Annotated in this window: 48 protein-coding genes and 1 tRNA gene (1 of these 49 only partly in view); 22 read left to right on the forward strand and 27 right to left on the reverse strand. The window is 32.6% G+C overall.

Annotated features, from left to right (window positions below):
• Window positions 1-278: 278 nt before the first annotated feature.
• Window positions 279-416, forward strand: a complete 138-nt coding sequence (locus ACXAG4_RS12895) for a hypothetical protein (RefSeq protein WP_475296497.1) — start codon at window positions 279-281, stop codon at window positions 414-416.
• A 92-nt stretch (window positions 417-508) separates the two neighbouring features.
• Here the strand turns inward: ACXAG4_RS12895 and ettA are convergent, their stop codons facing one another.
• The 5 genes from ettA to ACXAG4_RS12920 form a co-directional block, all read right to left on the reverse strand.
• Window positions 509-2,200, reverse strand: a complete 1,692-nt coding sequence (ettA, locus tag ACXAG4_RS12900) for an energy-dependent translational throttle protein EttA (protein ID WP_475296498.1) — start codon at window positions 2,198-2,200, stop codon at window positions 509-511.
• Window positions 2,201-2,241: 41 nt separating this feature from the next.
• On the reverse strand, window positions 2,242-2,418 hold the full coding sequence (locus tag ACXAG4_RS12905; protein ID WP_186826874.1) for a CAL67264 family membrane protein: 177 nt from the start codon (window positions 2,416-2,418) through the stop codon (window positions 2,242-2,244).
• A 107-nt stretch (window positions 2,419-2,525) separates the two neighbouring features.
• Entirely contained in the window at window positions 2,526-3,251 is a 726-nt protein-coding gene (locus ACXAG4_RS12910) for a pirin family protein (RefSeq protein WP_475296499.1), read from the reverse strand.
• A gap of 10 nt (window positions 3,252-3,261) precedes the next feature.
• Window positions 3,262-3,699, reverse strand: a complete 438-nt coding sequence (locus ACXAG4_RS12915) for a MarR family winged helix-turn-helix transcriptional regulator (protein WP_475296500.1) — start codon at window positions 3,697-3,699, stop codon at window positions 3,262-3,264.
• 15 nt (window positions 3,700-3,714) lie between these two features.
• Window positions 3,715-4,245 (reverse strand): NADPH-dependent FMN reductase, encoded by a 531-nt coding sequence (locus ACXAG4_RS12920; RefSeq protein WP_475296501.1) that lies wholly within the window; start codon window positions 4,243-4,245, stop codon window positions 3,715-3,717.
• A 144-nt stretch (window positions 4,246-4,389) separates the two neighbouring features.
• On the opposite strand from ACXAG4_RS12920, the gene ACXAG4_RS12925 reads away from it, so the two are divergent.
• Together ACXAG4_RS12925 and ACXAG4_RS12930 are read left to right on the forward strand one after the other, a co-directional pair.
• Window positions 4,390-6,033, forward strand: a complete 1,644-nt coding sequence (locus tag ACXAG4_RS12925; protein ID WP_475296859.1) for an acyl-CoA carboxylase subunit beta — start codon at window positions 4,390-4,392, stop codon at window positions 6,031-6,033.
• Window positions 6,034-6,036: 3 nt separating this feature from the next.
• Window positions 6,037-8,040, forward strand: coding sequence for a toxin-antitoxin system YwqK family antitoxin (locus ACXAG4_RS12930; RefSeq protein ID WP_475296502.1), 2,004 nt, complete (start codon window positions 6,037-6,039; stop codon window positions 8,038-8,040).
• Between the two features lie 84 nt (window positions 8,041-8,124).
• Here ACXAG4_RS12930 and dnaK read toward each other — a convergent pair whose 3' ends face one another.
• Entirely contained in the window at window positions 8,125-10,038 is a 1,914-nt protein-coding gene (gene dnaK / locus ACXAG4_RS12935) for a molecular chaperone DnaK (protein ID WP_475296503.1), read from the reverse strand.
• 260 nt (window positions 10,039-10,298) lie between these two features.
• On the opposite strand from dnaK, the gene ACXAG4_RS12940 reads away from it, so the two are divergent.
• The 5 genes from ACXAG4_RS12940 (at window position 10,299) to ACXAG4_RS12960 (ending at window position 15,480) form a co-directional block, all read left to right on the forward strand.
• Complete coding sequence (locus ACXAG4_RS12940) at window positions 10,299-10,913, forward strand: dual specificity protein phosphatase family protein (RefSeq protein ID WP_475296504.1); 615 nt, start codon at window positions 10,299-10,301, stop codon at window positions 10,911-10,913.
• Between the two features lie 83 nt (window positions 10,914-10,996).
• Window positions 10,997-12,418, forward strand: coding sequence for an L-serine ammonia-lyase (locus ACXAG4_RS12945; RefSeq protein ID WP_475296505.1), 1,422 nt, complete (start codon window positions 10,997-10,999; stop codon window positions 12,416-12,418).
• 82 nt (window positions 12,419-12,500) lie between these two features.
• Entirely contained in the window at window positions 12,501-13,319 is an 819-nt protein-coding gene (gene panB, locus ACXAG4_RS12950) for a 3-methyl-2-oxobutanoate hydroxymethyltransferase (RefSeq protein ID WP_475296506.1), read from the forward strand.
• 52 nt (window positions 13,320-13,371) lie between these two features.
• Window positions 13,372-14,073, forward strand: coding sequence for an RluA family pseudouridine synthase (locus ACXAG4_RS12955; RefSeq protein WP_475296507.1), 702 nt, complete (start codon window positions 13,372-13,374; stop codon window positions 14,071-14,073).
• Window positions 14,074-14,100: 27 nt separating this feature from the next.
• Complete coding sequence (locus tag ACXAG4_RS12960) at window positions 14,101-15,480, forward strand: aldehyde dehydrogenase (protein WP_475296508.1); 1,380 nt, start codon at window positions 14,101-14,103, stop codon at window positions 15,478-15,480.
• A gap of 39 nt (window positions 15,481-15,519) precedes the next feature.
• On the opposite strand, the gene ACXAG4_RS12965 is transcribed toward ACXAG4_RS12960, so the two are convergent.
• The 5 genes from ACXAG4_RS12965 to ACXAG4_RS12985 form a co-directional block, all read right to left on the reverse strand.
• Window positions 15,520-16,317, reverse strand: coding sequence for a sensor histidine kinase (locus ACXAG4_RS12965; protein ID WP_475296509.1), 798 nt, complete (start codon window positions 16,315-16,317; stop codon window positions 15,520-15,522).
• A gap of 41 nt (window positions 16,318-16,358) precedes the next feature.
• Window positions 16,359-17,090: a hypothetical protein gene (locus tag ACXAG4_RS12970; RefSeq protein WP_475296510.1), complete on the reverse strand. Its 732-nt coding sequence runs from the start codon at window positions 17,088-17,090 to the stop codon at window positions 16,359-16,361.
• A 61-nt stretch (window positions 17,091-17,151) separates the two neighbouring features.
• Complete coding sequence (locus ACXAG4_RS12975) at window positions 17,152-17,664, reverse strand: hypothetical protein (RefSeq protein ID WP_475296511.1); 513 nt, start codon at window positions 17,662-17,664, stop codon at window positions 17,152-17,154.
• An 89-nt stretch (window positions 17,665-17,753) separates the two neighbouring features.
• Window positions 17,754-18,380 (reverse strand): CPBP family intramembrane glutamic endopeptidase, encoded by a 627-nt coding sequence (locus ACXAG4_RS12980; protein ID WP_475296512.1) that lies wholly within the window; start codon window positions 18,378-18,380, stop codon window positions 17,754-17,756.
• Complete coding sequence (locus ACXAG4_RS12985) at window positions 18,370-18,840, reverse strand: Lrp/AsnC family transcriptional regulator (RefSeq protein WP_475296513.1); 471 nt, start codon at window positions 18,838-18,840, stop codon at window positions 18,370-18,372. Before ACXAG4_RS12985 ends, ACXAG4_RS12980 begins: the two co-directional genes overlap by 11 nt.
• Window positions 18,841-18,997: 157 nt before the next feature.
• On the opposite strand from ACXAG4_RS12985, the gene ACXAG4_RS12990 reads away from it, so the two are divergent.
• Entirely contained in the window at window positions 18,998-20,197 is a 1,200-nt protein-coding gene (locus ACXAG4_RS12990) for an aminotransferase class I/II-fold pyridoxal phosphate-dependent enzyme (protein ID WP_475296514.1), read from the forward strand.
• A gap of 292 nt (window positions 20,198-20,489) precedes the next feature.
• On the opposite strand, the gene ACXAG4_RS12995 is transcribed toward ACXAG4_RS12990, so the two are convergent.
• A complete protein-coding gene (locus ACXAG4_RS12995) occupies window positions 20,490-20,642 on the reverse strand; it encodes a hypothetical protein (protein WP_475296515.1) in 153 nt (50 codons plus the stop codon).
• Window positions 20,643-20,754: 112 nt separating this feature from the next.
• Here ACXAG4_RS12995 and nhaC point away from each other — a divergent pair, with 112 nt between their 5' ends.
• From nhaC to ACXAG4_RS13020, 5 genes are all read left to right on the forward strand, one after another.
• Window positions 20,755-22,248 (forward strand): Na+/H+ antiporter NhaC, encoded by a 1,494-nt coding sequence (gene nhaC, locus ACXAG4_RS13000; protein ID WP_475296516.1) that lies wholly within the window; start codon window positions 20,755-20,757, stop codon window positions 22,246-22,248.
• Between the two features lie 101 nt (window positions 22,249-22,349).
• The gene (locus tag ACXAG4_RS13005; protein WP_475296517.1) at window positions 22,350-23,219 is read left to right on the forward strand and encodes a cupin-like domain-containing protein; all 870 of its coding nucleotides are present in this window, start codon (window positions 22,350-22,352) and stop codon (window positions 23,217-23,219) included.
• A 160-nt stretch (window positions 23,220-23,379) separates the two neighbouring features.
• Window positions 23,380-24,018: a peroxiredoxin gene (locus ACXAG4_RS13010; RefSeq protein WP_475296518.1), complete on the forward strand. Its 639-nt coding sequence runs from the start codon at window positions 23,380-23,382 to the stop codon at window positions 24,016-24,018.
• 57 nt (window positions 24,019-24,075) lie between these two features.
• Window positions 24,076-24,384 carry a thioredoxin family protein gene (locus ACXAG4_RS13015; protein ID WP_475296519.1) on the forward strand — a complete coding sequence of 103 codons (309 nt, stop codon included), beginning with the start codon at window positions 24,076-24,078 and terminating at the stop codon, window positions 24,382-24,384.
• 66 nt (window positions 24,385-24,450) lie between these two features.
• Complete coding sequence (locus tag ACXAG4_RS13020) at window positions 24,451-24,708, forward strand: DUF6952 family protein (RefSeq protein WP_475296520.1); 258 nt, start codon at window positions 24,451-24,453, stop codon at window positions 24,706-24,708.
• Between the two features lie 445 nt (window positions 24,709-25,153).
• Here ACXAG4_RS13020 and katG read toward each other — a convergent pair whose 3' ends face one another.
• Together katG and ACXAG4_RS13030 are read right to left on the reverse strand one after the other, a co-directional pair.
• Entirely contained in the window at window positions 25,154-27,328 is a 2,175-nt protein-coding gene (katG, locus tag ACXAG4_RS13025; protein WP_475296521.1) for a catalase/peroxidase HPI, read from the reverse strand.
• A gap of 241 nt (window positions 27,329-27,569) precedes the next feature.
• Complete coding sequence (locus ACXAG4_RS13030) at window positions 27,570-28,115, reverse strand: fasciclin domain-containing protein (protein ID WP_475296860.1); 546 nt, start codon at window positions 28,113-28,115, stop codon at window positions 27,570-27,572.
• 177 nt (window positions 28,116-28,292) lie between these two features.
• Between ACXAG4_RS13030 and tpx the strand changes: the two genes are divergently transcribed.
• The 6 genes from tpx (at window position 28,293) to ribB (ending at window position 35,540) form a co-directional block, all read left to right on the forward strand.
• Entirely contained in the window at window positions 28,293-28,793 is a 501-nt protein-coding gene (gene tpx / locus ACXAG4_RS13035) for a thiol peroxidase (RefSeq protein ID WP_475296522.1), read from the forward strand.
• An 8-nt stretch (window positions 28,794-28,801) separates the two neighbouring features.
• On the forward strand, window positions 28,802-29,170 hold the full coding sequence (locus ACXAG4_RS13040) for a diacylglycerol kinase (RefSeq protein ID WP_475296523.1): 369 nt from the start codon (window positions 28,802-28,804) through the stop codon (window positions 29,168-29,170).
• Window positions 29,171-29,296: 126 nt separating this feature from the next.
• A complete protein-coding gene (locus ACXAG4_RS13045; protein ID WP_475296524.1) occupies window positions 29,297-31,696 on the forward strand; it encodes a DNA translocase FtsK in 2,400 nt (799 codons plus the stop codon).
• Window positions 31,697-31,733: 37 nt separating this feature from the next.
• Window positions 31,734-32,369, forward strand: coding sequence for an outer membrane lipoprotein periplasmic chaperone LolA1 (gene lolA1, locus ACXAG4_RS13050; RefSeq protein ID WP_475296861.1), 636 nt, complete (start codon window positions 31,734-31,736; stop codon window positions 32,367-32,369).
• Between the two features lie 8 nt (window positions 32,370-32,377).
• Entirely contained in the window at window positions 32,378-34,366 is a 1,989-nt protein-coding gene (locus tag ACXAG4_RS13055) for an LptF/LptG family permease (protein WP_475296525.1), read from the forward strand.
• Window positions 34,367-34,382: 16 nt separating this feature from the next.
• A complete protein-coding gene (gene ribB / locus ACXAG4_RS13060) occupies window positions 34,383-35,540 on the forward strand; it encodes a 3,4-dihydroxy-2-butanone-4-phosphate synthase (protein WP_475296526.1) in 1,158 nt (385 codons plus the stop codon).
• A gap of 50 nt (window positions 35,541-35,590) precedes the next feature.
• Here the strand turns inward: ribB and ACXAG4_RS13065 are convergent, their stop codons facing one another.
• Together ACXAG4_RS13065 and ACXAG4_RS13070 are read right to left on the reverse strand one after the other, a co-directional pair.
• Window positions 35,591-36,784 carry a DegT/DnrJ/EryC1/StrS family aminotransferase gene (locus ACXAG4_RS13065; RefSeq protein WP_475296527.1) on the reverse strand — a complete coding sequence of 398 codons (1,194 nt, stop codon included), beginning with the start codon at window positions 36,782-36,784 and terminating at the stop codon, window positions 35,591-35,593.
• 113 nt (window positions 36,785-36,897) lie between these two features.
• Window positions 36,898-37,527, reverse strand: a complete 630-nt coding sequence (locus ACXAG4_RS13070; RefSeq protein ID WP_475296528.1) for an NAD(P)H-dependent oxidoreductase — start codon at window positions 37,525-37,527, stop codon at window positions 36,898-36,900.
• A gap of 185 nt (window positions 37,528-37,712) precedes the next feature.
• On the opposite strand from ACXAG4_RS13070, the gene ACXAG4_RS13075 reads away from it, so the two are divergent.
• Window positions 37,713-37,797: transfer RNA gene (locus ACXAG4_RS13075), tRNA-Ser, on the forward strand.
• Window positions 37,798-37,920: 123 nt separating this feature from the next.
• Here the strand turns inward: ACXAG4_RS13075 and ACXAG4_RS13080 are convergent.
• Complete coding sequence (locus tag ACXAG4_RS13080; RefSeq protein ID WP_475296529.1) at window positions 37,921-39,477, reverse strand: sulfatase family protein; 1,557 nt, start codon at window positions 39,475-39,477, stop codon at window positions 37,921-37,923.
• A 391-nt stretch (window positions 39,478-39,868) separates the two neighbouring features.
• On the opposite strand from ACXAG4_RS13080, the gene ACXAG4_RS13085 reads away from it, so the two are divergent.
• Complete coding sequence (locus ACXAG4_RS13085) at window positions 39,869-42,586, forward strand: carboxypeptidase-like regulatory domain-containing protein (protein ID WP_475296530.1); 2,718 nt, start codon at window positions 39,869-39,871, stop codon at window positions 42,584-42,586.
• 92 nt (window positions 42,587-42,678) lie between these two features.
• On the opposite strand, the gene ACXAG4_RS13090 is transcribed toward ACXAG4_RS13085, so the two are convergent.
• From ACXAG4_RS13090 to ACXAG4_RS13135, 10 genes are all read right to left on the reverse strand, one after another.
• Window positions 42,679-44,307 (reverse strand): glycoside hydrolase family 43 protein, encoded by a 1,629-nt coding sequence (locus tag ACXAG4_RS13090; protein ID WP_475296531.1) that lies wholly within the window; start codon window positions 44,305-44,307, stop codon window positions 42,679-42,681.
• Between the two features lie 14 nt (window positions 44,308-44,321).
• Window positions 44,322-45,956 carry a glycoside hydrolase family 43 protein gene (locus tag ACXAG4_RS13095; RefSeq protein WP_475296532.1) on the reverse strand — a complete coding sequence of 545 codons (1,635 nt, stop codon included), beginning with the start codon at window positions 45,954-45,956 and terminating at the stop codon, window positions 44,322-44,324.
• Between the two features lie 6 nt (window positions 45,957-45,962).
• Entirely contained in the window at window positions 45,963-47,198 is a 1,236-nt protein-coding gene (locus ACXAG4_RS13100) for a glycoside hydrolase family 117 protein (RefSeq protein ID WP_475296533.1), read from the reverse strand.
• A 41-nt stretch (window positions 47,199-47,239) separates the two neighbouring features.
• Window positions 47,240-48,778, reverse strand: coding sequence for a sulfatase family protein (locus ACXAG4_RS13105; protein WP_475296862.1), 1,539 nt, complete (start codon window positions 48,776-48,778; stop codon window positions 47,240-47,242).
• Window positions 48,779-48,844: 66 nt separating this feature from the next.
• Window positions 48,845-49,966 (reverse strand): glycoside hydrolase family protein, encoded by a 1,122-nt coding sequence (locus ACXAG4_RS13110; protein ID WP_475296534.1) that lies wholly within the window; start codon window positions 49,964-49,966, stop codon window positions 48,845-48,847.
• A 71-nt stretch (window positions 49,967-50,037) separates the two neighbouring features.
• Entirely contained in the window at window positions 50,038-52,569 is a 2,532-nt protein-coding gene (locus ACXAG4_RS13115) for a glycoside hydrolase family 2 TIM barrel-domain containing protein (protein ID WP_475296535.1), read from the reverse strand.
• Window positions 52,570-52,573: 4 nt separating this feature from the next.
• Window positions 52,574-54,088: an alpha-L-fucosidase gene (locus ACXAG4_RS13120; protein WP_475296536.1), complete on the reverse strand. Its 1,515-nt coding sequence runs from the start codon at window positions 54,086-54,088 to the stop codon at window positions 52,574-52,576.
• Window positions 54,089-54,107: 19 nt separating this feature from the next.
• The gene (locus tag ACXAG4_RS13125; RefSeq protein ID WP_475296537.1) at window positions 54,108-55,622 is read right to left on the reverse strand and encodes an alpha-L-fucosidase; all 1,515 of its coding nucleotides are present in this window, start codon (window positions 55,620-55,622) and stop codon (window positions 54,108-54,110) included.
• A gap of 5 nt (window positions 55,623-55,627) precedes the next feature.
• Complete coding sequence (locus tag ACXAG4_RS13130) at window positions 55,628-57,484, reverse strand: arylsulfatase (protein WP_475296538.1); 1,857 nt, start codon at window positions 57,482-57,484, stop codon at window positions 55,628-55,630.
• A 76-nt stretch (window positions 57,485-57,560) separates the two neighbouring features.
• On the reverse strand, window positions 57,561-57,671 hold the end of the coding sequence (locus ACXAG4_RS13135) for a MaoC/PaaZ C-terminal domain-containing protein (RefSeq protein WP_475296539.1). Its footprint extends 393 nt past the window's final position; only the last 111 of its 504 coding nucleotides appear in the window; its start codon lies off the right edge, out of view — the gene reads right to left on this strand; it ends in the stop codon at window positions 57,561-57,563.

The raw sequence follows: 57,671 nt of genomic DNA on the forward strand, positions 1-57,671 counted from the left end.
AAGGTGTGAGATTTTTTTTGGTAAAATGTAAGCTTATACAGGTTAAATAAAGGGGTTTTATATTTATATAATAAATTATATTAACAACAAATTGTTTATATTCTTTTCATTATTAATAGGTTAGTTCTTGTTTTTATTACTATATTTGATTAGTTGAACCTATTTATACCCTAACAATGCTATTTATTAAAATCCCGTTCTATCTCTCCCTAACTAATTTATTAATTAGTCAAAGTGCTATTTTAACGGTTCTTATAATTGTTGTTGTTTTTTTTAGCGTGCTTCTTTTACTTGGTATTAGAAAATCGCATTTATTACAAAAAGAAAACGAACGCTTGGATAAGATAAGTGAAGAAATGGCCAAAAAAAGTGATAAACAGTATAATGATTTCACTGAAGGACACATGTACCAATAAGTACATAAATTAATACTTAATAGCAGTTAACCGTATAAAATAAAAAAAAGCGCACTTTTAAAGTGCGCTTTTTTATTGATAGAAACCAAAGTTTATCTAACAAGTTTTTTATACTTAATACGTTTTGGCATAATGTCTCCACCTAAACGTTTCTTTTTATTTTCTTCGTAATCTGAAAAACTACCTTCAAAGAAATACACTTGGCTATCACCTTCAAAAGCTAATATGTGTGTACAAATTCTATCTAGAAACCAGCGGTCGTGACTAATTACTACGGCACAACCTGCAAAGTTTTCTAAACCTTCTTCTAGGGCACGTAATGTATTCACATCTAAATCGTTTGTTGGCTCATCTAACAGTAATACGTTGCCTTCTTCTTTTAACGTCATAGCTAAATGCAAACGGTTACGCTCTCCACCTGAAAGCAGTTTAACCTTTTTGTTTTGCTCGCTTCCTGAGAAATTAAAACGACTTAAATAGGCTCTAGAATTAACTTGACGCCCGCCCATCATGACCAATTCTTGCTCATCACTAAAGTTTTGCCAAATGGTTTTTTCTGGGTCAATATTGGAGTGACTTTGGTCTACGTAGGCTATTTTGGCAGTTTCTCCAACTTCAAAAGCTCCTTTATCTGGTGTTTCTTCTCCCATAATCATTCTAAAAATGGTTGTTTTACCAGCACCATTGGGCCCAATAATACCAACTATTCCCGCTTGAGGTAGGTTAAAGTTTAAATCTTCGTATAACAATTTATCGCCATAGCCTTTACTTACACCTTTTGCTTCAATTACATTTGTGCCTAAACGCGGACCGTTTGGAATGTATATTTCAAGTTTTTCGTCAAGTTGTTTTTGGTCTTGACTCATTAATTTATCGTAGTTTTTTAAACGAGCCTTTTGTTTGGTTTGGCGTCCTTTTGCACCTTGCCTTACCCATTCTAGCTCACGTTCTAGTGTTTTTTGGCGTTTAGAAGCACTTTTGTTTTCTTGAGCTAATCGTTTAGATTTTTGATCTAACCACGAAGAATAATTTCCTTTCCAAGGTATACCTTCGCCTCTATCTAACTCTAAAATCCAACCTGCTATATTATCTAAAAAGTAACGGTCGTGAGTTACGGCAATAACGGTACCTTTATATTGTGCTAAATGATGCTCTAGCCAATGTACAGATTCTGCATCTAAATGGTTGGTAGGCTCATCTAAAAGTAACACATCGGGTTCTTGCAACAATAGCCTACACAAAGCAACTCTACGACGCTCACCACCAGAAAGCACACCAATTTTTTTATCGCCTTCGGGTGTTCTTAGGGCATCCATGGCTATTTCTAATTTAGTATCTAATTCCCACGCATTTGCAGCGTCAATTTGATCTTGAAGTTCTGCCTGACGGTTCATAAGCTTCTCCATTTTATCTGGGTTGCTATACACTTCTTCTAAACCAAATTGGTCGTTAATACCATTGTATTCATCAAGTATGGCTACAGTTTCTGCTGCACCTTCTTTTACAACCTCTAAAACAGTTTTACTTTCATCTAGCTGTGGTTCCTGTTCTAAATATCCAACAGAATAATCTTGAGAAAAAACCACATCACCTTGATAATTTTTATCTACACCTGCTATTATTTTTAATAAAGTAGATTTACCTGAACCATTTAAACCTAAAATACCAATTTTAGCACCGTAGAAAAAACTTAAATATATATTTTTAAGCACTGGTGTATTAGCACTTTGAAACGTTTTTGTAACACCAGACATTGAGAAGATTACTTTCTTATCGTCACTCATTTTTTTAATATTTATTAAGAAAAAATTTTAAGGTATTTGTATTATACCCTACCTTTTAATGCATTAAATACCCATGCAATTGCAAAAAAGCCAACACCAACAGCGGCAAAACCATAGCCTGCTACCTCTTGATATTTAAAAGCGCCTAATGCAATTAGTGCTAATCCTACAAAAATCATAATCCACGTTGCCCATGCTAACACGGTATTTTTATTCATTGCCATAATTTTTTAATCAAATTTAATTTAGAATAACAAATATCGGATTTTTAAACAAAAAAAGCATTCAAAATTTTGAATGCTTTATATATTAAATGGTTTTATTATTATAAAGAAATCATTGGCACTTCAATAAACAATACGTCAGATTCTTGTAATGTATTGATTGTGAATTCTTTTGTTTTTGATATACCAAACGCATCTCTACTGCTTAATGTGGTATTATTTAATACTAATTCACCCGAAATATTCATAACATAAACACCATGCGCATCACTTTTTAATTGATAAGTAAACGTAGTGTCTTTGTCTAGGTTTATACGTGACAATTTTGCATCTTGATGAATTTTTAAGCTTTCAGCATCATCATCATTAAACGATGTAACTAGTGTTTGAAGCTTGCCTTGTCTGTCTTCAGGATTAAACGTTTTTTGATTGTAACGCGGTGTAACTCCTTGCTTTTCTGGAATTATCCATATTTGGAATAAACTCAAATATTCGTTATTTGAACCATTAATTTCAGAATGTTGCACACCTGTACCGGCACTCATAACTTGCACTTCATTTGGTACAACAGGTATCCATTCATCTCCCATATTATCTCGATGTTTTAACACACCTTTTAACGGAATGGTAATAATCTCCATGTCGTTATGTGGGTGCGTACCAAAACCCATTTTTGGTGCAATAGCATCATCATTTAAAACACGTAAAGCGCCAAAATTAATACGCTCTGGGTTAAACCAACCGGCAAAACTGAATGAATGATTGGCTTGCAACCATCCATGATTTGCAAATCCTCTAGTATCTGCTTTGTGTAATATAGTTTTCATAGCTTATGTATTATCTAATTTTATCTAAAAGACTACTTAATTGGTTTGCTTCTTCTGTGGTTAAATTTTCTAATAAATCTTCTTTCAAATCTTTGTCTATAGCACTTAAAAGTTTCAAACCCTTGTTTGTAATAGTTATATGTACCACACGCCTATCATTAGGGCATGGTAACCTATCAATTAAATGTTTAGCATATAATTTATCCATTAAACGTGTAGCGTTGGGTGCACGTTCAATCATACGTTCTTTAATAGTTTGTACTTTAATAGGCTTTGCTGCGCCACGTAAAATTCTTAAAATATTAAATTGCTGTGGCGAAATACCAAAGGGTTTAAAAAACTCATTTTGTTTACTATTTATCCAATTAGCGGTATAAATAATGTTTATTAATGCCTTTACTTTGCTGCTCGTAAATTTAGAGTTGATATCTTTTGAAATATTTCCCATAATTGGCACTAATTTTTAAAGCGCGTTTTTTAAAGCAATAACTTGTGTTTTTAAATCATTATTTAAAGTTGAATTAGTTATTTGTCCGTTTGAAAAATTATCTCCAAATGAGGGTAAACTAAACTCAGCCACAATATTGCCACCCATAAACGGAAAACGCCCTTTTGCAACCTCTAAAACGGTGGCGCCACCTCTAGCTCCGGGTGATGTTGCCATTAAAAGCATGGGCTTATTGCCCCATAATTTTCCATCAATTCTAGACATCCAATCAAATAAATTTTTAAAAACCGTTGCATAGGCGCCATTGTGCTCTGCTAAAGACAACACAATGCCGTCGGCCGATTGAATTTCACCTAAAAATAGGTGTGCGTTTTTTGGTATGCCGTGTTCTAATTCAAAATCAATACCATATAACGGCAACTCATAATTGTTTAAATCTAAAACCTTTACTTCAGCATCATCAACTAAGTTTGCTGCATATTCTGCTAATTGTTTATTAATTGATGCTTTACTATTACTTCCTGCAAATGCTACTATTTTTTTCATATTGTATGCTTTTTGTTATGCAAATTTATATAATTTTAATTTATATTCCAAGGAATATATTTCCTTAGAATATATTTTGTGAATTTATTAACATTGTTTTACATAAACATCTTCTTTTGTACTTTAGCAGGAAACAAAATGACTATGGACATTAACTTCAACAAAAACGAAGATCATAATAAACTTTTAGTATCAGAATTAAGAAAAAAACTTACCAAGGTAAAACTTGGTGGTGGTAAAAACCGTATTGAGAAGCTTCACGCTAAAGGTAAAATGAGTGCTAGAGAACGTATTGAGTATTTATTAGATGACGATAGTAAAAGTATTGAAATTGCTGCTTTTGCTGGTGAAAATATGTATGCAGAACATGGTGGATGTCCGTCAGGTGGTGTAGTTGTTAAAATAGGCCACATTAAAGGTAAACAGTGTATTGTAGTAGCCAATGACGCCACGGTTAAAGCCGGTGCTTGGTTTCCTATTACAGGAAAAAAGAACTTACGCGCCCAAGAAATAGCTATTGAAAATAAATTACCTATTATTTATTTGGTAGATTCTGCCGGTGTGTATTTACCCATGCAAGACGAAATTTTTCCAGATAAAGAGCACTTTGGTCGTATTTTTAGAAACAACGCTATTATGAGTAGTATGGGCATTACACAAATTGCCGCAGTTATGGGTAGTTGTGTTGCTGGTGGTGCTTACTTACCCATTATGAGTGATGAAGCGCTAATTGTAGATAAAACAGGAAGTATTTTTTTGGCAGGAAGTTATTTGGTTAAAGCAGCTATTGGCGAAAGTATTGATAATGAAACTTTAGGCGGCGCTACAACACATTGCGAAATATCGGGTGTGACTGATTATAAAGCAAAAGATGATAAAGATGCTCTTGATAAAATTAAAAACATAGTTGATAAAATAGGTGATTTTGATAAAGCAGGTTTTAATAGAATTAAAGCTAGTAAACCCGTTGAAAAACAAGAAGATATTTATGGAATTTTACCCAAAAGTCGCGCCGATCAATATGATATGTATGAAATTATAAAACGTTTGGTTGATAATTCTGAATTTGAAGAATACAAAGCCGGTTACGGGCAAACCATAATTACTTGTTATGCACGTATTGATGGTTGGGCAGTTGGTATAATTGCAAACCAACGCCAAATAGTTAAAACCACAGGCGCTAAAACAAAACCTGCCGAAATGCAATTTGGTGGTGTAATTTATAATGATAGTGCAGATAAAGCAACCAGATTTATTGCCAATTGTAACCAAAAGAAAATTCCGTTGGTATTTTTACAAGATGTTACTGGTTTTATGGTTGGTAGTAAAAGCGAGCATAGTGGTATTATTAAAGATGGTGCTAAAATGGTAAATGCCGTTAGTAATTCGGTAGTACCAAAATTTACTGTAGTTATTGGTAATAGTTATGGCGCAGGCAATTATGCCATGTGTGGTAAAGCTTATGATCCGCGCTTAATTGTTGCATGGCCTAGTGCAGAATTAGCGGTTATGAGTGGTAATAGTGCTGCAAAAGTATTGCTTCAAATTGAAAAAGCATCTTTAGAAAAACAAGGCGAAACTTTTACCAAAGAAAAAGAAGAAACCCTATACAATAAAATAAAAGCCAGATACGATAACCAAGTATCACCATACTATGCTGCTGCTAGAATTTGGACGGACGCCATTATAGACCCCTTAGAAACTAGAAAGTGGATTAGTATGGGCATAGAAGCCGCTAACCACGCTCCTATAGAAAAACCATTTAATTTAGGCGTATTACAAGTGTAACCTATGAAAAAAAAGCCCCTACTTCTACTCTTATTAACCACCTTTTTAGGTTTTATAATTTATCAGGTTTATAATTTCTATTTGAACAATAATGATAATATTCAATCTATTTATTTAGTTCCTAAAGATGCCGTCTTTATTATAGAAACCCAAGAGCCTATTGATAATTGGGAAGCCATTACAAAAAGTGATACTTGGCAGCACCTTCAAAAAAACAATTATTTTAAAAATCTAACAGAGCACCTTAGTGCTGTTGATACTATTTTTAACAATCAGAAAGGATTGTTAGAACGCATTGGAAATAGAGAACTTCTAATTTCTGCTCATGTTTTTTCGCCTAAAAAATATGATTTCTTTTATGTGGTTGACTTGCAGAAACTTTCAAAACTTAATTTAATTAAGAATCACTTAAACACCTTTGTTAGTAGTAATTACAAAATAAACAAACGTAAATATCATAACCATGAAATAACTGAAATTTATGATATTACTGAAAGAGAAACACTATACATAAGTTTCATAAAAAACCAATTAATAGCTTCGTACACCCACATTTTAGTTGAAGCAAGTATTGACCAATACATGGAACCTGAAATTGGTAGAAATCTAGATTATATTGAAGTTAAAAAGGAAATCGGGTATAGTGATATGTTCCGTTTATATTTTCAGTATGAATATTTAGAAAACTATCTAAACGTCTTTTCTAACAAACCAAATGATATATTATCAACTCTTGGCACCAGTTTAAATTGGTCTGGTTTTCATTTTGATTTAGATGGTAATCGCATAACCGCAAACGGCGTAACTAACACCAATGAAAACGCAACTGCATATTTAAAAGCTCTACAAAACTCAGGCAAAGGCAAGCGAAGTATTCCTGAAATTGCACCCAATGAAACGGCATTTTATTTAAGTTTTTCCTTTGATAGTTTTACTAAATTTTATGAGAATTTTGAAACCATTTTAAAAGAAGATCCAGAACAATTTAAAAGTTATTTAGATGGCACCGAAAGAGTAGAAAACCTTCTAGATATAGATTTAAAAAAGGACTTTATGAGCTGGATTGATGATGAGATTGCATTGTTACAACTACCATCTTCGGTTTCCAATTCTAAAAAAAATATTGCATTAATTTTAAAAACCAATGATGTAGATGATGCCGAAGAGCGCCTAAACTTTGTTTTAAAACAAATTAAAAAGAAAAGCCCTATAAAATTTAAAGAAGTTAATTATAAAGGTTATGAAATTAACTTTATGTCCATAAAAGGGTTTTTCAAAATTTTACTAGGAAAACTGTTTAAAGATATTGAAAAGCCCTATTTCTCTATTATTGAAGATTATGTGGTATTTAGTAATGACCCCAATACCATAAAAACAATTATCGATAAATACGAAGCCGAAGAAACCTTAGAAAACTTTGAATCTTTTACTGACTTCAACTCTCAATTTGACAAAAGCTCAAGTATTTTCGCCTTTGTAAATACGCCCACACTCTATAATTCTATATACGATTTTGTAGACTATAAGAAAAAGCAAGATTTAAAAGCCAACAAAAATTATTTTATTTGTTTTCCACAGATAGGTTTTCAATTTAGTCCAGATGATGAGCTATTTGATAGTAAGCTAATCATTAATTATGAAGATCCTGAAGTGGTTAAAACTAAATACACTTTTAAAGAAGACGTTAATAAAGAAGACTCCAAACCTATAAAATCGCCAATAATTATAGATACACCAGATAAACCTACTGTAAATGAAGATACTATTTTCAATGTTCCAGAAATTTACCCAAGTGACTTAACTGCCAAGGAATATATAAAAACCTATAAAAATGGCAGCGTTAAAATAAGTGTACAACTAAAAGATGGTGTAAAGCACGGTAGGTATAAAGAATATCACGAAAACGGTGCTTTAAAGATTTCAGGTAAGTACAAAGACAATAAACAAAAAGGTACTTGGAGAGCTTATGATGAGGATGAAAACCTCATTTTTAAGAAGTCTTTTTAAACTTTTATGTTAAGCAAATAAAACAAAAAACGCAACTCATTAGAGTTGCGTTTTTTACTTATTTTATATTGAATTTTGTGAATTTTACTTCACTTCTTCAAAATCAACGTCTTCAACGTCACTTCCTTCATTAGCGTTTCCGCCTGCTGCACCAGCATCTGGTCCTGATTGAGCACCACCGGCTTGTTGTGCTTCAGCTTGTGCTTTATACATTTCTTCTGAAGCTACTTTCCATGCTTCATTCATTTTTTCTAAAGCAGGTTCAATTGTAGCAACATCTTTAGTTTCGTAAGCTTTTTTCAACTCTTCTAAAGCTGCTTGAATTGGTTGTTTTTTATCATCAGATAATTTATCACCAAATTCTTCTAATTGCTTTTCCGTTTGGAAAATCATAGAATCTGCTTCATTTAATTTTTTAGCAGATTCAGCTGCTTTTGCATCTGCTTCAGCATTTGCTTCAGCATCTGCTTTCATTTTTTGAATTTCTTCTTCAGTTAATCCAGAAGATGCTTCAATTCTAATATCCTGTTTTTTACCTGTTGCTTTATCTTCAGCAGATACTTTTATAATACCGTTGGCATCAATATCAAACGTTACTTCAATTTGAGGCGTTCCTCTTCTTGCTGGTGGAATACCATCTAAGTGAAAACGCCCAATGGTTTTGTTATCTGCGGCCATTGGTCTTTCACCTTGTAACACATGTATTTCAACAGATGGCTGATTATCAGCAGCTGTAGAGAATACTTGCGATTTTTTGGTAGGAATGGTTGTGTTTGCTTCAATTAATTTAGTAAATACGTTGCCCATAGTTTCAATACCTAAAGATAATGGTGTTACATCTAAAAGTAATACATCTTTAACATCACCTGTTAAAACACCACCTTGAATACCAGCACCTAAAGATACTACTTCATCTGGGTTTACACCTTTACTTGGCGCTTTACCAAAGAAATTTTCAACAGCTTTTTGTACTGCAGGAATACGTGTTGAACCACCTACTAAAATAATTTCATCAATATCACTTTTGCTTAAACCGGCTGCTTTTAATGCAGACTCACAAGGCTCTATTGTACGTTTTACTAAATCATCAATTAATTGCTCAAATTTGCTACGTGTTAATGTGCGTACTAAGTGTTTTGGCCCGCTTGCTGTAGCTGTAATGTATGGCAAATTAATTTCAGTTTGTTCAGAAGATGATAACTCTATCTTTGCTTTTTCAGCAGCTTCTTTTAAACGTTGAAGCGACATAGGATCTTGTCTTAAATCCATGTTTTCTTCAGCTTTAAATTCTTCAGCTAACCAGTTAATAATTTTATCATCAACATCATCACCACCTAAGTGTGTATCACCATCTGTTGATAATACTTCAAAAACGCCATCGCCTAATTCTAAGATAGATACGTCATGTGTACCACCACCAAAATCAAAAACCACTATTTTTTGGTCAGATCCTTTTTTATCTAAGCCATAAGCTAATGCTGCTGCAGTAGGCTCGTTTATAATACGTTCTACTTTTAATCCAGCAATCTCACCAGCTTCTTTAGTTGCCTGACGTTGACTGTCATTAAAATAAGCTGGCACAGTAATTACTGCTCTATTTACATCTGCACCTAAATAATCTTCGGCTGTTTTCTTCATTTTTTGAAGAATCATAGCACTTAATTCTTGTGGCGTATATAATCTGCCATCAATATCAACTCTAGGTGTGTCATTATCACCTTTTACTACTTTATAAGGTACGCGTTCTGCTTCGTTTTTAGACTCAGAATATTTATTACCCATAAAACGTTTAATAGAATAAACTGTTTTTGTAGGGTTTGTTACCGCTTGTCTTTTAGCAGGATCACCAACTTTAATCTCACCGCCTTCAACAAATGCAATTACAGATGGCGTAGTACGTTTCCCTTCTGCGTTTGGGATTACTACAGGATCATTTCCTTCCATTACTGAAACGCAAGAGTTGGTTGTTCCTAAATCTATTCCAATAATTTTACTCATAATATGTTATACTTTATTGTGTTGAATGTTCTTTTTAATGTTCGTTTTATTGTAGTCAATCTTTATGCCAACAAAAAAATACTGACACAGTGTCATAATTAACAAATTGTAAACTACACTTTAACTTAAGTTTATTGTAATGTTAATAAGCTAATTATTAATAACTTTAACTTATTATTAACTACTTCTATTTTAATGTTTGCTTAAAAAGAAGCTTTAATTAAACTTTTAAATTGCTACTTTTAAATAGTTGTTTTATCATGAAACCTAAATATGCCACTAATTTTTTTAGTAATTTAAATGTAGTTAAGTTTTACCTTAAGTATTTTAAGTATAATTTTAGAACCGTATCTAAAGGAAAAGTTTACAAAAGTGGTGTAATTAATCCCAATAAAATTGTAGATTTTTTAAACGAACACAATATTAAAAGCGTAGTAGATTTAAGGCTTCCGGGAACTACAGATCTAAAAAATAATCCTGAAATTACAACCGAAGTTAATGCCGAAAAAGCAGCCTTAGAAAAAACCGACACAATTACCTATTTTTATAATGGTACTGCACAAGTACCCAAAAAGAAACAAGTAAAATCGTTTTTAAATATAATGGATAACCCCAATAATTATCCGGTTTTAATACATTGTCACCATGGCGTAGGACGAGCTAAATTATTTTCGGCATTATATAGAATAGAATATGAAGGCTGGAGCAATGAAAAGGCCAGAAAAAAAACAAGATTGCTAACAAAATGGAGCTCTTTTGCCATAGGAAAAGCTAAAGGTGATTTTTTAAATAATTACACAAAACGTACTGACCAACAACCTGCTGTAATTAAATTAAAAGTTAAAAAGAAAAAACCATTTAGAGTGGCAACTTAACCCTACTAAAAGTCTTCAGTAATTATAACTAAATACATAAAAAAACAATTTATATTTGCCCAAACTATAACGTTTTCGTGAATATGGAATGTATCTCTGTTTTTGATATGTTAAAAATTGGCGTTGGCCCCTCAAGCTCACATACTTTAGGGCCTTGGCGTGCTGCCGAACGCTGGATAAATAAATTAAAAGATACCAATAAGTTTCATTTAGTTGAAAAAATTACGGTTAATTTATACGGCTCGCTATCTTTAACTGGAAAAGGGCATGCCACAGATTTTGCTGTTATGCTTGGACTTAGTGGCGAAAACCCTGAAACCATAAACACCACAAAAATTAAAACAATTATAAATGCTATTAATACAAACAAAACAATATTGTTTGCAGCTGAAAAACCAATAGCTTTTAACCCAGAAACCGATATTATTTTTAATAAAGAATTTCTGCCTTTTCATGCAAATGGCATGAGTTTTACAGCCCAAATTAATGGAAGAAAATTCACAAAAAAATACTACTCTATTGGTGGCGGTTTTGTAGTAAAAAAGAAACGAAAAAACGCCAAAAAGAATTTTGAAATAAAGTGTACATTCCCCTACCCAGTTGAAAAAGGTACTGAGCTGTTAGCGTTTTGCAAGGCATTAAATATGTCTGTTTCTCAAGTTGTTTTAGAAAACGAAAAATCAATTAGAACCGATACTGAAATTAACTACCAATTAAAACGTATTTGGAATGTTATGTTAGATAGCATGTATACCGGCTGCCACACCGAAGGCATATTACCTGGAGGTTTAAATGTAAAACGAAGAGCCTATGACATGCACTATAAACTAATTGGCAACAAACCATATACTAATGCTACGGAATGGATTTATAGCATTAGAGATACCGAGGTTAAATTCCGCCAGATAATAAAATGGGTAAGCTGTTTTGCCTTGGCTGTTAACGAAGTTAATGCCTCACTTGGGCGTGTAGTTACTGCTCCCACAAATGGTAGTGCTGGCGTTATTCCTGCAGTTTTGATGTACTATTTAGTTATTGAAAATCACGATGGAAATTTTGAAGACATTAAAAAATTTCTACTTGTTGCTGGCGAAATTGGCAGTATTTTTAAAAAAGGTGCTACTATTAGTGCCGCAATGGGTGGCTGTCAAGCAGAAATTGGTGTATCATCTGCCATGGCCGCAGGTGCGCTTTGCGAACTTTTAGGCGGTACACCAGAACAAGTTTTAATTGCTGCCGAAATTGCTATGGAACACCATTTAGGCTTAACCTGCGACCCTATTGGAGGCCTCGTACAAATACCTTGTATTGAACGCAATGCCATGGGTGCCATTAAAGCTATAAATGCGGCAGAATTAGCGCTTGACACCAACCCAGAAAATGCAAAAGTACCTTTAGATAAAGTGGTTTCTACCATGTGGGAAACTGCTAAAGATATGAATACCAAATACAAAGAAACCAGTGAAGGTGGTTTAGCTATAGGTGTACATTTAAGCGATTGCTAAACACCTAAACATATTATAATTTAAAGGCTTTACAGTTAAATTTATTACATTTACAACCAAATTAATTACTAAACTAAAACAAATGTCTACTGCAAAAAAAGAATATAAGCGCGTTACCGTAAAATCATTGGTTGATATGAAACGAACCAACGAAAAAATATCAATGCTAACAGCTTATGATTATACAATGGCAAAAATTGTTGATGGCGCAGGTGTAGATGTTATTTTAGTTGGTGATTCTGCTAGTAATGTTATGGCAGGCCATGAAACTACACTACCAATTACTTTAGACCAAATGATTTATCATGCATCATCAGTAATTAGAGCTATTGACAGAGCTTTAGTAGTAGTAGATCTACCATTTGGAAGTTACCAAAGTGACCCCAAAGAAGCCTTGCGTTCTGCCATTAGAATTATGAAAGAAAGTGGTGCGCATTCTGTAAAACTTGAAGGCGGTAAAGAAGTAAAAGAATCTATTAAACGTATTCTGCACGCTGGTATTCCTGTTATGGGCCATCTTGGTTTAACACCACAATCTATTTATAAATTTGGCACTTACACTGTTAGAGCCAAAGAAGAAGAAGAAGCAGAAAGACTTATTGAAGACGCCAAAATGCTTGAACGTATTGGCTGTTTTGCTATTGTTTTAGAAAAAATACCTGCTTCGCTTGCTAAAAAAGTAGCCGAAAGTGTAAGCATTCCCATTATTGGTATTGGTGCTGGACCACATGTTGATGGACAAGTACTTGTTTTACATGATATGCTTGGCATGACACACGAGTTTAATCCGCGTTTTTTACGCAGGTATTTAAACTTATATGAAGACATGACAAACGCTATGAAACAATATGTAGCCGATGTTAAAAGTGTTGATTTTCCTAACGAAGAGGAACAATACTAAAACTATTAATTGTTTGGTTCTTGTTTATAATTTGTAATAATATGTGTAATTAGTGTCTAATAAAGTTTTATCAAATAAAGGCAATCTTCAAATTATTTACGAAGACAACCACATTATTATTGTAAATAAACGTGCTGGTGATATTGTACAAGGTGATAAAACTGGCAATACACCTTTAAGTGATGTTGTTAAAAGCTATATTAAAGATAAATACAACAAACCTGGTAATGTATTTTTAGGCACTGTACATCGTTTAGATAGGCCAACTACTGGTATTGTAATTTTTGCTAAAACAAGTAAAGCTTTAACGCGGTTAAATAAACTTTTTATTTCAAAAGATATAGATAAAACGTATTGGGCTGTGGTTAATAATGAACCTTCAAAACCTAAAGGCACACTTATTAACTGGCTAAAAAAGAACCCAAAAAACAATAAATCTTACGCCCACAACAGTGAAATAAAAGATAGTAAAAAAGCCATTCTTCATTATAAATTATTAAAAAAACTAGATAATTATTGCTTACTTGAGGTTAATTTAGAAACAGGAAGGCATCATCAAATTAGATGTCAGCTTTCAAATATTGGCTGCATTATAAAAGGCGATTTAAAATACGGTGCACAACGCAGTAATAAAGATGCCAGCATACACCTACATGCCAAACAAATTCAGTTTGAACATCCTGTTTCAAAAGAAAATATAAAAGTAACAGCTCCTTTACCTAATGACGCTATTTGGGCTGCTTGTTCTAACTAATTTCTTATATTTAAAGAAAAAGTTTTAATGAACATTCCAGAAATAATCAGTGCGCAAAAAGCATTTTTTAAAACACAACAAACTAAAAATCTTGCTTATAGGCTACAATTATTAAAAGTTTTAAAAGCTGAAATAATTGCTAATGAGCAAAACATTTATACTGCACTGAATAAAGACTTTAAAAAACCAAAATTTGAAAGCTTTTTAAGTGAGTTTGGTTTGGTAATTTCGGCACTAAACCTAAGCATAAAAAACTTAAAAAAATGGGCTAAACCACAACGGGTTAAGGCTTCAATACTCATGTTTCCTTCAAAAGATTATATTTACAATGAACCTTACGGAACTGTACTTGTAATTGGCCCCTGGAACTACCCTTTTTTACTAGCCTTAGAGCCACTAATAATGGCCATTGCTGCTGGAAATACCGTTGTTTTAAAACCCAGTGAACTTACTGAAAACACTTCAAACTTAATTGAAAAAATTATAGCAAAAGTTTTTCCTGAAACTGTTGTTAAAACGGTACAAGGCGGCGTTGATACTTCTACTGAATTACTTGCCCAAAGATGGGATTATATTTTTTTTACCGGCAGCGTGCCTGTTGGCAAAATTGTAGCCAAAGCAGCGGCTAAACATTTAACGCCTGTTACTTTAGAATTAGGTGGCAAATCACCCTGTATTGTTGATGAGACCGTTAATTTAAAATTGGCTGCCAAACGCATTGTTTGGGGTAAATTTTTAAATGGTGGGCAAACATGTGTAGCTGCAGATTATGCCATTGTACATAAAACTATTAAAAATGATTTTGTAAAAGATTTAATAAACGAAATTAAAAATGCTTATGCCGAAAATGTAGAGTTTTCAGAAGATTTCCCAAGAATAATTAATGAAAAAAACACCAAACGGTTATCAAACATGCTTAATGGCGCAAACATAATTTATGGCGGAAATATTGCTATTAATAAATGCTATGTCTCCCCTACTTTAGTAGCTATTGATGATGTTAACTCACCTTTAATGAAAGACGAAATTTTTGGTCCAATACTTCCTATTTTAACTTATGAAACAGAAGCTGATATTGAAAACATTATTTGGCATTATGAAAAACCACTAGCCTTTTATATTTTTTCAAACAACAAAAAATTTGTAGAAAATAGTATTAAAAAGTTTGCTTTTGGTGGCGGTGTAGTTAACGATTTACTTATTCATTTAGCCAACCATAAATTACCCTTTGGCGGTGTTGGCCATAGTGGTATTGGTGCTTATCATGGCAAGTATGGTTTTGATACGTTTACACATAAAAAAGCTATTGTAAAACGTGGTAATTGGATAGATCCGCCTGTGCGATACGCACCATATACAACTAAAAAATTTAAGCTTTTAAAAACAATGTTTAAATGGTTTGGTTAATTTTTAAATGCTCATAAAATTTCAACCTTAAAAAAACTATTAAACAAAAGGATAATTTATGCTAAGCGTAACACCATTACCTACTGCAGATTGTAAGTTTAATTGAGCGTTTACTAATTTGGCTCTGCTTTGCATATTTAATAACCCAGCGCCTTTTTGTACTGTGCTTACATTAAAACCTATACCATCATCTTTTGCAGTAATAGCAAGGTTTTCATTGTTGTAGTTTAATGTAACACTAAGGTTTTGTGCTTCAGAATATTTTACTGAATTTGATAAGAATTCTTGAATTATTCTGAACAAAATAATTTCATGTTGCCTGTTTTCAAACGGCTTTATATCTCCTAAAACAACTAATTCTGCTTTAGAAAACTTCATTTTTTTTAAACGTTTTAATTCATTTTCAATAGATTTTTCAAAACCTATATTTAAAACAACTTCGTTATTTAATGTTCGTGATAATTGCCTTACCTCTTGCAAGCTTTGACTTAAGGCATCACTGGTGTCTTTAAATTTACTTTTTAAATCTTCGCTTGCTTGCATTTTTAAAATGCTTAATTGCATACTTGCAAATGATAGTAATTGCCCCACATTATCATGCAATTCCCATCCAATATTTTTAAGTGTTTGCTCTTGAGTTTCGGTTTGAGCTAAAGAAATTTCTTTTTCAAAGGCTTGCTCTTGAGCTATTTTTTCTAAAAGCAACTTGTTTTTACGTTTTAAAAACACCACAAAAAACACAATAACTAGAGCGGTTATAATTACCAAAACAGCTATCATATAAATTAATAAATACCGTTCTGAAGCTGTACTAGTTATTGGTTTTATTTGAAGCATAAAAAAAGATATGTTTTATTTTGAACGGTAAAAAGTAATAATTAAACTGGTTGCGTTTTATTTTCGGGTTTACAAAAAATTAAGGCAAAGGTGAAGGTTGAGTACATAAAGATGTTAGCAAATAAATAAATTAAATACCTTAATTTTCTATATTTTACATCGCTAAAAACATCTATTTCATACGTTGTATATATATCATAAAAAACTATGGGCGTGATAATTAGCCACCAAATAAAAATTGTAGCACTTATATAAAAATTCAAATCTTTATAAAAGTATAATATTTTATCGCTTAGTAAAATTTCTAAGAAATAAAATACTGAGCACATAAAAATAATTATGGCTCCTGAAACACTAATTATAGGAAAAAATTTATTGAAAAAATCTTGAAAATTACAGGCTATATACAATATTGAAAAACCTAAAAAAGTAATTGAAGCTATCTTTATTATTTTTTTAAATTTTCTATTACTTAAAACTTTATGGTAATAAAACCCAAAAAACAAAATGGCTCCTACACTCCAGTATGTGGTAGTCCACCAATAGTTTTTTTCAATAATTGTTCCTTTTAAAAAACTTAAAAACTTATTGCCTCTAATGTACCATGTATAACCTCCTAAAAAATCAAACAACACCACACAAACTAAAAAATAACTAAAAAATTTAGCCTCTGTAAATTTATATTTTTTTAAAAGCAATAAACTTACAGAAGCTGCTATTATTTCAACTGAATGGGTTAATAAAAGATAATTTTTTAAAAAAAAATCTTCCATTACAACGGTTTAGTTGAATAATTTGTGTTCTTCATTTATAAAAATGGTTTTAACAATAAAATCAAGGTAAACCATCAGTTCCTCCAGTACCTGCGTTTAATGGTGGCGCCGGTATTTTATTATCGTTTTGAATATTAAAATTTAATACACCTGCTTTAGAGGTGTTTTTAAAACCTGTAGGTACTATAAAAAGTGTGTTTCGGTTTTTCTTTTTAGATTTTGAGTTATTTCCATAATTACCCATAAATACGGTAATACCCGTCATTTTATATCCTAGTGAATCAGATTTGGCTTCAGCATAAGCTAAATATTCTTTTACAACATCTAAAGACCAACCAACATTAGTTGTTATTTTTCTAGGGCCTTCAACTTCTATAAAAGAATCAATTTCTGTTGGATTATTTTTTTGCCAATTTTTAAATAGCTTAATACCTTGAGCAAAGGTTATTGTATCTTTTGGAACTTTTTTACTTACATGCAAATTTTCCATGCTTTTTGAATGTCTTGGGCAAAAAAAGTACGTTAGCAAAGCACCTGTAACTAACCCCAAAAGAAGGACTTTAAAATTTTTCATAAATTACATTTGTTTAAGTTAATAGCGGAAATGCTAAAAGTACTAATTTTTTTAAATATTGAAATAATTAAAAATTTTAGAATAATTAATTACGTTGGAAAACCTAACATACTACCCATGCCAACTGTAAATAACCAACAACCATATAACGCATGCTCTATTGATACTAATAGTATTGAGTTTGTTTTTTTATAGGTGTATGCAAACAATAAACCGCCCAAAAAAGTTAAAATAAGCACCAATGTATTTTTAAAAAGTAAATGCGCTAAAGCAAAAACCAAGGCATTTAATAATAAAAATAATTGAGCATTTTTTACTAAACTTTTATAACGACTGAAAAAAAATGTACGATAAATTAACTCTTGCGGATAAACCGATAAAAATGTGTAAACAAACAAAATAAACACATATAATTGAGGTTTATTAAGTATTACGTAAAACAACGCATTCTTATTAGTAACCCATACAAATAAAGTAGTTACTGTTGCTATAATTAAAAACTTTGTAAGCGTTTGTTTACTAAAGCGTTTCCAATTTAAATTTTGTGCTATTTTAAATTTTAATCCTTCAATTTTTATTAACACAAAAATTACATAAGCAAAGCCTAAAACACCAATACTAAGTTTAATTATTGGCAAATAATTGCATGTAAAACTTACCGGTATTACTATAAAAATTATAAAAAACTCAATATACTTATAAATGCTACTCTTCATTTTCAAAATTAATAGCTGTGGTATGTTTTACTTCATTTATTACAAACATACTACGTGTACTACCAATATGCCTAATTGTAGTTAGTTTTTTTACCATAAATTCTCTAAAAGCGGCCATATCAGTTACTAAAACTTTAAGTAAATAATCATAATCGCCACTTAAATGGTAACACTCTAAAACTTCGTTTAGTTGGTTTACTTCTTTTTCAAAACTCACCACATACTCTTGTGTGTGTTGCACCAATTTTACGTGACAATACACACTAAAATTTTTAGCTACTTTTTCTTTATTTAGTATTGCTACGTAGCTTTTTATAAATCCGCTTCTTTCCAGCTTTTTAATACGCTCATAAACTGCTGTAACAGATAAATTCAGTTTGTTAGAAAGTTCTTTATTAGTTTGCTTACTATCGGTTTGTAAAAGCTCTAAAAGTTTTTTATCAATTGAATCAAACACCATGATTGAAAATTTTTCGGTTTAAAGTTACACTTCAATATTATAAAGAAAATTATTCGCAATAAATACAAATTATAAGATTTATTTTCATCTTGTAACATACACTATTGATAAAACAACTTAAAATTATGACTTTTACTAAAAATAAAACACATACAAAATGAGCTTTAAACCAGCAAATCAAATACAAGATTTACAATATTTTGGTGAGTTTGGAGGCGTTAATCCTTCAATTTCAGATTCATCAACCTATACGTTCCTTTCAGCAAAAACAATGTTTGATACTTTTGAAGGAAACGCAGACGGCTGCTACTTATATTCCAGACATTCATCACCTTCAAACTTATATTTAGGCGAAGCTTTAGCCGCTATGGAAGGTACTGAAACTGCCAATGTTGCAGCGTCTGGTATGGGTGCCATTACAGCAACACTATTACAGCTTTGCAACGCTGGAGACCATATAATTTCTAGTAGAACTATTTATGGTGGCACGTATGCGTTTCTTAAAAACTTCACCCCTAAATTTAATATTTCAACAAGTTTTGTTGATATAACAAAACCTGAAACGGTTGAAGCTGCTATAACTAAAAACACTAAAGTTATTTTTTGCGAATCGGTTAGTAACCCGCTTTTAGAAATTGCCAATTTAAAAGCTTTAGCCACCATTGCTAAAAAACATAGTATAAAACTGGTAGTAGACAATACTTTTTCTCCGCTATCAATTTCGCCAATAAAACTGGGCGCTGATGTAGTAATACATAGTTTAACAAAATTTATTAATGGTGCTAGTGATACCGTTGGTGGTGTAATTTGTGGCACTCAAGATTTTATTAATGACTTAAGAAACGTAAACAACGGTGCATCAATGCTATTGGGTAGCACTATGGATAGTTTAAGAGCCGCCTCTGTACTTAAAAACCTTAGAACTTTACACATTAGAATGCAACAACACAGTAAAAACGCCTTATTTTTAGCTGAAAAGTTTGAAGCAGATGGCCTTAAAACGGTGTATCCTGGTTTAAAATCACATCCATCACACAACTTATTTAAATCTCAAATGAACGAAGAATATGGTTTTGGTGGCATGTTAACTATTGATGTTGGCTCTTTAGAAAAAGCAAATGAGCTTATGGAGATGATGCAACAAAAAAACCTTGGCTATTTAGCTGTAAGTTTAGGTTTTTATAAAACGTTGTTTAGTGCTCCTGGAACTTCAACATCATCTGAAATACCTGAAAAAGAGCAAATTAAAATGGGCTTAACCGATGGTTTAATACGCTTTTCAATTGGTTTAGATGCAGATATTGATAGAACTTATAGTATGATGAAACATTGTATGGAATCTCTAAATGTTCTATAATAAACACTTTTTATAATTGGTTGAAGCTATAAGCTACAGCCAATTATTATTAGTATAATACAATGCTAATTAATTTTCATCATTTATATCGTCAGGTATGTTATAATTGCTTTTTTTTCTTTTCTGTATCAACATAAAAGTCTTATCAAAAGAAAATAATAAACATACCAATACTATTAATACCATGGTTAAAACAAAAAAAGTCATAATACCTGAGGGTTTAAGTTATACTTATTAGACACGTAAATATCTAAAAGTCACATACTTCATTAATAAAATGGTATATATAACTTTACCTAAATGGTGTTCTTTTTTTATGTTCTGGTATATAATCTGGAGAAATTTCAAAATCGTTATCATCTTCAATATGTGATGTATAACTATCAATGTAAAAGAAAAAGCCTAATAAAACTAAGGCAGTAATTGAAATTATTAAAAGAACCATTTTTGAGAGTATTTGAGAGTTTTCTTTTAAAAGAAATTAAATTAGCAATTATACTTCAAAAGCAACAATTAAAAAGAAATTGTTACTTTCACGCTAAATATAGAAATTATTTATGGAAAGTCAAAACATTAAACCAAGAGAACCACAAGATGAAAACATTATAACTAACAAACAATTAAGCATATGGGAAGCTTTAATTCCTGTTTTTGCTTTGGTTATTATGCTGTTTTTCAATGTTTTTTTTGTTTATGGTGATAATGCTTTAAGTGGTAGTAACCAATTTATTTTACTATTAGGGGCTGCAGTAGCAGCTATAGTTGGCTTTTTTAATAAGGTTTCATACCAACAAATGCTTGATGAAATTGCCGAAAATTTGAAATCTACATCGGGTGCTATATTAATACTTTTAATGGTTGGTTCTTTAGCCGGCACATGGCTTATTAGTGGTATTATTCCTTCTATGATTTATTATGGCTTACAAATATTAAATCCAACAATATTTTTGGCTGCTTGTGTGGTTATTTGTGCCATTATATCCGTAGCAACAGGTAGTAGCTGGACAACATCGGCCACAGTTGGTATTGCTTTAATTGGTATTGGTGAAACATTAGGCATTTCTTTGGGCATGACCGCTGGTGCTGTGCTTTCTGGTGCTTATTTTGGTGATAAAATGTCGCCATTAAGTGATACTACAAACTTAGCACCTGCTATGGCTGGAGGCGAATTATTTTCTCATATAAAATACATGGCCTTAACTACTATACCAACCATTGTTATAACCCTAGTAATATTTATTATTATTGGGTTAAGTATTGATACTACTGGCACACCTGACATTTCAGATAAATTAATAGCCATTGATAATGCTTTTAATATTTCGCCTTGGTTATTTATTGTGCCTGTTATTGTAATTGGAATGATTATAAAAAAAACACCACCCCTGGTAGCGCTTTTGGTAGGAACACTTTTGGGTGGTATTACTGCTATTATTGCTCAACCAAACATTGTTATGGCAGTTGCACAAGCTGATAGTTTAACCTTTACATCGGCTTATAAAGGTGTAATGAACGCCATTACTGTTGATGCGGCTGTTGAAACTTCAAGTGCTGAATTGAATGATTTATTTTCATCTGGAGGCATGAACGGTATGCTTGGTACCATTTGGTTAATTATTTGTGCCATGGTTTTTGGTGGTGTTATGGATGCTATTGGTGCTTTATCTAGAATAAGCGAAGCGTTATTAAGTTTTGCTTCATCTGTTTTTGGGTTATTTGCTAGCACCGTGGCTAGTTGTTTAGCTTTAAATTTCACAGCTTCCGATCAATATTTAGCATTAGTAGTACCGGGTAAAATGTTTAAAAAAGCATATGAAGATAAAGGTTTAGCTCCAGAAAATTTAAGTAGAACATTAGAAGATTCAGGCACAGTTACATCGGTACTAATTCCTTGGAATACATGTGGTGCTTATCATTCGGGTGTTTTAGGTGTACCGGTAGTAGATTATGTGTTTTTTGCTATTTTTAATTGGTTAAGCCCGTTTATGACTTTACTTTTTGCGGCCTTCAGAATTAAAATAAAACAACTCACTTCAAAAGAAAACATGTAATTAATCTTATTATCTTAACCGATAATTTTGTTGTACATCTTTTTTATTTCATTTAAAATTTTAACTGAACAATATTTGTTATCAATGCTATTAACAAATTTATGGATGCTTATAAGATTAATAAAATAGAACGATGCTCTGGTATATCAGAGAAAGAGTTCTACAACAAATTTGTAAAAAAATCAATTCCTGTTGTTATATGTGATAAAGCCAAATGGGTTTTTTCAGAAAAATGTACACCTGAATACTTTAAAAAAAACTATAATCATGTTACAAAAGTTGTAAACGGTACCAAACATTCTTTATCAGAAATAATTGAACTTTGTCAAAATTCAACACCAACAAATAAAGCTCCTTATCCAAATATTTATGATATACCAAAGCATTTTCCTGAATATCTTGATTTAATTCCAAAAATTCTCTACGGAAAATCTAATCGTATATTCAGTAAACTACTGCCAAATATTATAGCTAGTAGAAATAATCAAATTGAATTTTTCTTTGGCGGATATGGCTGCTCATTTCCTTATTTACATATTGATTATAATTGGGTTCATACACAACTTACCCAAGTTATAGGAGAAAAAGACTTTATCTTGTATCCTCCAAGTCAAACCAAATATTTATATCCAGATAAAGATGCTCCCAATAAAAGCCCTGTAAATATTATAAACCCTGATTATGAAAAATATCCTGAATTTAAAAATGCTAAATCTGTAAAAGTTACTCTCAAACCAGGCGAAACTATTTTTATTCCCTCAGGTTGGTGGCATACAACTTATATTCATAATTTCAATCTTACTTTTGCTGTAGACCATGTAAATAAATATAACTGGAATACTTTTTTGAATAAAAATTATGATGTTGCAAAAAAACACATTCCTAAAGTTGCTTGGTCTTTAAAAATTTACAAAGTTATTTTTGGTACTATATTCAATATCAAAGAGTTTTTATTCAATAAATTAAAATAAAACAACTCACTTCAAAATAAAAATAAATTATAGATAAAAAAACAAACTATAATTAATATCTATTAACAAATAAGAAATTAAAATTTTAATTTTAAATGAATTCTTAACTGTATTTTATATTTGTAGTGTAAAAATTTAATAACTATTTAAATATAAAAACATGTCATTAGTAGGTAAAAAATTCCCTGATTTAAACGTAGACGCCATGAACGAAATGGGCGATACTTTTAAACTTAACGTATTAGAAGAAGCTGTAAACAACAAAAAGAAAGTTGTGCTTTTTTGGTATCCAAAAGATTTTACTTTTGTTTGCCCTACAGAGTTACATGCTTTTCAAGCGGCATTACCAGAATTTGAAAAAAGAAACACTATTATAATTGGTGCCTCTTGTGACACGCCAGAAGTACACTTTGCATGGTTAAACACTGCTAAAGATAACGGTGGTATTGAGGGCGTTACTTATCCAATTCTTGCGGATAGTAACAGAAACCTTTCTAGCATTTTAGGTATTTTAGATATTACTAATGAAAAATACGACGAAGAAACTGGTACTGTACAAGTTGAAGGTGATAACGTAACTTATAGAGCTACATATATTATTGATGAAGAAGGTACCGTACAACACGAAAGCATAAACAATATGCCTTTAGGTAGAAACGTTGGTGAGTACATTAGATTAGTTGATGCCTTAACACACGTACAAGAAAAAGGTGAAGTTTGTCCAGCAAACTGGGAAGAAGGTAAAGATGCCATGAATGCCAACAGAGATGGTGTTGCATCATACTTAGCTAGTCACTAAAAAATAACAACAATCAAGGTAGAAACATTTTCTGCCTTGATTTAAAAAAATATTGCTATGGTAAAAGAATTAGAACAAGATAATTTAGCAAGTATTGTTTCAGAAAACGATACTGTAATTGTGCAATACTCTGCCACTTGGTGTGGTAATTGCCGCATTATGAAGCCAAAATTTAAAAAATTAGCTTCAGAAAATGAAAACGTTTCATTTGTAATTGTTGATGCTGAAAAATTTCCAGAATCTAGAAAATTAGCAACTGTTGATAATTTACCAACCTTTGCCACTTTTAAAAACGGAAGTAAACAAAATCAAGTACAAACTAATAAGTTTGATGTTTTAAAAGAACTTGTTAACGAAGTAATTTAGTTTTTAAACACAGAAACACACAAAATAGTTTTCGCTTTCGCGGAAATGACAAATAACAATTTATTTATGAAGTTACCAGTAATTAAACATTTAACACAGTTTATTGAAGAAAACGACGAAGATTTTGTTCATGAAACAATTGAAACATTAGAAGCTTTAACCGAAGTACCATCATTAAAAGATGAAGAATTAGATGTTATAGGTGAGCTAATCTCTAACATGTACGGCGCAGTTGAAGTTAATAAAATGATTAAAGATGGTACACCTAAAAAAGAAGCACTAAATAATTTTATGCAACGTGTTTTAGGTTCTATTGACAAATAAATACTATTAGAAAAAGAAAAATTTTAAAACCACTTTGTGTATGCAAAGTGGTTTCTTATTTTTATAACCTTAGCCAACGTTTAAAATAGATTCATTAACTAAAATATGAGTGTTAAAAAGCTTTTAATAGTTTCACTGCTATTAACTTTTACTGGTAGTTTAATGATATATATTAAACTAAGCTATTTTTTTTGGAGTTCAAAGTTTGATTACCTATTCAACTTAGTTTTAGCTGTATTCTTAATTGCTGGCCTGCTTGCTTTAATAGCATGTACAATGTCTACAGTACAACTTTACAAAACTAAAAAATTTGAATGGCTTTGGCTTTTTAGTACTATAGTAACATTAATATTTATTGCTGTATTTATAAGCTATTTAGTTAATAATTAAAAAAGGAGTGGATTTAAAATCCACTCCTTTTTTTTTACATGTTTAAAATTTGATTTTATAAAATGTCAAATCTATCTGCATTCATAACTTTTACCCAAGCGGCCACAAAATCTTTTACAAATTTTTCTTTATTATCATCTTGTGCATATACTTCGGCATAACTACGTAAAATTGAATTAGAACCAAAAATTAAATCTACACGTGTTGCTGTAAATTTAGTATTACCCGTGCTACGCTCAACAATATTAAATATACCATTGGTAGCTGGTTTCCATTGGTAATTCATATCAGTTAAATGTACAAAAAAATCGTTTGTTAATGCGCCTTCATTTTCAGTAAAAACACCATGCTTTGTACCATCATAGTTAGTACCTAAAACACGCATACCTCCTAAAATAACGGTCATTTCTGCAGCTGTTAATCCCATTAATTGAGCTCTATCTAAAAGCATTTCTTCAGGAGTTACAACATACTCTTTTTTCAACCAGTTCCTAAAACCATCGGCAACCGGCTCTAAAGGTTCAAAAGATTCAGCGTCTGTCATATCTGCAGTAGCATCACCTCTACCCTTTTCAAACGGAACATCTACCTGTAATCCGGCATTTTTTATAGCCTTTTCAATACCAACATTACCTGCTAAAACAATAGTATCGGCAACACTTATATTAAATTCTGAAGCAATAGGCTGCAAAATATGTAATACTTTTTGAAGTTTTTCGGGCTCATTACCTTGCCAGTTTATTTGCGGTTTTAAACGTATACGCGCACCATTAGCGCCACCTCTATAATCTGAACCACGAAACGTTCTAGCACTATCCCAAGCTGTAGAAACAAGTTCGCCTATAGTTAAATTAGTTGCTGCTATTTTGGTTTTTACAGCTTCAACATCATAATTAGTATTTCCTTTTGGTACTGGATCTTGCCAAATTAAATCTTCGGTAGGTACATCGGGCCCAAAATAACGTTCTTTTGGCCCCATATCTCTATGTGTTAGTTTAAACCAAGCACGTGCAAAAGTATCAGAAAAGTAGTCGTGATCTACTCTAAACTTTTCCATGTACTCTCTGTAAATAGGATCTTCCTTCATTGCCATATCAGCATCGGTCATCATGGGCATGGTTAAAATAGAATCATCTTCAACATCAACAGGTTTGTGTTCGTCTTTTATATTTACAGGTTTATATTGTAAAGCACCTGCAGGACTTTTGGTTAACTCCCAATCATAGTCTAATAACATTTCAAAATAGCCACCATCCCATTTTGTTGGGTTTGTAGTCCACGCGCCCTCGGGTCCGCCCGCTAAAACATTTCTACCAACACCTCTAGATTTTGTATTCATCCAACCTAAGCCTTGAAACTCAATATCTGCGCCTTCAGGTGCCGCTGTTAAATCATCTGGATTTCCATTACCATGGCTTTTTCCAATGGTGTGCCCACCTGCAGTTAACGCAGCGGTTTCTTCATCATCCATAGCCATTCGTTTAAAAGTTTCTCTAACCATTGCTGCAGTTTTTAAAGGATTTGGTTTACCGTTTACACCTTCTGGGTTTACATAAATTAATCCCATTTGCACTGCTGCTAAAGGGTTTTCAAGCGTTTCAGGAGTTTCAACATCATCATATCTGTTATTACTTGAGGCAAGCCACTCTTTTTCTGCGCCCCAATACACATCTTTTTCTGGGTGCCAAATATCTTCTCTACCAAAAGCAAAACCAAAGGTTTTTAAACCAGCAATTTCATACGCTAAAGTACCAGCAAGAATAATTAAATCTGCCCATGAAATTTTGTTGCCATATTTCTTTTTAATAGGCCAAAGTAAGCGTCTTCCCTTATCTGTATTGGCATTATCTGGCCATGAATTTAGTGGTGCGAAACGTTGATTTCCTGTGCCGGCGCCTCCTCTACCATCAGCAAGTCTGTATGTACCTGCTGCATGCCATGCCACACGTGCCATCATACCTAAATATGATCCCCAATCTCCTGGCCACCAACTTTGGCTAGTTGTTAATAATTCACGTAAATCTGCTTTTAATGCTTCTACATCTAAAGTTTTTAACTCGTCTTTATAACTAAAATTTTCACCTAACGGATTGGTTTTTGTATCATGCTGATGTAAAATATCTAAATTTAGAGATTTTGGCCACCATTCTGTAACAGACTTTTCTGCGGCAGTATTTGATCCGTGCATAAAAGGGCACTTACCTGATGATTTGCTTGTTGAGTTTTCCATATGCTTATTTATTTAATTTTGAAATGATTACTAAAAAATACTGATTTTTAATAAACCATCATGATTTATAAAAGTTAAATTTATATTATAAAAACAACTCAAACTGATGTAGCTAATTCCAAAAAATTATAATCACATAAGAATTAATTATAACTTAAACAAAATCTATAATTAAAAACTATAAAAGCGCCAAAAGGCGCTTTTATAAACTAACTCAAAAAAATGTATTAGGTAATGCTTATTAAGATTTTGGTAGTAAAACCGTATCAATTACATGAATAACGCCGTTAGATTGATTAACATCTGCAATTGTTACTTTAGCCGAATTTCCATTTTCATCATTAACATAAACACTTTTACCTTTTAACCATAAAGTAATAGTACCGCCACTAACAGTTTTAACTTTGGCTTTTCCATTATTATCTTTAATAAGTTTCATAACATCATTGGCATTCCATTTACCAGCAACAACATGATATGTAAGTACGGTTTGAAGCATTTTTTTGTTCTCTGGTTTTAATAAATTATCTACAGTACCTGCTGGTAATTTACTAAACGCTTTGTTTGTGGGTGCAAACACCGTAAAAGGGCCATCGCCTTGTAAAACTTCAACCAATTCAGCAGCTTTTACGGCAGCTACTAAAGTTGTATGATCTTTTGAGTTTACAGCATTTTCAATAATATTTTTTGTTGGATACATGGCGGCACCTCCAACCATTTTAGTTTTTTCAGATTTCATACTAGTTTGCGCCATGGCAGTAGAAGTGATTAAAACTAAGGCTAACATTACTGTTTTGGTAATTAAATTAAATCGTTTCATGTTTTTTATTTTTTATGATTTACTCTACTAACGAAATTTTAAAACCACCGGTTTTTTAAAAATTCAATTTTAACATCCGTTAACACTATTTTAGCAATGAACATATTTATAATCCTTACTTTTATAAAAAATTAAATAAACATTATGGCAACAGTAACATTAAAAGGAAACCCTATAAACACATCGGGTAGTTTACCAAAAGTTGGTGAAAAAGCACCTGATTTCACATTAACAGCAACCGATTTATCTTCAAAAAGTTTAAACGATTTTTCTGGCAGCAGAATAGTATTAAATATTTTCCCAAGTGTTGATACCGGTACATGTGCCCAATCTGTTAGGCAATTTAACACAGAAGCTAGCGAACTTGAAAATACGAAAGTACTTTGTATATCGCGCGATTTACCTTTTGCACAAGACCGTTTTTGTGGTGCCGAAGGTTTAAAGAATGTGGTTAATTTATCAGATTTTAAAACCGGCGATTTTGGTAAAAATTATGGCGTAAATTTTGTTGATGGACCGCTTGAAGGTTTACTATCTAGAAGCGTTGTAGTCATTAACGAAAATGGCGAAGTTTTATATACCGAACAAGTAGCCGAAACCGTTGATGAACCTAACTACAAAGCTGCTTTAGAAGTTTTATACTAAAACATAACATGCAAAAAAAAGAATCCTTCTTGGTAAACCGCTTAAAAAGTGTTGGTTATGCTTTTAAAGGTGCAATATACCTTATTAAAACCGAAGCTAGTATTAAAATACAAGTTTGCATTACTATATTGGTAACCATAGCAGGATTCTTTTTTAATATTTCTACAACAGAATGGGCGTTACAGTGTTTTGCCATTGCCTTAGTTATGGCTATTGAAGGTGTTAACACTGCCATAGAAGCTGTTGCAGATTTTATTCACCCAGAACACCACCAAAAAATTGGTATTATTAAAGATATTGCTGCTGGTGCTGTTTTTATTGCCGCTTTTTTTGCAACCATTATAGGTGGCATTATCTATCTTCCTAAAATTTTATAGGCAAAAGGCATTGCTTTAATTGAGGTTGTGCAATTTTTTAAAATAAAGTTTCGTTAATGTTAGTAATTTGTATTTTTGTTGCATCGTATTAATTTCGATGCAAACATTTTCACACGTTAACCGTTAATGGCTAAGAAAAAAACCAATACCAAAAAAACATCAACTAAAAAAAAACTTAAAGCGCCAAGTTTCAAATTATCAAACCAACAAAAACTAATATTTGGTAGTTTTTTGGTAATACTTGGTATTGTTTTATGTGTTGCTTTTGTATCATACTTTTTTACAGGTATTGAAGACCAAAGTACACTTACCAATTTTACATCAAGAGATGTAAAAGCGCAAAATTGGTTAAGTAAAACTGGCGCATGGTTAAGTCATTTTTTTATACATAACGGTTTTGGTGTTTCGGCATTTATATTTGCAGGCCTTTTCTTTTTATCGGGTGTTTATGTGTTAATGAATTTACCAAAAACACGCTTAAGAAAACATTGGTTTTGGGGTGTTTTAATAGCCATTTGGGTTGCTATATTTTTTGGTTTTTTTGCACATAAAAATGATATGCTTGGTGGCGCTATTGGCTTTGAAATTAATAGCTTTCTGCAAGACTACATTGGTAAAATAGGCACATCGCTCCTATTGCTATTTGGCTTAATTACATATTTAGCTATTAGGTTTAAGGTAACTTTTGAAAGTATAGTTAGCGCCTTCAAATTGGCTAAAAAAGAAGTAACCGATGAATTATCAAAAACAAAAGAAGATGTTATAATTGCTGTTGACAACAATTTATCAGAAGAAGCCGAAGCTATAAAATCTGCTTTTGAGATTTCTTTAGATGATAAAAAAGAAGAAACCATTGAAACACCTGTTATTAAAGAACCAACTGTTAAAGTTGAAGTTACACCAACAGTTGCCGAAGATGTTGAAGAAGAAGCCAACAACTTAGAAATTAAAGTTGAAGATATTGCCGAAGAACAATCGGAAACTGATAATTTATCAAACAAACTGGTGGAAGATTTTGGTGAATTTGATCCTACTTTAGAGCTAAGCAAATATCAGTTTCCGCATTTAGATCTTCTTAAAAAATATGATACTGAAGGCATTACCATAAATCAAGAAGAATTAGAAGAAAACAAAAATAAAATTGTTGAAACCCTAAACAATTATAAAATTGGTATTGCAAGTATAAAAGCTACCATTGGGCCAACAGTTACACTATATGAAATTGTACCAGAGGCAGGTATTCGTATTTCAAAAATTAAAAATCTTGAAGACGATATTGCACTGTCATTATCTGCTTTAGGTATTCGTATTATTGCACCAATTCCTGGAAAAGGTACTATTGGTATTGAAGTGCCAAATAAAAATTCAACCATTGTTTCAATGCGCTCAGTAATTGCATCAAAAAAGTTTCAAAGTTCAGAAATGCAATTGCCTATAGCACTAGGAAAAACCATTAGTAATGAAACCTTTGTGGTAGATTTGGCTAAAATGCCACACATGCTTATGGCTGGTGCTACGGGCCAAGGTAAATCGGTTGGTTTAAATGCTGTTTTAACCTCATTACTTTACAAAAAACATCCGGCCGAAGTAAAATTTGTGTTAGTAGACCCTAAAAAAGTAGAACTAACCCTATTTAATAAAATTGAACGTCATTATTTAGCAAAATTACCCGATAGCGAAGATGCTATTATTACAGATAACACAAAAGTTATAAACACTTTAAACTCGCTTTGTATTGAAATGGACAACCGTTATGAGTTGTTAAAAAATGCCATGTGCCGTAACATTGCCGAATACAACCGTAAGTTTAAAGACCGCAAACTAAACCCAAATGATGGACACCAATTTTTACCATACATTGTTTTAGTTGTTGATGAGTTTGCAGATTTAATTATGACTGCCGGAAAAGAAGTTGAAACGCCTATTGCACGTTTAGCACAATTGGCTCGTGCCATTGGTATTCATTTAATTATTGCCACGCAACGCCCATCAGTAAACGTAATTACAGGTATTATTAAAGCCAATTTCCCAGCTAGAATTGCTTTTAGGGTAACATCAAAAATAGATTCGCGTACCATTTTAGATGGTGCTGGTGCCGACCAATTAATTGGTAGAGGTGATATGCTATACACACAAGGTAATGATATGATACGTATACAATGTGCCTTTGTTGATACGCCCGAAGTTGAAAAAATAACCGATTATATTGGTGCCCAAAAAGCGTATCCAGATGCTTATTTACTGCCTGAGTACGTTGGAGAAGAAAGTGGCACAAGTATTGATATAGATATTGCAGACAGAGATAAATTATTTAAAGATGCCGCCATTGTTATTGTAACAGCACAACAAGGTTCTGCCTCTTTATTACAACGAAAATTAAAATTAGGATATAACAGAGCAGGTAGAATAATTGATCAACTTGAAGCTGCTGGTATTGTTGGCCCCTTTGAAGGCAGTAAAGCTAGACAGGTGTTAATACCAGATTTAATAGCACTAGATCAGCATCTTGAAAACGAAATCCAGTAAAAAAACATTAAAAACAATGAATTTTATACATACAAAAATGAAACTTATAGCCACTTGTTTAGTGTTACTAATATCAGTAAACGTTTTTTCACAAAACAAAGGTAAAGCCTTGTTAGACGACGTATCAAAAAAAGTAAAAAGCTATGATAATATTTCCATTGCTTTTAAATACACGCTTGAAAATATTTCAGAAAATATTAAACAAGAAACACGCGGCGATGTAGTTTTACAAGGCGAAAAATATAAATTGAATATTCTTGGAATTACCCGTTTGTTTGATGGTTCAAAACTATACTCTATTAGTCCAGAAGATGAAGAAGTTACCATTTCAACTGGTGGCGAAGACGAGGAAGATGCCATTACACCAAGTAAAATGCTTTCATTTTATGAAGATGGTTACACCTACAAATTAGATATTCAGCAAAATATAAAAGGCCGAAAAATTCAGTACGTAAAACTTACTCCAATAGATTCAAACTCAGAACTTAAAAGCATATTATTAGGCGTAGATGCGCAAACAAAACACATTTACAACCTAATTCAAACAGGAAAAAATGGTGCAAAAACCACTTTAACTGTAATTTCTTTTAAAACAAATGAGCCTATATCAAAAACCTTATTTACCTTTGATGCCAATAAATATCAAGATTATTACATCAATAAACTAGATTAGGTTTTACCTTGAAAATACTAGACCGTTACATACTAACATCGTACCTTAAAACTTTTATCAGCGTGTTTTTAATACTCATGCTGATATTTATTTTACAAACTATTTGGCTGTATATTAGAGAGTTATCTGGTAAAGATTTAGACCTCATTATAGTTGGCAAGTTTCTAATTTACTTCATGCCAAAACTAATACCGTTGGTATTACCGCTTACTATTTTGTTATCATCAATAATGGTATTTGGTAACTTTGCCGAAAATTATGAGTTTGCCGCAATGAAATCTACAGGCATTTCATTACAGCGTGCCATGTCTGGTTTAAGTATTTTTATTGTAATATTAGCAACCACAACATTTTTCTTTTCAAATAACGTTATTCCATGGGCAGAATTAAAATCTTATAACCTAAGACGAAACATTGCCAAACTAAAACCAGCTATGGTAATTGCTGAAGGACAGTTTAATGAAATAATGAATTACAACATTAAAGTTGAAAATAAAAGTGGCGATAGAGGGCAATATTTAGAAGATGTTATTATTCACATAAAAGGAAACGATGGGCGAAAAAATGCCACAACAATAAAATCTGAAACTGGTGAATTAGCAAGTTCTGAAGAATCAAACGTTTTAAAACTTATACTTTATAACGGAAATTATTATACAGATATAAATCCGTCAAAACCCGAAGACCGAGCAAAAAAACCCTTCGCTAAAAGTACTTTTGAAAAGTATATTATAAATATAGATTTATCTAACTTAAATGATGTTGATTTAGACGAAGAAAGTCAAACAGATAAATATAGTATGCTAACTGTTAGAGGACTTAACAAAGCCATTGATTCTTTAGAAAAACGAAAAGATGACGATGTTTTAGCCCTATCAAAAACACTTATGCAGCGCTCATCGGTAAGCAGACCTGTTAGAGTAAAAAAAGATAAAGAAAAAGCTGAAACCATTACAACTACTGAAAAAGATTCTGTTTTCTCTGGTGATATTTTAGAGCTTTTTAATACACGTAAAAAAATAGAACTTGTTGATGCTGCTAACAGAGCAATTGTTAGTGCTAAACAAATTTTGGCGTCTAAAAAAACAACACAAAAAAAATCTAACGAGTGGTTAAACAGGCACTACATTTCATTACATGAAAAATTTGCCCTAGGTTTTGCGTGTATTATTCTATTTTTTGTGGGTGCACCGCTAGGTGCTTTAATAAGAAAAGGCGGTATTGGTTTACCTATGGTTATTGCTATTTTATTGTTTTTAACCTATCATTTTATAGGAATTTTTGCAACAAATAGTGCTAAAAAAGGCGGTTTTAACCCTGTTTTGGCAAGTTGGTTTTCAACGCTAGTAATGCTTCCTTTAAGTGTGTTTTTAACAAGACGCGCCACTGCCGATAGAAACTTATTTGAATTTGGTAGTATTAGCGAGCCACTACGTAAAATTTTCAAAATAAAAGAAAAAGAAAGTGTTGATTATAAGTTTTTAAACCCATTAACCAATGATGAGCTCTACAACATAATAAATAATTTTGAAGCACTTGGTCATGATGAACATGTGCGTTTTGAAGCTATAAAATTATTAAAAAGTAGAGACGTTGATAACAATACACTTACTGAAAAAGTTCACTTAAACACCCAATATTCAAAAGCTGAAACTACTTCAAACAACTACAAAGTTCATGCAAAATTTGCCATATGGCTTTTTGGTATTGGCGCTGCACTTTTAATATTACACTTTGTATTTAAAAACAATAAACTACCTCATTTGGCATCGGCATCCATACAATTAAGTATTGTTTCTTTTGTATTATATGCAGTTTATTATATAAAATCACTAGTAAACTTAAAACAGTTTTACAAATATGTAAATAAGCCTAAAAAAATGCCAAATGCAATTCTTTTAATACTTGGCTTTCCTTTATACATGGTTACCTATCTTTTTTTAAATGTAAAAATTAAAGAAGACTTAAGAATTTATTGTTTAGAATCTTTAAAATAAGCAATATCTTTGCTAAATGATAGCAGATACTATGACACACAACCAAAAGCAATTTAAGCTTAACACAATACACGAAGCCATTGAAGACATTAGAAATGGCAAAGTTATTATTGTTGTTGATGATGAAAACAGAGAAAATGAAGGCGATTTTTTAGCGGCTGCCGATAAAGTTACACCACAAATGATAAACTTTATGGCAACACACGGTAGAGGTTTAATTTGTACACCTTTAACCGAAAACCGTTGCAAAGAGCTTGAATTAAATATGATGGTTAGAAATAATACCGACCCTATGGAAACGGCCTTTACCGTATCTGTAGATTTACGTGGTGGTGGTGTAACCACTGGTATTTCGGCTAGTGATAGAGCTAAAACCATACAGGCTTTAACAGACCCAAATACAAAACCTTTTGAGTTAGCACGCCCAGGACATATTTTTCCTTTAGTGGCTAAAGAAGGTGGCGTTTTACGAAGAACAGGACATACAGAAGCTGCCATAGATTTTGCAAGATTAGCGGGTTTAAAACCAGCTGGTGTTATTGTTGAAATTATGAATGAAGATGGCACCATGGCCCGTTTGCCACAGCTTATTGAAGTAGCTAAAAAATTCGATTTAAAAATTGTTTCTATTGAAGATTTGGTTGCTTACCGCATGCAACACGATTCTTTAATTGATAAAAAAGAAGATTTTCAAATTGAAACACGTTTTGGTAGTTATAGAATTAGAGCTTACAAACAAACCACCAACAACCAAGTACATATTGCTTTAACTAAAGGCACTTGGAAAGCTAATGAACCTGTTGCTACTAGAATTAACTCAACCTTAATAAACAACGATATTTTAGGCACACTTACTAATAACGCAGATAAGCAATTAGATGATATGTTTAAAGCGGTTGAAAAGGAAGGCAAAGGTGCTGTTATATTTATAAACCAAGAGGCGCAATCTATGAACATTTTAAAACGTCTTGCGTTTTTAAAAGCTAACCAAAGCCAACAAAATGTTACTAAAGCACCAAGAATAAATATGGATAACCGTGATTTTGGTATTGGCGCCCAAATTTTACACGATTTAAACATACATAAACTAAAACTAATATCTAATAGCCAACAAACCAAACGTGTTGGTTTAATTGGTTATGGTTTAGAAATTGTAGATTACATAAATTATTAATAAAAAAAGGAGCTTAAAAGCTCCTTTTTTTATGTGTATACATTATATTTTCACAAAACTGTTTTAATAATCTCAGCCATTTTTTGGCCTCTTGCCCTCACCTCATCTTCTGTCCAAGATAGTTTTATTAGGCACGAAATGTTTCTACCAATATAATGATCAGACATTTCAAAAGTTTTGGTATCTAAATATTTTAAACCATCTTTTACCTCTTTTGAAATGGGATATAATGATTTTAATTGCTTTAAATGCTCCCATTTACGTATGTAATGCCAATTATTATCGTAATAATTCCAACAGGCATCGATACCGCCATTTTTAAAGCCTTCAATTACTTTTCTGGCGGTTTCTAAATCTGGTAAAAAGAAATTGAAAAAAGCACCACTTTCTTCGCCTCCTTGTGGTACGGTTCTAAACGTTACTTCTTTAATATTTGCTAAGGCTTCTTTTAAAATATTTAGATGTCTTCTTTGAATTTGTAAAAACTCTGGTAAGCGTTGTACTTGCGCTAAACCAACGGCTGCATGTAGCTCTGAAATTCTGAAATTATATCCCAAAAATGGGTGTGTTTCTGCACCACGATCATTCCCTACGTGGTCATGTCCGTGATCACTGTAATGATCGGCATTTAAGTAATATTGTTCAATATTGGTTATTACGGCTCCGCCTTCTCCACAGGTTATGGTTTTTACAAAATCGAATGAAAAGCAACCTAAATGCCCAATGCTACCTAAGGGTTTACCGTTATAAGTACCACCAATGGCTTGACAAGCATCTTCTACCAACAATAAATTATGTGTGTTTGCTATGTTTTGTAGCGCATCCATATTGCCCATACTGCCACACATTTGCACTACCATAATGGCTTTTGTTTTTGGTGTTATGGCTTGTTGTACTGCTTTGGGGTTTAGGCATAAAGTATCATCTACATCAACTAAAACGGGTATGGCTCCTAATGCCATAATAGCTTCAAAGCTAGCCACAAAGGTAAAGGTTGGCATTATAACCTCATCGCCTGCCCCAACACCTGCTGCTGCTAATGCTACGGTTACGGCTGCTGTACCGCTAGATACTAATTGTACGTGGTTGGTTTTAAATGTTTTGGTTAGTTTTTTTTCTAATTCTTTGGCTTTGTAATGGCCGTTACGCATGGCATCAAAGCCGTAGCGCATTAATACACCGTTTTCTAAAACATCGTTTAGGTGTTGGCGTTCTAGGTCTCCAAATAATTCAAATCCTGGCATATATTGTGTGTTTTTTGTGCGTTAGGGATTGTAGTGGAAATCCTTTTTTAGCCTTAAAGCTAAAAAAGATTGCAACGTAAAGCCCGACCCCTTGTGGGTAACGCCCTAATATTTTATAGTTCTATTATTGTTTCGTTTAATGACATTCTTACTTTTTTAAAGTTGGCAAACATATCGTCATCAGCTCTGTGGCCTACGGGTAGTAGTAATACTGATTTTAGGCCTTTTTCTTTAAGGTTTAAGGCTTGGTCATAGGCGGTTGGGTTGAATCCTTCCATGGGGCAAGCGTCTATGCCTTCTACGGCGCAAACGGTCATTAAATTGCCAAGGGCTATGTAGGCTTGGTTTTTAGACCATTGTTGTTGTTGCTCTAAGGTCATGTTTTGCAACATGTTTGTTAGGTTTTCTTTGTAGGGTGCTAGTATTTCTTCGGGGGTGTTTCTGGTGGTTTTTATGTTGTTAAAAAAGGCGTTAACATCTGCTTTTAAAACGTGTTCTTTAATACAAATTACTAGTAAATGCGAGGCATCTTGCACTTGTGCTTGGTTAAATGTGTGTGGCACTAATGCGGTTTTTAATGCTTTATTTTTAATTACTAGTAGTTTGGTTGGTTGTAAACCGTATGAAGTGGCTGTTAAATTAAAGGCTTGTTTTAGGGTGTTTACTTGTTGGGGTGTTAGTATTTTTTCTGGGTTAAACTTTTTGGTGGCGTAGCGCCAATTGAGTTTATCTATTATGTTCATTTTACAATTTTCTTTATACAAATGTAGTATTTGCAGCGTTATTTTTTACTAATTGCTATGTAAAATGTGTTGCTGTTGTGCGTGTTAAAATTATTTTTTGAAAAAAGTGATATTTTATTTGATAGAAACGAAAAAGGATTTTATATTTGCACCCGCATTGAACAAATAGTTCATGAGGCACTCAAGGAGAAATGGCAGAGTGGTCGAATGCGGCAGTCTTGAAAACTGTTGAGGGTCACACCTCCGGGGGTTCGAATCCCTCTTTCTCCGCAACAAAAGCTCTACTTTAATTAGTAGGGCTTTTTTTATTATAGTATATTTCATAAATAACTATAAAAAAAGCCCTAAAACAATAGCTTTAGGGCTTGAATTAATTTTAAAAAATGTAAGCTATTACTTCAACTCTAACTTTTGCGTTTCACTAAAGCCTTCACCTCTCAATTTAATAAAGGTTTCATGCATTTCCTTTAACTTTTCAGGTTTAGCTTCTGCTAAGTTGTTTTTCTGACTTAAATCGTCTTTCAAATTAAAAAGCATAGGCACATCACTATTACCAACTTCTATATTTACTTGCGTGTTTAAAGGTTTACCACCGTAGGCTGGAATATAAATATAATCTCCGCTACGTAAAGCTGTTCTTGAGGTTGCTTCAATAATTAAATTATCTCTACCTGTATTGCTTTTTCCTAAGAAAACATCTAATAATTCCTTACTATCGGTTGAGTTTTCTTCTGTTCCCACCAATTTAGCAAGAGACGCTAATAAATCCATTTGACAAACTAATGCATTGGATGTTCCTGGTTTAATTTGTCCTTTCCAGTAGGTAATAAAAGGCATGCGTGTACCTGCTTCAAATAAACTGTATTTACCTCCTCTTAAAACGCCTGCTGGTGTGTGGTTTCCTATTTTAGTATCGGCATCATCATAATAGCCATCGTTTAAAACGGGGCCATTATCACTTGAAAAAACAATTAACGTATTATCTAAAACACCTTCTTCCTCTAAGGTTTTAATGAATTCACCAATACACCAATCTGCTTCTAAAATAACATCGCCTCTTGGGCCCATTCCAGACTTACCAGCAAACCTTGGGTGTGGTGTGCGCGGTACGTGTGGTTGTTGCATGGCGTAGTATAAAAAGAAAGGTTGGTTTTTATGTGTTTTTACATAGGTTTGTGCTTTTTCTAGGAAATGGTCTGCCATATCTACATCGCTCCATTTTGCAGCTTCTCCGCCTTTCATGTAGCCTATTCTTGGTATACCATTTACTATACTGTTATTATGCCCGTGGTGCCATTTCATGGTTGTTAACTCTGGGTTGTCTTTTCCTGTTGGTTGTCCTTCAAAGTTATTTTTATAATCCACTTCAATAGGGTCATTAGGGTCTAAATTAACTACATGCCCGTTTTTAATATACACTGTAGGAACACGGTCTTGGGTTGCTGCAAGAATATATGATTCATGAAAACCTACTTCATTTGGTCCTGGCGATACACGTTTATTCCAGTTAACATTACCTGAGCCTAAACCTAAATGCCACTTACCTACTATAGCTGTTTGGTAACCTTGTTTTTTAAGCATTTTTGGTAAGGTTTGTTGTTCTGTGCTAATAATTAATGGTGCTGTACCTGGTAAAATTTTAGCGTTTTTGTTTTTCCATGGGTACATACCAGTTAACAATGCGTATCTACTTGGTGTACATGTTGCCGATGATGCATAACCATTAGTAAATTTTATTCCGCCGTTAGCCAAGGCGTCTATGTTTGGTGTTTGTAATTCTGTAGCGCCGTATGCGCTTAAATCTCCGTAGCCTAAATCGTCTAAATAAATTACAACTATGTTTGGTTTTTGGGCTGTTTTGGTTTTAGAAACATCAGCCGTTTCCTTTTTGTTTTTAGCACAACTAATTATTAAAAGTGTGCTTAAAAAAAATAATACAAGCTTGTTCATTTTTAATATATTCATTTTATGTTTAGTGTTTATGTAATTACAAATATTGCACTTTTTTAATTATACAAATAACCAAATACCTTTTTGTATACCATAAATGGTTAATATACCCCTAAAATTTGGTTTTTAAATTTGAACAAAACAAAAAAACTGAGTTTGATTTATTGTAGTTGTATGTTTAATACATGTAGCCACAAGTAATTTTTAAAACTAAATTTTTGTATTTATTTAAAACATTACATTATAATTTAACGTTTGATAATAAGGTAACAAATGGTTTATTCTTATTTTGCATAATAATTGCCTAGGTTTTGTATAACCTTTTTTAGCAATAAATTTTTCTTTTGTTAAAGGCTTCCTTATAATTTAGCTTCAAACTTAAAACAGGCTCATGTTTCAATACATTTATAAGATTTTTTTAATTTGTTTTATTACTAACATTGACTATTGCCAAACTACACCTGCTATAAAAGGTAGTGTTTTTGATGAGCAAAATTTACCTCTAGAATTGGTATCTGTGGCTTTTTTAAAACAAAAAGACTCTACACCTATAAATTACACAATTACAGATAGTAAAGGTTATTTTTCAATGGCCGATGTACCTAAAGGTAATATTACCGTGCAAATTTCATTTATGGGTTTTAATACTTTTAAAAAAAATATTACATATAACAACACGCCTATTGATTTAAAAACCATTGTACTTAAAGAAAGCCCCAGTGTTTTAGATGCTGTAACAATATCAGCTGTTGTTCCTGTACAAGTAAAAAAAGATACGCTGGCTTTTAATGCAAGTGCTTTTAAAGTGAATGCTGATGATAATTTAGAATCTTTACTAACAAAATTACCTGGTTTAGAAATAGAATCTAACGGCAAAGTAGTTGCTCAAGGTAACAAAGTAACCCGAATTTTTGTTGATGGTAAAGAGTTTTTTGGCGGCGATCCTGCATTGGTTTTAAAAAACCTTTCGGCCGATGCCATTGAAAAAGTTGAAATAATTGATAAAAAAAGTGAAGATGCCGAACTTACTGGCGTTGATGATGGTAATAAAGAAATGATTATTAATTTCACCTTAAAAAAGAGCAAAAAAAATTTGGGCTTTGGTAAACTTGCCGCTGGTACGGGTTTAGATAGCCGCTATTTTAGTAATTTAAATTACAATAAATTTAATGCCAAAACACAAATATCTGTAATAGGTAAGTTTAATAACATTAATATAACTGGCTCTAACATTCAAGGTTTTTTAGAAAATGCCAATGGTATTGCCGATGAAGATGATGATGATACTAGCAACAACCCGAAAACACGAAGCCTTAGCGGCTATTTAAAAACCGAAGTTGCGGGTGCACATTTTGGTCATGAATTTAAAGATAAAGTTGATGTTAATGCCGATTATTTTTATAACCTTTCGGAAAATAAAGGTGCTTCTTCTTCAAAAAGAATATCATTTACAAATATGAATAATTTTGATTATGAATCTGAAGATACGTTTAACCGGTTGTCTAAAAATCATAACTTCAATTTTAATTATAAACACCGTGCCAATAAAAATAATAGGCTTATAGTTAGAGGAAAATTAAATGCCATTGAAAACATAACTAATGATACCAAAAACGGAACATTTACCAATAGTGATGGTGAATTAACCACCACAAACCAACAAAACCTGCATAATAACAACACACGCAACACGGCTAATTTCAACATAGATTATTACCAAAAACTACAAAAAAACGGACGTAGTTTTAATACCGGTTTTAACACCACTTTAAATACACAAAACAGAGAAAATAACCAATACACATTTACGGTTAGAAACTTACACAAAACAACGCCTAATGAACGAGAAATTGAAACAGTTAGAGATGAAAAATTTAACAACAATAACTACAATTTCAATTTTAGGTTTACTGAACCTATTGCAGATAAACATTACTTTAAACTACAATCTTTTTTAAGGTTTAAAACCGAAAAAGAAGATATTTATCAATTAAAAAACACCATTACAGATAACCAAGAAGAGTTACTAGCCTTTAAGTATAAACACTTAGAAAACAGTTTCCAAACACGCTTTGCTCATAATTATGTGTCACCAAAATTAAACATTTTCAACGCTTTAGAACTTCAAGATTTAAGCCGAAATTTTGGCATAATTACAGAGGCTTCAATTACCAAAAACTTATTTTTTTTAAACCCTATTTCTAATATTCTTTATAAACCTAAAAAAGGCCATAAATACAGGTTAGCCTATAAAAAAGTAATACGAAACCCCAGGAAACAACAGAGTTCTACGGTTATTAATGATTTGAATCCGTTTTACATAAGGCAAGGAAACCCCAATTTAAAGGCTGAAAAAATGAATGAAATAGCACTAACTGCAAATGTTTTTAATTTTAAATCTTCAACTACTTTCTATAGCCGAATTTTATACCAACATGCCACCAGTGCTATTGTACAAAGTATTGCTATTGACGATAATTTTGTTAGAACTCGTAGTTACCAAAATAGTGGCAACAGAAAAGTGTTTACAGCCAACTTTAGCCTTAGCAAAAAACTAAAAGGTCTTGGGGTTAGGTACACTTTAAAAAACAAAAATGCTTACAGAACTTCAAATTCTATTATTAATTTACAACTTAATGATGTTACATCAAAAGACTTTTTTGTTGGCTTATTACTTGAAAACTCTAACAAAAATGTTGTTGATTTAAAATTTGGAGCCGATTATAGCGTTAATAATACCGATTTTTCTTTAGAAGAAGATTTAAACCGAACTTACAGACAACAAAAATATTTTTCAATGTTTGATTATGATTTAACCAGTAAATTAAACATAAACACACAGTTTGATTATATTGTTTTTTCTGATAATCAATTTTCATCAAACACTACATTACCAATTTGGAGTGCTGCATTTTCATACAACCTATCTAAAAACAAAAAAAATATATGTAAGCTCCTTTTAATAGACTTATTAAACAAAAATGTTGATGTTTACAGGCGCAGTACTACCAATTATTTTGAAGAAACTACCTCTGAAAGTTTAGGGCGTTATGTTATTTTAAGCTACACTTATAAACTTAATAGTAAGCCAAAAAACAAAAAAGCATAAATGTTTAAACTACTAAACCATAAACTAACGTAATAGAATAATTTAAATTGATAATACAGTGCTATTATTGGTTATTCAATAGAACATTTCTTTTAAAACTTATACTCAAACCAATCAAAACTTGCAGTTTTACTACTTTTATTTCCTGAAGAAGTAGCATACATGCCAACATAAACACCGTTAAAACGTTGTGCAACATCATCAGATACTATGGTGTAATCTTGTGTGTTTGCAATTGGTTTTAAGCTATGTTCATCTTCACCATAAAAAAACTGAGCTTTTATTCCATTTACTTCAACTTTAAAAATGACTTCTTTTTTAGTATATGCTACTGAAGCTATTTTTTCAGATTTAAAATCACCTTTATTATCTTTTTGTAATGTTTTTAATAAAACAATTTCATTTTTAGTTTTTAATAATTGAAAATGATTACCATGTCTTCGATAAATAACTAAACCTGCGCTCTCATTCTCTTTTTTTGTTTTAAAAGCTAATTTAATAGAGGCTGTATAATTATGATGACGAGTACGTTGCGCTATAAATGAAGGGTTTACTAATTCTGAAACTGTTTCAGGACGTAACTGCAATTCTAAAACACCATTGTTTATTTTATACCACTTAAATTTTGGCGATCTTAAAAAGTTCCATTCTAAAGCTAAAGTATTTTTATTAAAATCATCTTTTTCTGGAATTTCTGGTACGGGTGTCCATGGTAAATTTGGCCGCTCTTGTTCTGCTTGCAATAAACCTTTACCTGGGTTATAAATTGGTGTAATTCCACTTTCTTGTTGTGTCATTTCTACTTTTGCCAAAAAGGTTTCTCTGGCAAGAGTTATAAAACCATTAACGCGTCTTTTGGCTAACAAAACACTCCACCAATCGCCATTTTGTGTTTGTACCAAATCGGCATGTCCTGTTTGACCAATAAAGTGTGTTTTTCCTAAATGACGATGTGTCATAACAGGGTTTGCATGGTTGGGTATGTATGGACCCCATAAGCTTTTACTATTAAAAACAGTAACAGCATGGTATTCTCCAGTTCCACCTTCACCAATTAACAACAAATATTCGCCATCAATTTTATATAAATGAGGTCCTTCTGCCCATCGAGCATTAGATGCATGCCCATAAGTTAATTGTTTTTTTTCGCCTAAAAGCACTCCTTTGTCAGGGTCTATTTCTTGCATCCAAACACCGTTTTTTCCAGGCCATTCTTTTTGAGTTCCATCAACAATTCCTGCTCCTGTATAATAACATCGTCCATCATCATCCCAAAATAAAGAAGGGTCTATACCTGGTGCATTATCAATCCACATTGGGTCACTCCATGGTCCTTCAGGGTTTTTAGCAGTAATTATAAAATTCCCCTTTTGCCCTACCATTGTAGTGATTATATAAAAGGTACCATTGTTATACCTAATAGATGGCGCAAAAATGCCATTTGAATTTCTAAGTCCATCTTTATAAACTATTTGATTTGGCCTGTGTAAACCATAACCAATTTTTTGCCAATTAACTAAATCTTTACTTTTATGTATTGGTAAACCAGGGTACCACTCAAAAGAAGAGTTTACCATGTAATAAGTATCATCTACTCTACAAATTGAAGGATCTGGATAAAACCCAGACAAAATTGGGTTTTTAAAAGTTTCAGGTGCCTTTTGTGCTATTACTAGATATGAAAACAGATATAATAAAAATGCTGTATGTTGTTTTTTCATGCTTATATAAATGTTTAGTTTATGTTTCTATTTTGGAACCAATTAAAAATGGCCCAATTACTACTTTTTATATTGTTTGAAGTAGCATATAATCCTGCTACAGTACCATTAAATCTTCCAGCAATTTCATCACTAAAAATTGAAAAATCTTGAACTACACCTATTGGTTTTATATTGCTTTCATTTTCACCGTAATAAAACTGAAGATCTAAATTATCCCCTTTTACCTTTAAAACAACATCTTCTTTTGAATATGGTACTGTAGCAACAACCGTTTTTGTTGATGCTGCTCCTGTTTCTTTTAATGCTTCTGTTTTTATTAAAGAAATAGTGTTTTTTTCTTTCAATAATTGATAATGCGTACTTGATTTTCGGTAAACCACTAAACCAGCTTGTTCTTTATTGTTTTTAGCACTAAAAGTTAACTGTGCGCTTATTTCAAAATGATGAGAACGAATACGCTGAGCCCAAAATGAAGGATTTACCAAACTATCAATTACTTTTGGTCTTAATTTTAATTTTAACTTTCCTTCTTCTAATTTATACCAATTTTCAATGGGCGAACGCAAACAAATCCATTCTAAACCCAATTTTTTATCATTAAACTCATCTCTTTCTTTTAATTTGTCAACCGGTGTCCATGGTAAATTAGGGCGTTCTTGTTCAAACTTAAGTAAACCTATTCCTGGATTAAAAATTGGGGTAACACCACTTTCTTGATTAGTCAATTCTACTTTTGCTAAAAATGTTTCTCTGCATAAAACAGATTGACCATTAATTGGTCTTTTAGCATGTAAAACACCCCACCAATTGCCATGTTGGGTTTGAACTAAATCGCCATGACCTGTTTTAACTATAGGGTATGTATAGCCTAAGTGTCTATGGGTCATTACAGGGTTTGCATGGTTAGGAATATATGGCCCCCAAAGGCTTTTACTATTGAAAACTGTGATAGCATGATTTTCGTTAGTACCACCTTCAGCTACCATTAAAAGGTACTCTCCATCAATTTTAAAAAGCCTAGGTCCTTCTGTCCACATAGCATTTGAAGCATGCCCATGCGTAAGTTGTTTTGGTTCTCCTAATAAATCACCCGTTTTAACGTTTATTTCCTGCATGAAAACACCATTTATTCCTGGCCATTTATTTCTATTTCCATTTACGATGCCTGCAGCTAAAAAATAAGATTTACCATCATCATCCCAAAATAGTGTAGGATCTATACTCCACGGGCCTTTAATCCAAATAGGGTCAGACCATGGACCTTCAGGGTTATTAGCTTTAACAATAAAATTACCATTACAACCAACACAAGTACAAATAACATAAAATGTTCCGTTATTATATCTAATGCTTGGAGCAAACATACCCAATGAATTATCTAAACCGTCAGGAAAGTGTATTTGATCTACCCTTTCTATAGCGTGTCCAATTTTTTCCCAATTAACCAAATCTTTACTACGCATTATAGGTAACGCAGGAAACCATTCTAATGTAGGATGTGTCATGTAATAAGTATCACCTACTCTACATATTGAAGGATCTGAGTGAAAACCTGAAACAATTGGGTTTTTAAATGTTTTTGGAGTATTTTGAGAAAAAACAAAAACACTTAATAGAAAAACTACTATTTTGAATACTGTTTGCATTTCTTTTTAATCTTTATACCCATCAGCAAATTCAGCTTTAATATTTCTATTTCTTGAGAAACTAAACCTAGATATATACTGGTCATTAGCCCACCAAGGCTTACCGGGATAATTTTTAGACACGTGATGAAGCCCCCAACTCAAAGCCTTGGTTGGATGCTTATCATTATCTAAAGTTGTAACAAGCCCCATAGCCGAAGGCACCCAGTTTACATAAGACATTATTTCAAAATTAATACCATCTGGCGCATATTGAATGGTTTGTCTTTCGGGTCCATCATGTGATGACACCATAGCAATACCTTCTTTGTATTTCCATACACACAGCTCATGCCCACTATGTGTAATTGGGTTGTATTCGGATTTAACATAAGGCCCCATTATACTATCGGCAATGGCAACACCCCAACGAATTTCACGTCCGCCAGCTGTATTTCGTTCACCCATGCGCTCTCCTTTGTAATACAAATAGAATTTATTTTTATAATACAGTAATGTTGGGTCATGTACCTTCTGGCTATCAAAGCTTCCTTGAGATTTTACAGCAAATCTATTGTCTTCATCTCCTAACCATTCGCCATCTTTTGCAGCTTCTAAAATAGGTGATTCAAGTCGTTTCCACGGTCCATTTGGACTATTGGCAATAGACATGCCTACCGTATTAAAAGTTCTGTTTAAGTATGGTGCTTTAACGCATTGATACACCAAATAATATTTACCTTTATGTGCTAAAATTTCAGGAGTAAAAACAGACCTATCATCATAAGCGCCTTTTGGGCCATAGGTAATAGCTACACCTTGCTCTTTCCAATCCCAACCATCTTTTGATGTTGCATACCAAATTTCGGTTTTATCCCAAGGGAATACTTTTTTTTCAGGATCACCCGTACCAAACCCATACGTTTCACCTACAGATTTTGAGTACCAAGTGTAATACAAACCATCAACCTGAATAACCATTGTAGGATCGCGGCGTATAACACCTTTTTCATAACCTATATCTCCTTTTAACTCGTGATTATTGAAAGTGCCAAACCACTGGTCATTTTTATGATAATTGTTTCTTAATGCTCTTTTTGATGCGGCACTCATTTTATCGGGGTTTCCTATAGCAAGAAAATCATAATCTTCTTGCGTATAATGTGGTTTAGTTTCTGTAATACTTTCAGTTTTTGATTCTTGCTTAGTATTACATGAAATAAGTAGTATGAAAGAACACAAAATGGTAATAAAAAACTTCATTGTTTTTAGTTTAGTGTTTTATTGAGGCGCTTACACCTATATTAATCATTCCAATGTTTGTTAACTATAGCTTGTATTTCAGGAAAGTTTTCATCAGTTTCATTTAAATCTATACGTTGTTGTTTCAATTGGGCCTTCATTTTGGCTATAATGGCTTTGTATTTAGGATCATTATAACGGTTATGCAATTCTTCAGGATCGTTTTTTAAATCATAAAACTCCCATGTATGAGGTGTTTCGCGTTCAATGCCATAATATTGTGTTGCCCAATAATGCTTTTTAAAATCTTCTTCGGGCAAATAATGTTTTCCGTAGTAAAACATAAGTTTATAATCTTTTGAACGCACCCCAAAATGTGCTGGCACATAATGGTGAATAATATGCATCCAATAACGGTAATAAGTAGTTTCTCGCCAGTTATTTTCTTCTTTACCTTGTAGCGTGTTTATAAAACTTTTACCTTGCATGTAATCTGGTGTTTTACCTCCTGCAAGCTCAATTATTGTTGGTGCATAATCGGTATTATTTACTAACAAATCTGTTACACTTTGTGGTTTTATCATTTTTGGGTAATGCATAATGTATGGCATGCGCATAGCTTCATCATACATCCAACGTTTATCTTGTAAATCGTGTTCACCAAGTATCATACCTTGATCTCCTGTATAAATTATTACAGTATTTTCCCAAAGGCCTTCGGCTTTTAAATAGGCAAATAATTTTCCTAAATTATCATCAACACCTTTTACGCAGCGTAAGTATCGTTTTAAATAATCTTGGTAAGCTACATGTGCAGAATTTGCGCGCCCTTGTAAACTATCGTTATGAAAAAAGATATTATAATTTCTGTACATATGCCTGTTAGAAACCGATGTACCAATATAATTTGTAAGCGAATCATTTTTTCCTCTTGTACCTTCAGAACCCCAATTAGGTTGATAATACAGGCTTGATGGTTCAGGAATTTCAGTATCAGCTAAAAAATCTTCATATCTAGGCGCATATTCAAACATGTCATGAGGCGCTTTGTAATGATGCATTAAAAAGAATGGCTTGTTTTTATCTCTATTTTTTAAATAATCAATAGAGGCATCTGTAATAACATCTGTTGAATGCCCTGTAGTTTCTACTTTATTTTTTTTCCAAGCGCCTTTACCTTTTTCGTAAAACGAAGGATTAAAATACTTACCTTGACCTGGCAGAACTTTATAATAATCAAAAGCCGAAGGTTCTATATGTAAATGCCATTTTCCTATTATTGCTGTTGAATATCCAAGTTTTTTTAATTCTTTTGGTAAATATTGCTTTTCGGGATCTAAGGCAATATCCAAATCTAAAACACCATTAGTTTGCGGGTATTGCCCAGATATAATTGAAGCTCTGCTAGGTGTACAAATTGAATTGTTACAAAATGCGTTGGTAAAACGCATACCATTATTGGCTAATTTATCAAGGTTAGGCGTTAGGTTTAATTCTGATAATCTACCACCATAGGCACCAATGGCTTGTGAGGTGTGATCATCAGACATGATGAAAATAATGTTGGGCTGTTTGTTTTGTGCAAACAAACTATTACACATTAATAATACTATAATTAATAGTTTTAATGCTTTTAAAACCGATGTAAAATAGCAAGTATTCAATATTTATAAATTAGTTGTTTTAATAGGTATCTGAACATTCCAAGAGTGTAATACACCATTAACATCGGTAGTGTCTGCAGCACAATAAATAGCAATTGGTTTGCCATTTTCTTTAATTAACTGAGGACGCTCAAGATGTTTTAATTTTTGAACATGTCCGTTTTCAAACGTAATTTCAAGCTTTGAAACTAAGGGATTTTTAGCAAGATTCCAATCAAAACCGTCTTTTGAATCAAATAATACCAAAGCTTGACCAGCATTTGTGAATGCGCCATGCATATCTTTAACAATTGCACGGTATTTTCCATCTTGATACCAGATGTATGGATCCTCAGCTGGAAAATCAGTTCCTTTTGCTTCAAATACTGGTTTATCGTATTTTTTAAAAGGCCCTAATGGACTATCTGAAGTTGCTACACAATGTACCACTGGCCCGCCTGAAATCTTTTTAATTTTCTTTCCTACCGCTTTATAAACCATTAAATAACCTCCATCTGGACGTTGGGTAATTGATGGGTTATTGGCCAACAAAGCATCTAAAGCTTGTTCATCTTCACTGGCATCAATAAGTGGTTTATCAAAACGTTTCCAAGGGCCATTTGGGTCATCTGCTACAGCAACACCAATACGTTGATTATTTCTATGTGTCCAGTTATATTTAATTTTTCCAGGAACACATGGGTTAACATCATCACCAGTATTGCCCATGTAATAAAGGTAATATTTACCATCAAACTTATGTATTGTTGGGTTGTGTGTACATAAACCATCCCAATATTCTGCACCACGGCGTTCAAAAACAACCTCTTTGTGCTTAAAAGGTCCGAAAGGTGACGTTGATACTGCATGTGCAATTTCAGAGTGTGTAACCCAAGCCCATCCTAAATCTTTTTTCCAGCGCGAGTAAAACATATGATATAATCCATCTTCGCCTTTTATAGCAGAAGCTCCCCAAACCGTTATATCCTCATCATCTGTAAAGATTGATTTTTTTGAAACCTTACCTAGCTGAATTTTAAAATTTTCAACTCTATCTACTTTATCTGCCGCTTCAACTTGATTAGTCTTTTCTTTGCAGGAAGTAAATAATATTGTAATTACTAAAGCATAAAGCAGTTTTTGCATTGTTATTTCTTATTATTTAGTTTATAATTTAGTTTTAATTTTGAATAATTTATAAAATATTATGAAGATTATTATTCTATGCTAATAGACAATTTATTGCTTTTAATATCTTCAAAATTGGCCGTTATTGTAACTGTTCCAACAATATCTTTTGAACGTATTATAGCTAATGCTCTACCATTATGTGTTACAACTTTATTAGTGTTATGTGGGTTTATATTCATTTCCCAGCCATTATCAACCGCTATTAGGTCTGCACCTTCAGATACGTGAAATGTTATTTCTTCATTAACGTTTGTTACTTTATTTCCTGCTTCATCAAATAATGTTACTGTTACATGCGCTATATCATAATTATTTGCTTTAAGCGAAGATTTATCTGTATATAACTTAATATTAACAGGTTTACTTGTTGTTGAAAGGGTGTATTCATCAACTTTATTTCCCTTATTATAACCAACAACTTTTAGTTCACCTTTCTGATGTGGCACTAACCATTTTATGATGTTATCATCTTCTTTGAAATCGGATAAAGCCTGTTTACCTAGGCTTTTTCCATTAAGAAATAACTCTGCTTCTTCACAATTTGTATATGTTTGAACAACTATTGGCTCATTTTCGTTGTAATTCCAATGTTCGTTTACGTTGTACCATTCCCAAAGCCTTAGTTTATCCCAAACTGGTGGTGCAGTGTATTGCATATCGAATTTCCATCCATCGTCTTTTGTATATGAATATTCAGATTCAGAAGCAGGTGTTGTGACCATATAAACTTTTGGGTCTTCTTTCCAAAGGCACTCAAAGAAATGGCCTCTAGGATTCTTAAATCCTGCAAAATCGAACAAGGAAATATTTAGTCCTTTTCTAGGCCATGGTCCAGCTTCACCTAAATAAGCAAACCCAGTCCATACAAATATACCTGGTATAAAATCTCGTTCTAACACCGCTTTCCACTCAGAATAAGCTACCCAATTCTCCGACCCAATTAAACATTTTTCAGGAAAAGCTTCATGAGCCACATCATAATCTATAGCTCTGTAATTTAAACCTAAAACATCAACGGCATCTGCATAACCACTTGTAAAAGCTATAGTTGGCCGCACACTTCCGCAAACTATGGGCCTAGTGGTATCCTCTTCTTTAACCCATTTGGATAGTTTGTGAGCCACAATTGACAACGAATCTACACCTCCTGTTAATCTATCAAAAACAGGTTTTATTTTAGAAACATCATAAGTTGGCGGGTCATTATATTCTTTGATTTTTCCTTCAACCTCAGCATAAGTTTTAGAATAGTTTGGAAACGTCCACTCAATTTCATTACCTATACTCCACATTATTACCGAAGGGTGATTAAAATCTCTATTGATTAAAGTTTTTAAATCTTTTTCTGCCCATTCAAAGAAAATGTCGCTATAACCTTTAGAAATAGCATCTCCTGCAGCATTATCACCTAAATAATTAAGACTTTTTGCTTTAGGGTTGTGCCATTCATCAAAAAACTCATTCATTACTAGCATACCCATTTCATCGCAAACTTCTATTAATAGAGGTGAATGCGGATTATGTGCCATACGCACTGCGTTAACTCCAATAGATTTTAATTTTGAAATTCTATATTCCCAAGTAGCTTTATTTGCTGCCGCACCAACAGACCCAGCATCATGATGAAGGTTAACCCCTTTAATTTTTACGTTTTCGCCATTAAGGAAGAAGCCTTTATTAGAATCAAAACGAAATGTTCTAATTCCGAATTCTTGTGTTACTTTATCAACTAGAGCACCATTGTGTTTAACTGAAATAATGGCAGTATATAAATTTGGTGTTTGTATTCCCCACAAATTTGGTTTTTCAACATTTAGAGTTTGAATCCCTTTGTTGCCTTCGGCTAAAACATCTGTTTTTCCAAAAGCTACTTGCGTACCATTTCTATCTAAAATTTGAGTTTCAATTTCAACACTATTATTGGCTCCTACAATATTTGTTTCAATATTCACCTTGGCTTTACTCGTTTCAACATTAGGCGTAGTAATTCTAATTCCCCATTGCGGAATATGAACTTTTGATGTTTTTACAAGTCTTACATCTCTATATATTCCGGAGCCTGTGTACCATCTAGAATCTACATAAGCTGTATGATCTACTCTAACAGCTACCACATTATTTTCGCCATAGTTTAAATGCTCGGTTAAATCATAGGAAAAACTTGCATAACCGTTGGGTCTAAAGCCAAGTTTTGTACCGTTTATCCAAACTGTAGAATTATTATAAACACCATCAAATTCAACCCAAATAGCTTTTCCCTCATCTGTTTTTAGCACCTGGAATTCTTTTCTGTACCAACCAATACCTCCTTCAGAAAAACCAGTACTTGCTGCTGTATTTTCTTTTTGGTATCCTGCAAGAATACTCCAATCATGCGGAAGTCTAACATTTTGCCAAGACGAATCATTAAAATCTGTTGCTTCTGCTTTTAATTGATCTCCTTTACTAAACTTCCAATTAAAATTGAAATCTTCAACAATTCGTGTTTGTTTTTCGGGTTTTGTACAAGAAATACATATGAATGCTAATAAAAGCAACATATAGGATTGAATTTTCATTTTTTTAATGTTTAATTTTAAATACCCATGCGTTTTTAAGATTAGTGTTTTTTGGTAATGAAATATTTAAACCATTTTCTGTTTGGTTATATGTTATTTCACCTTCAAATCCTAAAAGCTGAACATCTTTTACTTTTAATTTTGTTGATGAAAGATACTTAATATTAACATCTTTTGTAGGCGGTATTAAAATAGTTGCGTAAACAAAACCATTTCTTGTAGTAAAACGAATATCCTCCTCTGTAAAGCCTTTATTTTTTCCTTCAGACAGGTGTCCTGTTTCTGTTTTTGTTGGTCCTTCACCATAAATATCATAATATTTAGACCCGTAAACAGCTTCTCCATTTATTTTTAACCACTCGCCTATTTCTAACAAAGTTCTCTTTTGATCATCTGGAATAATACCATCTTTTCTTGGGCCTATATTTAATAATAAACAACCATTTTTACTAACTATATCCATTAAATCTGCTATTAAACTTTCAGCAGATTTTGGAATCCAGTTTTTAGCGTAATACCAAGAATTTTTACCTATAGACGTATCTGTTTGCCAATAATCTTTACGCAACGAATCCATTTTACTACGCTCTAAATCTAGCATGTGCGTACCTGGTTTAAAAGACTCATAATGTAAATTTTTAGTTTGAAGCACTACATTTTTATTGCGCTTTAAGCCTGAGTTGTAATAATATGCAGCTAGTTTTTTATGGTAAGGTGCAAACTCTGGACGGTCTAAATAAAAATCGAACCAAAGAATATCTGGTTGGTAGTTATCTATAATTTCTTTAGTTCTTGGCCACCAAGTATTAGCCAACCATTCTGCACTTGCTGGGGAGTAAGGTTCATGCTGTGGGGCGTATAAAGCTGCAAACTCTGGGTTTCCAGTATCAAACCTATCACTTTGTGTGTAAAAATTCCAGTTGAATGCTAAGTGTGAACTTACTCCACAAATAAGCCCTTGGTTTTTAATTTCATTGGTAAGTTCTTTTAAAACGTCTTTTTTTGGCCCCATAGCAACAGCATTGTAGGGTGTTATACTAGATTCATAAAGTGCAAAACCATCATGATGTTCTGCTACTGGCACAACATATTGGGCACCTGCTTCTTTGAATAAATCAACCCAAGCTTTTGCATCAAAATTTTCCATGGTCCACATTGGTATCAAATCTTTAAAACCAAATGTTTTTGGGTCTCCAAATTTTTCTTTGTGGTATACAGATGCTGGGTGCGGAATGTCATTTATTTTTTTTCCTGTAGAATGGTCTACGTGCCCTTCATCTAAATACATCCATCTTGGGTACCAATCGGTGTGTAATTCTGCCACAGAATTAGGTCCCCAGTGAATAAAAATTCCAAATTTTGCATCTTTCATCCATTGCGGGATTTCATATTGCTTTAAGCTCTCCCAGTTTTCTTGATACTTTTCTTTAGTTACTGTTTCTTTTGGAATATTAGTTTGCTCTTTATTCTTACATGCGAAGATTAAAGTTAATAGCAGGATAAGACTTATTCTTTTCATTAGATATTAATTTAGTTAATTACGATTTTCGTTGAATTTTAAAAACACAAGCAAATTCACCATTAAAATTATCTGGCATTTGCAGTGTTAAGTTATACGGATTGTGTATGTATTCAATTTTTGCATCACTACCAATTAGTTCAAGTGAAGCAATATCATTTTTATTTAATCTGGCATTACTTCCTAATGAATTTATAACTACTTCACCTTTAGGAATTCCTAAGCAAATTGCATATAGAGTATTATCTTTTTGTGTAAATCTAAAATCTAACTCTGTATATTTAGCGTTTTCTTTTTTTTCTGAATAATGCCCAGTTACAGGTAAATACGAAGGTCCCTCGCCATAAATCGTCCAAGGCATTGTTCCATAAATAGCCTCTCCGTTTAGTTTTAACCAATCACCAACTTTATATAATTCATCTTTAATGAATTGTGCAAATGCACCATCAGGTTTTGGAGGCACATTTAATAATAGAATACCATTTTTTGCCGTTACATCTACCAACATATCAACCAATAAATTAGCTTTTTTAATACCCATATTTGGTTGATACCACCAACTTACAGGCTGACAAATATCTATATCAGTCATCCAAGTATCATAAGTTAACTCATCAATTAACCCATTTTCAAAATTTCGCATTCCAATTCCGGGAGGAATATCGTACTCTTTATATACAAATTCTACTTCCTTATTATTCTCATGAGCATTATTAAAAAAATGACTTAAGTATTTTCTTTGCCTAACTTCATCATATCCTCCAAAATAAAGGCTATCAGAAAGTGCTTTCCCGTGTTTAAATTTACCAACATTGTGTGCCCAAACTGTACCGCCAAATGAAACATCTGCCCAAGATATGTCAGGTGAATATTTTTCAGTAGATTCTATCATCTTTTTTAACCACAAATCACTATAAGTATTGGAATATTTTGATTGTTTTTCAGCGTGATCTTTCCAAGGCGTAAAATCTGTTACATCTTCATCATGTGGTTCTCCATACAATTCATAAAATTCTGGTTTTTTTCTACCAGGATTATCTCTGTCAAGTAATGCCCTATACCAATAACCTGTATGAAAAGACATTAAGAATTTCATATTTCTTTTGGTGATTTCTTTTTTTAACAAGCCTGTTATGTCTTTTTTGGGGCCTTTATCTACAACGTCTAATTCCGTAATATTACTATCCCAATGTACCATACCACTACCATGCCACGCAACAGGTCCGGCAAATTTTGCGCCTGCTCGTTCAAAAAGTTCTGCCCATTCTACTGCATTGAAGTTTTCAAACTTAAACTCATCAAAAAGCTCGTGAAAATGTTTGTTTTCATTTCCTTTTTTAAACCTCATACTTTCTAGAGCAAAGTGTGTGTAAATACCAAATTTAGCATCTTTTAACCATTGAGGTGTTTTATGTTTTTGTAGTGAAGTCCAGGTTGGTTTAAAGGGTTCAATCTTTTTTATTTCTTTTAGCGATTCTTTGTCTCCACAAGAAACTAGTAAAACTGTAAATAATGTTATAAATACTTGTTTCATCTTAATTATAGTTTGCTTAGGTACACATAATAGGCTCCAGATATCGTGTTATTTTCTTTATCTAGAAATGTGCTATTTATAGTTTTATGCCCTTTTTCAAGTTCAATATCGAACGTAATATGTGTATCTGAAGTTGTTACTTTCTTTACTTCTGATGAACCTGAAACATCTAGTTTTACGGCATCTATTGGTAACGGATTCATTTCATTACCATAGATAAGTTTATCTATTTTTCCTGTAGAATCATAAGCATCAACAGTTTTATCTTTTAATAATGGAATGCCTTGTATAGGTGCATTAGCTTCTCGTGGCCATCTTCTAACTTCAAATTTGTACATGCCATCTGAAGCGACGCTTATTTCCCAGCCACCAACTAAAGAGCTCCCTTTAGCGATTTGAGCGTGGTTCCATGGTACATCTGGCAAATACCATTCTGAAGAAGAAAGGTATAGCTCATTTGAAACAGTATCTCCAATAATTGGTAATGGTTTTAATCTGTCATTAGGTGTTACAAGTTTCCAATACTTTTTATGTGCTTTTTGAATTTTTTTAACAACTTTAGGATGATTGCTAATTACGTTATTTTTTTGAGCAAAATCGGTATCTAAATTGTAAAGCTCTTTATTGTTAATTAACCTCCAATTTTGCATCATTCCTGCGGTTTGCCACCACGCCTTTGATTTAAAAGTACGTTGATTTTCAACAAATAAAATTCTTTTTGAAAGTTTCTTTTGGGGTTTAAATAGTTGCTTTTTTAAACTTCTACCATCAAATTTTAAATTCTTAGGTTTTTTTAAGTTACAAACATCAATTAATGTTGGTAAAACATCAATATGAGCAGAAACTTGGTTTACATCTTCATTATGAGCTAAATTTCCTTTGGGCCAATGCATAAAAAATGGCACCCTATGACCTCCTTCATAAGCTTCGGTTTTTCCTCCTCGCATTCCCGCATTGTAGATACGAACTCCTTCTGTACCACCGTTGTCTGTCATGAATATTAAAATGGTATTATCTGCCTTACCTGAAACCTCTAAGACTTTTCTGAGCTTTCCAATATTTTGGTCAATACTTTCAATCATGGCAAAAAAGTAAGCTACATATTCAGGAATCTTTCCTTTATATTTATCCACCATCGAAGGGTCAGGAATAGTATGAGGGCCGTGTGGTAAATAGGTTGGTAAATACACAAAGAACGGTTTATCATCTTCAGAATTTGTAATAAAGTCTATTACAGCATTAAAATAAACATCTGGTGCATACCCCTCATGATACTCGCGTTTGCCGTTATGTAAATAAATATCGTTTACCCTGTCATTAGTAAAAAAATCATCTGTAGTACCAGTACCGCCATCTCCGTTGCCTAACCACTCATCAAAACCTCTGTCCATTGGTCTATAGGGATAATTGGCGCCTAAATGCCATTTTCCAAACAAGGCTGTTCTGTATCCTGAATCTTTAAAAACATCAGCCATTGTTACTTCTGAAGTTCTTAAATGATTTCCACCACAAATAGTACTCCAAACACCAACGTGATGTGAATATTTGCCTGTTAACAAGGCTGCGCGAGTAGGAGCACAAGTTGGGTCTACATGGAAATTTGTAAAACGCACCGATTCTGTATGTAACTTATCTATATTGGGTGTTTTAATTACAGGGTTTCCGTGACAACTTAAATCTCCATAACCTTGGTCGTCTGTTAGTATAAGTATAACATTTGGGCGTTCATTTGTACTTTGAGCGTTAACCTTAAAAGTTACTATTACTAAGCAAAGTAAAATTATGAAGTTTTTTTTATTACTTAATACTACAGCTAATAGGCTTTCATTTTTATATTTGGTACTCATATTCACAATATTCATACAGAGTCCTTTAATATTACTTGTTTAAAATCTGTTTGATTGCAAATAAGCTCTATCATTAACAGTAAAATGTTTTTCACTTTTTGAAATTTTCAGGATTTTTATACTTCACTGTCTGAAGGTGTTCACAATACAATACCAATTCACCTGGTTGTTTATACACCTCATAACTCACTGTTATAAGCCC

Source organism: Seonamhaeicola sp. ABD4_175 (assembly GCF_056160885.1).

Excerpts from the sequence above, each read along its gene's own strand:
- ettA (WP_475296498.1), bottom strand. The coding sequence starts at position 2,200 with ATGAGTGACGATAAGAAAGTAATCTTCTCAATGTCTGGTGTTACAAAA.
- ACXAG4_RS12905 (WP_186826874.1), bottom strand. The coding sequence starts at position 2,418 with ATGAATAAAAATACCGTGTTAGCATGGGCAACGTGGATTATGATTTTT.
- ACXAG4_RS12910 (WP_475296499.1), bottom strand. The coding sequence starts at position 3,251 with ATGAAAACTATATTACACAAAGCAGATACTAGAGGATTTGCAAATCAT.
- ACXAG4_RS12915 (WP_475296500.1), bottom strand. The coding sequence starts at position 3,699 with ATGGGAAATATTTCAAAAGATATCAACTCTAAATTTACGAGCAGCAAA.
- ACXAG4_RS12920 (WP_475296501.1), bottom strand. The coding sequence starts at position 4,245 with ATGAAAAAAATAGTAGCATTTGCAGGAAGTAATAGTAAAGCATCAATT.
- ACXAG4_RS12925 (WP_475296859.1), top strand. The coding sequence starts at position 4,390 with ATGGACATTAACTTCAACAAAAACGAAGATCATAATAAACTTTTAGTA.
- ACXAG4_RS12930 (WP_475296502.1), top strand. The coding sequence starts at position 6,037 with ATGAAAAAAAAGCCCCTACTTCTACTCTTATTAACCACCTTTTTAGGT.
- dnaK (WP_475296503.1), bottom strand. The coding sequence starts at position 10,038 with ATGAGTAAAATTATTGGAATAGATTTAGGAACAACCAACTCTTGCGTT.
- ACXAG4_RS12940 (WP_475296504.1), top strand. The coding sequence starts at position 10,299 with ATGAAACCTAAATATGCCACTAATTTTTTTAGTAATTTAAATGTAGTT.
- ACXAG4_RS12945 (WP_475296505.1), top strand. The coding sequence starts at position 10,997 with ATGGAATGTATCTCTGTTTTTGATATGTTAAAAATTGGCGTTGGCCCC.
- panB (WP_475296506.1), top strand. The coding sequence starts at position 12,501 with ATGTCTACTGCAAAAAAAGAATATAAGCGCGTTACCGTAAAATCATTG.
- ACXAG4_RS12960 (WP_475296508.1), top strand. The coding sequence starts at position 14,101 with ATGAACATTCCAGAAATAATCAGTGCGCAAAAAGCATTTTTTAAAACA.
- ACXAG4_RS12965 (WP_475296509.1), bottom strand. The coding sequence starts at position 16,317 with ATGCTTCAAATAAAACCAATAACTAGTACAGCTTCAGAACGGTATTTA.
- ACXAG4_RS12970 (WP_475296510.1), bottom strand. The coding sequence starts at position 17,090 with ATGGAAGATTTTTTTTTAAAAAATTATCTTTTATTAACCCATTCAGTT.
- ACXAG4_RS12975 (WP_475296511.1), bottom strand. The coding sequence starts at position 17,664 with ATGAAAAATTTTAAAGTCCTTCTTTTGGGGTTAGTTACAGGTGCTTTG.
- ACXAG4_RS12980 (WP_475296512.1), bottom strand. The coding sequence starts at position 18,380 with ATGAAGAGTAGCATTTATAAGTATATTGAGTTTTTTATAATTTTTATA.
- ACXAG4_RS12985 (WP_475296513.1), bottom strand. The coding sequence starts at position 18,840 with ATGGTGTTTGATTCAATTGATAAAAAACTTTTAGAGCTTTTACAAACC.
- ACXAG4_RS12990 (WP_475296514.1), top strand. The coding sequence starts at position 18,998 with ATGAGCTTTAAACCAGCAAATCAAATACAAGATTTACAATATTTTGGT.
- ACXAG4_RS12995 (WP_475296515.1), bottom strand. The coding sequence starts at position 20,642 with ATGGTTCTTTTAATAATTTCAATTACTGCCTTAGTTTTATTAGGCTTT.
- nhaC (WP_475296516.1), top strand. The coding sequence starts at position 20,755 with ATGGAAAGTCAAAACATTAAACCAAGAGAACCACAAGATGAAAACATT.
- ACXAG4_RS13005 (WP_475296517.1), top strand. The coding sequence starts at position 22,350 with ATGGATGCTTATAAGATTAATAAAATAGAACGATGCTCTGGTATATCA.
- ACXAG4_RS13010 (WP_475296518.1), top strand. The coding sequence starts at position 23,380 with ATGTCATTAGTAGGTAAAAAATTCCCTGATTTAAACGTAGACGCCATG.
- ACXAG4_RS13015 (WP_475296519.1), top strand. The coding sequence starts at position 24,076 with ATGGTAAAAGAATTAGAACAAGATAATTTAGCAAGTATTGTTTCAGAA.
- ACXAG4_RS13020 (WP_475296520.1), top strand. The coding sequence starts at position 24,451 with ATGAAGTTACCAGTAATTAAACATTTAACACAGTTTATTGAAGAAAAC.
- katG (WP_475296521.1), bottom strand. The coding sequence starts at position 27,328 with ATGGAAAACTCAACAAGCAAATCATCAGGTAAGTGCCCTTTTATGCAC.
- ACXAG4_RS13030 (WP_475296860.1), bottom strand. The coding sequence starts at position 28,115 with ATGTTAGCCTTAGTTTTAATCACTTCTACTGCCATGGCGCAAACTAGT.
- tpx (WP_475296522.1), top strand. The coding sequence starts at position 28,293 with ATGGCAACAGTAACATTAAAAGGAAACCCTATAAACACATCGGGTAGT.
- ACXAG4_RS13040 (WP_475296523.1), top strand. The coding sequence starts at position 28,802 with ATGCAAAAAAAAGAATCCTTCTTGGTAAACCGCTTAAAAAGTGTTGGT.
- ACXAG4_RS13045 (WP_475296524.1), top strand. The coding sequence starts at position 29,297 with ATGGCTAAGAAAAAAACCAATACCAAAAAAACATCAACTAAAAAAAAA.
- lolA1 (WP_475296861.1), top strand. The coding sequence starts at position 31,734 with ATGAAACTTATAGCCACTTGTTTAGTGTTACTAATATCAGTAAACGTT.
- ribB (WP_475296526.1), top strand. The coding sequence starts at position 34,383 with ATGATAGCAGATACTATGACACACAACCAAAAGCAATTTAAGCTTAAC.
- ACXAG4_RS13065 (WP_475296527.1), bottom strand. The coding sequence starts at position 36,784 with ATGCCAGGATTTGAATTATTTGGAGACCTAGAACGCCAACACCTAAAC.
- ACXAG4_RS13070 (WP_475296528.1), bottom strand. The coding sequence starts at position 37,527 with ATGAACATAATAGATAAACTCAATTGGCGCTACGCCACCAAAAAGTTT.
- ACXAG4_RS13080 (WP_475296529.1), bottom strand. The coding sequence starts at position 39,477 with ATGAACAAGCTTGTATTATTTTTTTTAAGCACACTTTTAATAATTAGT.
- ACXAG4_RS13085 (WP_475296530.1), top strand. The coding sequence starts at position 39,869 with ATGTTTCAATACATTTATAAGATTTTTTTAATTTGTTTTATTACTAAC.
- ACXAG4_RS13090 (WP_475296531.1), bottom strand. The coding sequence starts at position 44,307 with ATGAAAAAACAACATACAGCATTTTTATTATATCTGTTTTCATATCTA.
- ACXAG4_RS13095 (WP_475296532.1), bottom strand. The coding sequence starts at position 45,956 with ATGCAAACAGTATTCAAAATAGTAGTTTTTCTATTAAGTGTTTTTGTT.
- ACXAG4_RS13100 (WP_475296533.1), bottom strand. The coding sequence starts at position 47,198 with ATGAAGTTTTTTATTACCATTTTGTGTTCTTTCATACTACTTATTTCA.
- ACXAG4_RS13105 (WP_475296862.1), bottom strand. The coding sequence starts at position 48,778 with ATGTGTAATAGTTTGTTTGCACAAAACAAACAGCCCAACATTATTTTC.
- ACXAG4_RS13110 (WP_475296534.1), bottom strand. The coding sequence starts at position 49,966 with ATGCAAAAACTGCTTTATGCTTTAGTAATTACAATATTATTTACTTCC.
- ACXAG4_RS13115 (WP_475296535.1), bottom strand. The coding sequence starts at position 52,569 with ATGAAAATTCAATCCTATATGTTGCTTTTATTAGCATTCATATGTATT.
- ACXAG4_RS13120 (WP_475296536.1), bottom strand. The coding sequence starts at position 54,088 with ATGAAAAGAATAAGTCTTATCCTGCTATTAACTTTAATCTTCGCATGT.
- ACXAG4_RS13125 (WP_475296537.1), bottom strand. The coding sequence starts at position 55,622 with ATGAAACAAGTATTTATAACATTATTTACAGTTTTACTAGTTTCTTGT.
- ACXAG4_RS13130 (WP_475296538.1), bottom strand. The coding sequence starts at position 57,484 with ATGAATATTGTGAATATGAGTACCAAATATAAAAATGAAAGCCTATTA.